At 73.4% G+C, this 57671-nt stretch carries 48 protein-coding genes (1 of these 48 running past the window's edge); 34 read left to right on the top strand and 14 right to left on the bottom strand.

Features of this window, described 5'->3' with window-relative positions; translation table 11 throughout:
• The 4 genes from IF651_RS02890 to IF651_RS02875 all read left to right on the top strand — a co-directional run.
• A protein-coding gene (locus IF651_RS02890; protein WP_194719841.1) for a CTP synthase crosses the window boundary here: on the top strand, positions 1-1628 show its 3' portion. It extends 46 nt beyond the left edge of the window; the window shows 1628 of its 1674 coding nt (coding positions 47-1674); its start codon lies beyond the left edge, outside the window; the stop codon is at positions 1626-1628.
• On the top strand, positions 1628-2278 hold the full coding sequence (locus IF651_RS02885; protein WP_191827527.1) for an NUDIX domain-containing protein: 651 nt from the start codon (positions 1628-1630) through the stop codon (positions 2276-2278). Before IF651_RS02890 ends, IF651_RS02885 begins: the two co-directional genes overlap by 1 nt.
• 115 nt (positions 2279-2393) lie before the next feature.
• Entirely contained in the window at positions 2394-2975 is a 582-nt protein-coding gene (locus IF651_RS02880; RefSeq protein WP_338403733.1) for a formylglycine-generating enzyme family protein, read from the top strand.
• Positions 2976-2986: 11 nt separating this feature from the next.
• Positions 2987-6385: a BTAD domain-containing putative transcriptional regulator gene (locus IF651_RS02875; protein ID WP_191827525.1), complete on the top strand. Its 3399-nt coding sequence runs from the start codon at positions 2987-2989 to the stop codon at positions 6383-6385.
• On the opposite strand, the gene IF651_RS02870 is transcribed toward IF651_RS02875, so the two are convergent.
• The 3 genes from IF651_RS02870 to IF651_RS02860 form a co-directional block, all read right to left on the bottom strand.
• Complete coding sequence (locus IF651_RS02870; RefSeq protein ID WP_191827524.1) at positions 6367-7209, bottom strand: ABC transporter permease; 843 nt, start codon at positions 7207-7209, stop codon at positions 6367-6369. The genes IF651_RS02875 and IF651_RS02870 overlap by 19 nt on opposite strands.
• Complete coding sequence (locus IF651_RS02865) at positions 7206-8198, bottom strand: ATP-binding cassette domain-containing protein (protein ID WP_191827523.1); 993 nt, start codon at positions 8196-8198, stop codon at positions 7206-7208. Before IF651_RS02865 ends, IF651_RS02870 begins: the two co-directional genes overlap by 4 nt.
• Before the next feature lie 111 nt (positions 8199-8309).
• Complete coding sequence (locus tag IF651_RS02860; RefSeq protein WP_191827522.1) at positions 8310-9272, bottom strand: COX15/CtaA family protein; 963 nt, start codon at positions 9270-9272, stop codon at positions 8310-8312.
• A gap of 125 nt (positions 9273-9397) precedes the next feature.
• Between IF651_RS02860 and IF651_RS02855 the strand changes: the two genes are divergently transcribed.
• Positions 9398-11260, top strand: a complete 1863-nt coding sequence (locus IF651_RS02855) for a BCCT family transporter (RefSeq protein WP_191827521.1) — start codon at positions 9398-9400, stop codon at positions 11258-11260.
• 11 nt (positions 11261-11271) lie between these two features.
• Here IF651_RS02855 and IF651_RS02850 read toward each other — a convergent pair whose 3' ends face one another.
• Positions 11272-12096 (bottom strand): ABC transporter permease, encoded by an 825-nt coding sequence (locus IF651_RS02850; RefSeq protein WP_191827520.1) that lies wholly within the window; start codon positions 12094-12096, stop codon positions 11272-11274.
• Positions 12093-13082 (bottom strand): ATP-binding cassette domain-containing protein, encoded by a 990-nt coding sequence (locus IF651_RS02845; protein WP_191827519.1) that lies wholly within the window; start codon positions 13080-13082, stop codon positions 12093-12095. Before IF651_RS02845 ends, IF651_RS02850 begins: the two co-directional genes overlap by 4 nt.
• A gap of 201 nt (positions 13083-13283) precedes the next feature.
• Between IF651_RS02845 and IF651_RS02840 the strand changes: the two genes are divergently transcribed.
• The 9 genes from IF651_RS02840 to IF651_RS18125 all read left to right on the top strand — a co-directional run bounded on the left by IF651_RS02840 (position 13284) and on the right by IF651_RS18125 (position 21711).
• Entirely contained in the window at positions 13284-13979 is a 696-nt protein-coding gene (locus tag IF651_RS02840; RefSeq protein WP_191827518.1) for a helix-turn-helix transcriptional regulator, read from the top strand.
• 100 nt (positions 13980-14079) lie between these two features.
• The gene (gene sufB, locus IF651_RS02835) at positions 14080-15540 is read left to right on the top strand and encodes a Fe-S cluster assembly protein SufB (protein WP_191827517.1); all 1461 of its coding nucleotides are present in this window, start codon (positions 14080-14082) and stop codon (positions 15538-15540) included.
• Between the two features lies 1 nt (position 15541).
• Positions 15542-16813: a Fe-S cluster assembly protein SufD gene (gene sufD, locus IF651_RS02830; RefSeq protein ID WP_191827516.1), complete on the top strand. Its 1272-nt coding sequence runs from the start codon at positions 15542-15544 to the stop codon at positions 16811-16813.
• A complete protein-coding gene (locus tag IF651_RS02825; protein WP_191827515.1) occupies positions 16810-17151 on the top strand; it encodes a Rieske 2Fe-2S domain-containing protein in 342 nt (113 codons plus the stop codon). The genes sufD and IF651_RS02825 overlap by 4 nt, the downstream gene beginning before the upstream one ends.
• 56 nt (positions 17152-17207) lie before the next feature.
• Positions 17208-17990, top strand: coding sequence for a Fe-S cluster assembly ATPase SufC (gene sufC / locus IF651_RS02820; protein ID WP_191827514.1), 783 nt, complete (start codon positions 17208-17210; stop codon positions 17988-17990).
• 13 nt (positions 17991-18003) lie between these two features.
• Positions 18004-19311: a cysteine desulfurase gene (locus IF651_RS02815; protein ID WP_191827513.1), complete on the top strand. Its 1308-nt coding sequence runs from the start codon at positions 18004-18006 to the stop codon at positions 19309-19311.
• 14 nt (positions 19312-19325) lie between these two features.
• On the top strand, positions 19326-19850 hold the full coding sequence (gene sufU, locus IF651_RS02810; RefSeq protein WP_191827512.1) for a Fe-S cluster assembly sulfur transfer protein SufU: 525 nt from the start codon (positions 19326-19328) through the stop codon (positions 19848-19850).
• Complete coding sequence (locus IF651_RS02805) at positions 19847-20197, top strand: metal-sulfur cluster assembly factor (protein ID WP_191827511.1); 351 nt, start codon at positions 19847-19849, stop codon at positions 20195-20197. Before sufU ends, IF651_RS02805 begins: the two co-directional genes overlap by 4 nt.
• A 164-nt stretch (positions 20198-20361) precedes the next feature.
• Positions 20362-21711 (top strand): helix-turn-helix domain-containing protein, encoded by a 1350-nt coding sequence (locus IF651_RS18125; RefSeq protein WP_191827510.1) that lies wholly within the window; start codon positions 20362-20364, stop codon positions 21709-21711.
• 83 nt (positions 21712-21794) lie between these two features.
• On the opposite strand, the gene IF651_RS02795 is transcribed toward IF651_RS18125, so the two are convergent.
• A complete protein-coding gene (locus tag IF651_RS02795; protein ID WP_191827509.1) occupies positions 21795-24248 on the bottom strand; it encodes a DNA gyrase/topoisomerase IV subunit A in 2454 nt (817 codons plus the stop codon).
• A 188-nt stretch (positions 24249-24436) separates the two neighbouring features.
• Here IF651_RS02795 and IF651_RS02790 point away from each other — a divergent pair, with 188 nt between their 5' ends.
• The 4 genes from IF651_RS02790 to IF651_RS02775 all read left to right on the top strand — a co-directional run bounded on the left by IF651_RS02790 (position 24437) and on the right by IF651_RS02775 (position 29738).
• A complete protein-coding gene (locus IF651_RS02790; protein WP_191827508.1) occupies positions 24437-27202 on the top strand; it encodes a GNAT family N-acetyltransferase in 2766 nt (921 codons plus the stop codon).
• 79 nt (positions 27203-27281) lie between these two features.
• Complete coding sequence (locus tag IF651_RS02785; protein WP_191827507.1) at positions 27282-27875, top strand: DUF5998 family protein; 594 nt, start codon at positions 27282-27284, stop codon at positions 27873-27875.
• A complete protein-coding gene (locus IF651_RS02780; protein ID WP_338403721.1) occupies positions 27872-29035 on the top strand; it encodes an alkaline phosphatase family protein in 1164 nt (387 codons plus the stop codon). Before IF651_RS02785 ends, IF651_RS02780 begins: the two co-directional genes overlap by 4 nt.
• Before the next feature lie 64 nt (positions 29036-29099).
• Positions 29100-29738, top strand: a complete 639-nt coding sequence (locus IF651_RS02775) for a thymidine kinase (protein WP_191827506.1) — start codon at positions 29100-29102, stop codon at positions 29736-29738.
• A 33-nt stretch (positions 29739-29771) separates the two neighbouring features.
• On the opposite strand, the gene sepH is transcribed toward IF651_RS02775, so the two are convergent.
• Positions 29772-30941 (bottom strand): septation protein SepH, encoded by a 1170-nt coding sequence (gene sepH, locus IF651_RS02770; protein ID WP_191827505.1) that lies wholly within the window; start codon positions 30939-30941, stop codon positions 29772-29774.
• A 132-nt stretch (positions 30942-31073) separates the two neighbouring features.
• Here sepH and IF651_RS02765 point away from each other — a divergent pair, with 132 nt between their 5' ends.
• The 3 genes from IF651_RS02765 to IF651_RS02755 all read left to right on the top strand — a co-directional run bounded on the left by IF651_RS02765 (position 31074) and on the right by IF651_RS02755 (position 33268).
• Complete coding sequence (locus IF651_RS02765) at positions 31074-31736, top strand: trimeric intracellular cation channel family protein (protein WP_191827504.1); 663 nt, start codon at positions 31074-31076, stop codon at positions 31734-31736.
• Between the two features lie 48 nt (positions 31737-31784).
• Positions 31785-32585, top strand: a complete 801-nt coding sequence (locus tag IF651_RS02760) for an inositol monophosphatase family protein (RefSeq protein WP_191827609.1) — start codon at positions 31785-31787, stop codon at positions 32583-32585.
• A gap of 383 nt (positions 32586-32968) precedes the next feature.
• Positions 32969-33268 carry a DUF4193 domain-containing protein gene (locus IF651_RS02755; protein WP_021483601.1) on the top strand — a complete coding sequence of 100 codons (300 nt, stop codon included), beginning with the start codon at positions 32969-32971 and terminating at the stop codon, positions 33266-33268.
• A gap of 92 nt (positions 33269-33360) precedes the next feature.
• Here IF651_RS02755 and IF651_RS02750 read toward each other — a convergent pair whose 3' ends face one another.
• Positions 33361-33888: a DUF3093 domain-containing protein gene (locus tag IF651_RS02750; protein WP_191827503.1), complete on the bottom strand. Its 528-nt coding sequence runs from the start codon at positions 33886-33888 to the stop codon at positions 33361-33363.
• A 78-nt stretch (positions 33889-33966) separates the two neighbouring features.
• Here IF651_RS02750 and dut point away from each other — a divergent pair, with 78 nt between their 5' ends.
• The 4 genes from dut to IF651_RS02730 all read left to right on the top strand — a co-directional run bounded on the left by dut (position 33967) and on the right by IF651_RS02730 (position 36689).
• Positions 33967-34446 (top strand): dUTP diphosphatase, encoded by a 480-nt coding sequence (gene dut / locus IF651_RS02745; RefSeq protein ID WP_191827502.1) that lies wholly within the window; start codon positions 33967-33969, stop codon positions 34444-34446.
• Positions 34447-34574: 128 nt separating this feature from the next.
• Positions 34575-35357, top strand: coding sequence for a DUF3710 domain-containing protein (locus IF651_RS02740; protein ID WP_191827501.1), 783 nt, complete (start codon positions 34575-34577; stop codon positions 35355-35357).
• Positions 35357-35731: an OB-fold nucleic acid binding domain-containing protein gene (locus tag IF651_RS02735; protein WP_191827500.1), complete on the top strand. Its 375-nt coding sequence runs from the start codon at positions 35357-35359 to the stop codon at positions 35729-35731. Before IF651_RS02740 ends, IF651_RS02735 begins: the two co-directional genes overlap by 1 nt.
• A gap of 55 nt (positions 35732-35786) precedes the next feature.
• Positions 35787-36689 (top strand): DUF3159 domain-containing protein, encoded by a 903-nt coding sequence (locus tag IF651_RS02730; RefSeq protein ID WP_191827499.1) that lies wholly within the window; start codon positions 35787-35789, stop codon positions 36687-36689.
• Here IF651_RS02730 and IF651_RS02725 read toward each other — a convergent pair.
• Positions 36686-37450: a potassium channel family protein gene (locus IF651_RS02725; RefSeq protein ID WP_191827498.1), complete on the bottom strand. Its 765-nt coding sequence runs from the start codon at positions 37448-37450 to the stop codon at positions 36686-36688. The two genes, IF651_RS02730 and IF651_RS02725, sit on opposite strands and share 4 nt — an antisense overlap.
• Positions 37450-38103, bottom strand: a complete 654-nt coding sequence (locus tag IF651_RS02720; RefSeq protein WP_191827608.1) for a potassium channel family protein — start codon at positions 38101-38103, stop codon at positions 37450-37452. Before IF651_RS02720 ends, IF651_RS02725 begins: the two co-directional genes overlap by 1 nt.
• A gap of 106 nt (positions 38104-38209) precedes the next feature.
• Between IF651_RS02720 and IF651_RS02715 the strand changes: the two genes are divergently transcribed.
• The 3 genes from IF651_RS02715 (at position 38210) to acnA (ending at position 44697) form a co-directional block, all read left to right on the top strand.
• The gene (locus tag IF651_RS02715; protein ID WP_191827497.1) at positions 38210-40213 is read left to right on the top strand and encodes an amino acid permease; all 2004 of its coding nucleotides are present in this window, start codon (positions 38210-38212) and stop codon (positions 40211-40213) included.
• Between the two features lie 263 nt (positions 40214-40476).
• Positions 40477-41691, top strand: coding sequence for a class I SAM-dependent RNA methyltransferase (locus IF651_RS02710; RefSeq protein ID WP_422110430.1), 1215 nt, complete (start codon positions 40477-40479; stop codon positions 41689-41691).
• A gap of 240 nt (positions 41692-41931) precedes the next feature.
• Entirely contained in the window at positions 41932-44697 is a 2766-nt protein-coding gene (gene acnA / locus IF651_RS02705) for an aconitate hydratase AcnA (protein ID WP_191827495.1), read from the top strand.
• An 89-nt stretch (positions 44698-44786) separates the two neighbouring features.
• Here acnA and IF651_RS02700 read toward each other — a convergent pair whose 3' ends face one another.
• Positions 44787-45242: a DoxX family protein gene (locus tag IF651_RS02700; RefSeq protein WP_191827494.1), complete on the bottom strand. Its 456-nt coding sequence runs from the start codon at positions 45240-45242 to the stop codon at positions 44787-44789.
• A gap of 87 nt (positions 45243-45329) precedes the next feature.
• Here IF651_RS02700 and IF651_RS02695 point away from each other — a divergent pair, with 87 nt between their 5' ends.
• Together IF651_RS02695 and IF651_RS02690 are read left to right on the top strand one after the other, a co-directional pair.
• The gene (locus IF651_RS02695) at positions 45330-45875 is read left to right on the top strand and encodes a TetR/AcrR family transcriptional regulator (RefSeq protein ID WP_191827493.1); all 546 of its coding nucleotides are present in this window, start codon (positions 45330-45332) and stop codon (positions 45873-45875) included.
• An 84-nt stretch (positions 45876-45959) separates the two neighbouring features.
• Positions 45960-46424, top strand: a complete 465-nt coding sequence (locus IF651_RS02690) for a DUF1801 domain-containing protein (RefSeq protein WP_191827492.1) — start codon at positions 45960-45962, stop codon at positions 46422-46424.
• 75 nt (positions 46425-46499) lie between these two features.
• Here IF651_RS02690 and IF651_RS02685 read toward each other — a convergent pair whose 3' ends face one another.
• Together IF651_RS02685 and guaB1 are read right to left on the bottom strand one after the other, a co-directional pair.
• Complete coding sequence (locus IF651_RS02685; protein ID WP_338403720.1) at positions 46500-47183, bottom strand: NUDIX hydrolase; 684 nt, start codon at positions 47181-47183, stop codon at positions 46500-46502.
• Between the two features lie 7 nt (positions 47184-47190).
• Positions 47191-48642, bottom strand: a complete 1452-nt coding sequence (gene guaB1, locus IF651_RS02680; protein ID WP_191827491.1) for a GMP reductase — start codon at positions 48640-48642, stop codon at positions 47191-47193.
• Between the two features lie 258 nt (positions 48643-48900).
• On the opposite strand from guaB1, the gene dxs reads away from it, so the two are divergent.
• Together dxs and IF651_RS02670 are read left to right on the top strand one after the other, a co-directional pair.
• Positions 48901-50826, top strand: a complete 1926-nt coding sequence (gene dxs, locus IF651_RS02675) for a 1-deoxy-D-xylulose-5-phosphate synthase (RefSeq protein ID WP_191827490.1) — start codon at positions 48901-48903, stop codon at positions 50824-50826.
• A 76-nt stretch (positions 50827-50902) separates the two neighbouring features.
• Positions 50903-51586, top strand: coding sequence for an HAD family hydrolase (locus IF651_RS02670; protein ID WP_191827489.1), 684 nt, complete (start codon positions 50903-50905; stop codon positions 51584-51586).
• On the opposite strand, the gene IF651_RS02665 is transcribed toward IF651_RS02670, so the two are convergent.
• The gene (locus IF651_RS02665; protein WP_338403719.1) at positions 51559-52653 is read right to left on the bottom strand and encodes a carboxylate-amine ligase; all 1095 of its coding nucleotides are present in this window, start codon (positions 52651-52653) and stop codon (positions 51559-51561) included. The genes IF651_RS02670 and IF651_RS02665 overlap by 28 nt on opposite strands.
• 190 nt (positions 52654-52843) lie before the next feature.
• Here IF651_RS02665 and IF651_RS02660 point away from each other — a divergent pair, with 190 nt between their 5' ends.
• Both IF651_RS02660 and IF651_RS02655 read left to right on the top strand, forming a co-directional pair.
• Positions 52844-53140 carry a hypothetical protein gene (locus IF651_RS02660; RefSeq protein ID WP_191827488.1) on the top strand — a complete coding sequence of 99 codons (297 nt, stop codon included), beginning with the start codon at positions 52844-52846 and terminating at the stop codon, positions 53138-53140.
• Positions 53141-53446: 306 nt separating this feature from the next.
• Positions 53447-57535, top strand: coding sequence for a GH92 family glycosyl hydrolase (locus IF651_RS02655; protein WP_191827487.1), 4089 nt, complete (start codon positions 53447-53449; stop codon positions 57533-57535).
• Positions 57536-57671 lie beyond the last annotated feature (136 nt).

The raw sequence follows: 57671 nt of genomic DNA, 5'->3' as shown, positions 1-57671 counted from the left end.
AGCACCGCACCGCGCACGTCTTCGTCACCGGCGGCGTCGCCTCCTCGCTCGGCAAGGGCCTGACCGCCTCGAGCCTCGGTCGTCTGCTCCGGTCCCGCGGCCTGCGTGTCACCATGCAGAAGCTCGACCCCTACCTCAACGTGGATCCCGGGACGATGAACCCGTTCCAGCACGGTGAGGTCTTCGTCACGGAGGACGGTGCCGAGACGGACCTCGACATCGGCCACTACGAGCGCTTCCTCGACGTGGCCCTCGAGTCGTCCGCGAACGTCACGACCGGCCAGGTCTACTCCCAGGTCATCGCGCGCGAGCGACGCGGCGAGTACCTCGGCGACACGGTCCAGGTCATCCCGCACATCACGGACGAGATCAAGTCCCGGATGCGCGCCCAGGCCGGCGAGGACGTCGACGTCATCATCACCGAGGTCGGCGGCACGGTCGGCGACATCGAGTCCCAGCCGTTCCTCGAGGCCGCGCGCCAGGTGCGCCACGAGCTCGGTCGCGACGACGTGTTCTTCCTCCACGTCTCGCTGGTGCCGTACATCGGCCCGTCGGGCGAGCTCAAGACCAAGCCGACGCAGCACTCCGTCGCGGCGCTGCGGTCGATCGGCATCCAGCCCGACGCGATCGTCCTGCGCGCGGACCGCGTGGTCCCCGACCCGGTGAAGCGCAAGATCGCGCTCATGTGCGACGTCGACAACGAGGCCGTCGTCAACGCGGTCGACGCGCCGAGCATCTACGACATCCCGCGCGTGCTGCACTCCGAGGGGCTGGACGCGTACGTCGTGCGGCGTCTCGGCCTGCCGTTCCACGACGTCGAGTGGGACGGCTGGAGCCAGCTCCTCGAGCGCGTCCACGAACCCGCCCACCGGGTCGAGATCGCGCTCGTCGGCAAGTACATCGACCTGCCCGACGCCTACCTCTCCGTCACCGAGGCGCTGCGCGCGGGCGGCTTCGCGAACGACGCGAAGGTCACGATCCGCTGGGTCGCGTCCGACGAGTGCCAGACGCGCGCCGGGGCGGACGACGCGCTGCACGGCGTCGACGGGGTGCTCGTGCCCGGCGGGTTCGGTGTGCGCGGCATCGAGGGCAAGCTCGGCGCGCTGCGGTGGGCGCGCGAGAACAAGGTCCCGACGCTCGGCATCTGCCTCGGTCTGCAGTCGATGGTCATCGAGTACGCGCGCAACGTGCTGGGGATCGAGGACGCGTCCTCGACGGAGTTCGACCCGGACACCGCGAACCCCGTGATCGCGACCATGGAGGAGCAGCTCGCGATCGTCGGCGGCGAGGGCGACCTCGGCGGGACGATGCGGCTCGGCTCCTACGAGGCGGCGCTCACGCCGGGCTCGGTCGTCGCGTCGACGTACGGCTCCGAGCGCGTGTCGGAGCGGCACCGGCACCGCTACGAGGTGAACAACTCGTTCCGCGAGCGGCTCGAGGAGGCGGGACTCGTGGTCTGCGGGACCTCCCCCGACTCGTCGCTCGTCGAGTTCGTCGAGCTGCCGGCCGACGTGCACCCCTACTACGTGAGCACGCAGGCGCACCCGGAGTTCAAGTCGCGTCCGACCCGTGCCCACCCGCTGTTCGCGGGGCTCGTCGCCGCGGCGCTCGCCGAGCAGAGCGACTGATGGGCAGCGCGGGGTCCCCGGAGCAGACGCCGCTCGTCGACGCGGCGGCGCCGCGTCCCGTCACGGCGACGGGAGTGGTGCACGCGGGTCGGATCTTCGACCTGCGGTCCGACGACGTCGACCTCGGCGCGGGCGGGCAGGTCACACGCGAGTACCTGGACCACCCGGGCGCGGTCGCGGTCGTCGTCCTGGACGAGGACGAGCGGGTCCTGCTGTTGCGGCAGTACCGTCACCCGGTGCGCCGCGAGCTGTGGGAGCCCCCCGCCGGTCTGCTCGACGTCGACGGCGAGGACGCCCGCACCGCTGCGGCGCGCGAGCTCGCCGAGGAGACGGACCTGCGCGCAGACCGGTGGGACGTCCTCGTCGACTACTACACGACGCCGGGCGGCTCGAACGAGGCCCTGCGGGTGTTCCTCGCGCGCGACCTGTCCCCCGTCCCCGAGGACGAGCGGCACGCACGTGAGGCCGAGGAGCTCGACATGGAGCTGCGGTGGGTCTCGCTCGAGGACGCGGTCGCCGCCGTGCTCGCGGGCGAGGTCCACAACCCGTCGGCCGTGGTCGGGCTCCTCGCCGCGGCGGCCTCGCGCGCGGGCGGGTGGGCGTCGTTGCGACCCGCCGACGCGCCGTGGCCCGAGCGCCGCGGCGGCTGACCCGGCGCAGAGCGTCGACGGGACGTCCGTCCGGGCGACGTGGGACTCGTCTCGGGTAGCGTCGTCTCGCGTGACCACGCTCGCGCCGGCCCTCGTCCGTGTCCCCGCCGGGGGGATCGAGCTCACCGACGCGCGGTCGGGTTCGTCCCGGGTCGTCCGGCTCGCCGGCCGAGAGGTCGGGTGGGACGTGAGCGCGGACGGCTTCCGGCTGCCGACCGAGGCGGAGTGGGAGCACGCGTGCCGGGCCGGGACGTCCCGGCCGGTCTACGGGCCGCTGGCCGAGGTCGCCTGGACGGAGGCCGACGACGTGCCCGGTCCGCAGCCCGTCGCCGGCAAGGCACCCAACGCGTACGGCGTGCACGACATGCTCGGCAACGTGTGGGAGTGGTGCTGGGACTTCGCGGACACGGCGCGGTACGGGGAGTACCGGAGCCTGCGGGGCGGGGGCTGGGCCGATCGCCCGTGGAGCGTACGAGCGTCGGTGCGCCGGGGCAGCGCGCCCGACGCGCGGATCGAGGACGTCGGTCTCCGGGTGGCGCGGGGAACCGTCGGGACGCGCGGCGTGCTCGGCGCCCAGGGCTGGTCGGACGCGGCCGACCGCGAGCGCGCCGACGTGCGTGGCCCGCTCCCGCTCGGGTGGACGCCGCTGCGGTTGCGGCCGGCGGCGCACCAGGACGACGTCGGAGCGAGGGACTAGTGTTCGAGGTCGTGCCCGACGTCGACCCTTCCGCGCCCGTGGACGCCCCCGCCGAGGCGTCCTGCCCGCCCACGGCGCCGCTCGTGCGTGTGCTGGGACCGGTGCGCGTCCCCGGGCCCGCGGGGGCGTCCGTCGCACCGCGGGGTCCGCGTGCCGCGGCGCTCGTCGTCGCCCTGGCGCTCGCGGGCGGGCGGGCCGTGAGCGCGGGTGCGCTCGTCGACGACCTCTGGGGCCTCGACGTGCCGCAGGACCCGCGCGCGGCCCTGCAGAGCCTGGTCTCCCGGCTGCGTCGCGACGCCGTGCCCGGGCTCGTGGTCTCCCAGTCCGGGGGGTACACGCTCGGCGTCCCGAGCGACCTCGACGTGGCGCGTCGCGCGCTGCTCACGGCCCGGGCCGCGACGACCGGAGGGACGGGGGCGGGGGACGGCCCGGGTGCTGACGTCACGGGGGCGCTGCGTGACGCGGTCGAGCTGTGGCCCGACGGCGACCCGGGGGCGGACGTGCCGGGCGCCGTCGGGCACGCGATACGCACGGAGGCGGCCCGGTTGCACGCAGAGCTCACGCTCGCCTGGCGGACCGCCGCCGTCCGGGCGGGCGACCACGCGACGGTCGCGAGGCTCGCGGGGGAGGCCGTGGCGCAGGACGAGACGGACGAGCCCGCGGCGCTGGACCTGATGGGCGCGCTCGACGGGCTGGGCCGGCGCCCGGACGCGTTGCGGACGTACACGCGGCTGCGGTCGGCCCTGGTGCGCGAGCTCGGCAGCGAGCCCGGTCCCGAGACCGTGGCGCTGCACGACCGCCTCGCGGCCGCCGGGCGCGAGGGCGGACGGTCGCGCACGGCCGGGGCCGGACCGACGGACGTGCCCGCGAGGAGGACGCCGCCACCACCCCGGCGCGGGCACGCACGCGGTGTGCGGAGCTACCCGACGACGTTGCTGGGCCGCGAGGACGACGTCGTCGCCGTGGCCGCAGCGCTGGAGACCTCGCGTCTCGTGACGGTGCTCGGACCCGGCGGGCTGGGCAAGACCCGGTTGGCGCAGGAGGTCGCGCGGCGCGCCGTAGGGCAGGACGACCTGGTCGTCGTGGTGGAGCTCGTGGGGGTGCGCACCGACGACGACGTTGTGCTCGCGCTCGCAGACGCCCTCGGCGTCGTGCCCGCCGGGGGTTCCGTCCGGCTCGGCGACCGGCTCCAGGCCGGAGACGTCGCGGACCAGGTCGCGGAACGGCTGCGGGACCAGCGAGCCCTCGTGGTCCTCGACAACTGCGAGCACGTCGTGGAGGGCGCGGCGCGGTGGACCGGTCGGCTCCTCGACGTGTCCGAGCACCTGCGGGTGCTCGCCACCAGCCGTACGCCCCTCCTGCTCGAGGCCGAGCGCACGTACGCCCCGGCGCCGCTCGGCTCGGGCGGTGGCGAGGGCGACGGGCCGGCAGTGCGCCTGTTCACGGAGCGTGCACGAGCCGTGCGTCCCGAGGCGGTCGTCGACCGGGCGGTCGTGGCTCGGCTCTGCGAGCGGCTCGACGGCCTGCCGCTGGCGATCGAGCTCGCGGCGGCTCGCGTGCGCACCCTCGGTGTGGCCGAGATCGAGGCACGGCTCGACGAACGTTTCGCCCTGCTCCGGGCGCGCGACCGGTCCGTGCCCGACCGGCACCGGACCCTCGAGGCCGTGCTCGAGTGGAGCTGGAACCTCCTGGAGACGCGCCAGCAGGTGCTGTGGCGGCGGGCAGCGCTGCTGCCCGACGGGTTCTCGCCGGACGCCGCACGAGCCCTGGTCGCGGGCACGCCCGGGTGGCAGGTGGACGACGACGTCGACGCGCTGGTCCTCCAGTCCCTCGTGCGGGTCGAGGAGACCGACGGCGCGACCCGTTACCGCATGGTCGAGACCGTGCGGGAGTTCGGGCTCCTGCGGCTCGGCACGGCGCGGGAGGAGACCGCGGTCGTGGGGGCGCTCCTCGACTGGTCGACGACCGTCGCGCGCCGGTGCGCGGCACGGCTGCTGGGGCCCGAGCAGAACGCCGCCATGGTCGAGCTCGCGCAGGAGCAGGAGAACCTGTTGTTCACGGTACGTCGGGCGGTGCAGCGGGGGCGCCCGGACGTCGTCGTGCACGGCTTCGTCGCGCTGCTCGGCAGCTGGGCGCTGCGCGGTGCCGAGGACCGCATCGGCTCGCTCGTGCCGGCGGTGCTCGACTCGCTCGTCGGCTGGGACGTGCCCGAGGACGACGCCGACGCGACGGCGATCGCCCTCGAGGTCATCGCCGCCACGTCGATCTTCGGGATGCACGGGGGTGCTGCCCGGCCGCTCGCCCGGTTGCGCCGGCTCCTGCGCTCGAGCCACGGTGTCGGGCGGCGCACCCGGGAGCTGGCCGAGCTCGTGCTCGCCGGCTCACCCGAGGAGGTGCTGTCCGTCCTCGCCCGGCTGCAGCGCTCCGACGACGGCTACCTCGCGCTGATCGGGTACATGTTCGAGGCCCAGCAGCGGGAGAACGACGGCCAGCTCGCCCGCGCCGTCGAGCTGGCGACGGCCTCGCACGCGGCGGCCCGGCGTGTCGGTGACGTGGCGGCGACCATGATGACCGCTGCCGTCGTGGCGTCCTTCGTCGCGGAGCAGGGCGACGCCCTCGCGGCGCGTCGCTGGATCGCCACGGCGAAGGCGGAGCCCGGTGTTCTCGGCGTGGCCGAGCTGCACCGCCAGGTCGACTGGATCGAGCTGTGCGCCGCCCTGAGCCTGGGAGACGTCGACGGCGCCGAGAGCGCCCTCGGCGAGATGGAGTCCGCGCTCGCTGGGAGGGACGACGCCGCTGCCGTCGAGGCGACGGCCGTCGTCGAGCTCGGCCGGGGCGAGATCGCGTGGCTGCGCGACGACCACCAGGGCGCCCTGCGCCACCTGACCCGCGCGATCGACGCGCTCGGACCCGGGACGCCCCGCGGTGACAACGCGCCGTGGTTCCTGCTGCTGTCGTCGTCGACCCTGGTCCGGCGGGTCCAGGCCGGCGTCCACGAGGGCGGGCTCGTGCGCCGCATCGTCGAGGTGGGCGGAGCGCTGCGGGGCACGGGCCGCGGGTTCGTGGACCGGCCCGTCCTCGCGACGTCGTGCGTGGGGGTTGCGGCATGGGCGTGCCTCGGCGGCGGCGCGGGCAGCGAGGTGCCGGGTCCGCCCGTCCCCGAGGCGGCGGAGCGTGTCCGTCTGGGCGTCGAGCTGCTCGTGCTCGCGGCACGGCTCGGCGCTCGCGAGGACCTGCCGGCGCTCCGGCACGACGCGCTGCGCGGGGCCGTCGCCCGCGCCGGGCACGCCGATCTCCTCGCAGAGGCGGACCGGACGGTCGTCGCGTTGACCGACGACACCCTCGTCGGTCGCGCGGACGACCTCCTGGCCCGCCTCGGCGAGGAGGCGGGTCAGGCCTTCTTCATGTAGCTGCGCACGGCGAGCGGGGCGAAGATCGCGACGACCGCGGCGCACAGGAGCAGGGCGAGACCGACCTGGCCGGTCACGCTGCCGGTGCTCGCCAGGTCGCGGACCGCGGTGACCAGGTGCGAGACGGGATTGACGTTCACGAACCCCTGCAGCCACGTGGGCATGGTGTCCACGGAGACGAACGCGTTGGACAGGAACGTCAGCGGGAACAGGATGAGGAACGACATCCCCTGCACCGACGACGCCGAGCGGGCGATGACGCCGAGGAACGCGAAGATCCAGCTCAGCGACCAGGCGCACACCACGACGAGCAGGCCGGCGAGCACCACGCCGCCCACGCCGCCGCCCGGGCGCCAGCCCATGATCAGGCCCATGACGATCGTCAGCGTCGTCGCGATGAGGTAGCGCACGGTGTCCGCGAGGAGCGCGCCGGCCAACGGGGCGATGCGCGCGATGGGCAGGGAGCGGAAGCGGTCGAACACGCCCTTGTCCATGTCCTCGCGGAGCTGGGTCCCGGTGACGGCGGACGTCGTGATGACCGTCTGCACGAGGATGCCCGGGATGATGATGGGCAGGTAGTCCGCCACGCTCCCGGCGATGGCGCCGCCGAAGATGTACGTGAACATGAGCGTGAAGATGATCGGTTGCAGCGTCACGTCGATGAGCTGTTCCGGCGTGCGGCGGATCTTGACGAGGCCCCGGCGGGCCATCGAGATCGAGTCGGCGGCGCCCTGGCGGAAGGAGACGCGGTTGCGCAGCGTCCGTTCGTGGACGGGGGTGATCGGGCTGGCCGGCGCGGGCGCCGGCGCGGTGAGGGTGGTCATGCGGAGACCTCCGCGAGCTCGGGGACGGGGGCCGCGTCGGGCGTGTCGTCGCCCGCTCCGTGGCCGGTGAGGGTGAGGAAGACCTCGTCGAGGGTCGGCTTGTCCATCGACAGCCCGTCGACGTCGACACCGGACTCGCGCAGCCGCACGAGCAGGTCGGTGACACGTGCCGGGTCGGCGACGGGCACGGTCAGGCGTCGGGCCTCGGGGGAGGGCGTCGCGGCGATGCCGAGCACGTCGAGCGCGGCGTCGAGCGCGCGCGGGATGTCGTCGGGGCGGACCAGCGTCAGCTGGAGGGACTGCTGCCCGACGGACGACTTGAGGTCGTCGGCGGTCCCCTCGGCGACGACACGGCCGTGGTCGATGACGGCGATCCGGTCGGCGAGCTGGTCCGCCTCGTCGAGGTACTGCGTGGTGAGCAGGACGGTCGACCCGGTCGCGACGAGGCGCCGGATCGTGTCCCACATCTGGGCGCGCGTGCGCGGGTCGAGACCCGTCGTCGGCTCGTCGAGGAACAGCAGCGGCGGCTGCGCGATGAGGCTCGCCGCGAGGTCGAGCCGGCGACGCATGCCGCCGGAGAACTTCTTGAGCGGCCGGGCCGCGGCGTCGGTGAGGCTGAACTCCTCGAGCAGGTCGTGGGTGCGTCGCGTGGCCGCGGCCCCGTGCAGACCGTTGAGGCGGCAGAAGAGCATGAGGTTCTCGGTCGCGCTGAGCGTCTCGTCCACGGACGCGTACTGCCCCGTGACGCCGATGAGCTGCCGGACCACGAACGGCTCACGGACCACGTCGTGGCCGAAGATCGCGGCGTCGCCGCCGTCGGGGCGCAGCAAGGTGGCGAGCATGCTGATCGTGGTGGTCTTCCCGGCACCGTTGGGGCCGAGCACGCCGTACACGGTGCCGGGCTCCACGGTGAGGTCCACGCCGTCGACGGCGCGGTTGCCGCCGAAGACCTTGACGAGGCCGTGGGCCTCGATGGCGGGGGTGGTCATGTGTCCTCCTGGTCGGTGGGTTACGACCAGGCTGGACCGCCGCGCTGTCAGCGCGCCGTCGGGACGCGGCCACGAGCCGCCGGACGCTGCTACCGCGCTGTCACGCCGCTGTCACGATCGCGTGCGGGTGGTGAGCACGACGCGCGTCGTGCCGGCCACGAGCAGCGCGGAGCCCAGCATGTGCAGCCCCACGAGCAGCGCGGGCAGCCCGGTGAAGTACTGCACGTACCCGATCACGCCCTGCGCGAGCGTGATCGCGAGCAGGAGCCAGGCCGCGCTGCGCACCCGCCGCGGGGCGCGCCGGACGCTCACGAGGTAGGCGGCCAGGACCGCGACGAAGACCCAGACCGCCGCGGCGTGGAGCCTGCTCATGAGCGCGGGATCGACCGCGAGGCGGTAGCCCACCTCGTCGTCGCCGCTGTGCGGGCCCGCGCCGGTGACGATCACGCCGAGGACCACGACGACCGCGGTCAGCGCGCCCAGGGCCCACGCGACCGCGCGCGTGCGCGGCGGGACCGTCGGCGCCGGGGGGCCGTCGCCCTCGCCCGAGCGGTGCAGCAGCAGCAACGACACGGACACCAGCGCGGCGGAGACGACGAAGTGCAGCGAGACCCAGCCCGGATGGAGGTGCAGGAGCACGATGACCCCGCCGACGACGGCCTGCGCGGCCACCCCGAGCAGGGGCACGGCGCCGAGCAGCCGGTAGGACAGCGCGCGCGTGCGGTCCGTCCACACGAGGACGAGGGTGGCGATCGCGATGACGGAGAGCACGCCGGTGAGCGTGCGGTTCCCGAACTCGACGAACTGGTGGTAGGTCGTCTCGGCGTGGAACTGTGCGGTGAACTGCCCCGGCTCGCACTGCGGCCAGGTGGAGCAGCCGAGACCGGAGCCCGTGAGGCGCACCGCCCCGCCGGTGACGATGATGCCGATCTGGGCGACCAGGTTGGCGACGAGCACCGGTCGTGTCCAGCGCCGCCAGCGCGCCGACGGGGCCGGCCGGACGGGGCCGGTCGGTGCTGCGGGTGTCGCGGGTCGCCCCGCACCTGCGGGCGGGACGGTAGAGCTCGAGGTCACCCGACTACGGTATCGGGCGCCTCGTCGCTCGGGGCGCCGTCCGGCGCCCTGCTCCTGAGACGTGTGCCACGGCGCCTGCCTGCTCGCCGCGCAGGTCGTCCCGATGCCGGATAGCGTCCAGGCCCATGGACGACGAGGGGACCGCACCCGACGGCGGGAGCTCGCGGACGGCCCGGCTCGTCCGGCGGGTCACCGAACCGCCACGCCGGGTCATGCGCGAGACGACGAAGCCGTCGTTGGCCCACCCCGCGCTGCTTCCCGGTATCGGGGTGGAGAGCACCGGGAAGGACTTCACCACGAACCGGGCCGTGTTCGTGGTCGCGGCGATCCTCACCGGTGCCTTCATCGTGTGGGGCATCGTCGGTACCGAGTCCCTGACCACCGCATCGGACGCGGCGCTCGGCTGGGTCTCGAGCTCCTTCGGCTGGATGTTCTCGCTCCTCACCGTCGTCGTGTTCCTCTTCATGCTGTGGGTGGGGTACGGACGGTACGGGTCGGTACGCCTCGGCCGGGACGACGAGCAGCCCGAGTTCTCGCGCATCTCGTGGATCGCGATGCTGTTCGCCGCCGGCATGGGCATCGGTCTGCTCTTCTTCGGCCCCTACGAGCCGCTGACCTACTTCCTGGACCTGCCGCCCGCGTTCGCCGACCTCGAACCCGGGTCGAACGCCGCCATGTTCGCGGCGACCGCGCAGACGATGTTCCACTGGGGGCCCATGGCGTGGTCGTACTACGCCCTCGTCGGCGGGGCCATCGCCTACGGCGCGTACCGCAAGGGGCGCAGCCCGCTCATGTCCTCGTTGCTCGAGCCCATCTTCGGCGCCCGCACCCACGGGTGGGCAGGCGCGGTGATCGACGTGGCCGCGATCATCGTCACGCTCTTCGGCACGGCCGTGTCGCTCGGCATCGGCGCGCTCCAGATCGGCCGCGGTCTCGAGCTCGTGACCGGCGTGGGTCCCCTCGGCAACGGTGCGATCGTCGCGATCATCACCGTGCTCTCGGTGGTGTTCATCATCTCGGCCGTCTCCGGGGTCAAGCGCGGCATCCGGGCGCTGTCCAACACGAACATGGTCATGACCGGCCTGCTCGGGATCTTCATCCTCGTCGTGGGCCCGACAGCGTTCCTGCTCGCCTTCGTCCCGAGCGCGCTCTCCACGTTCGTCGGGGACACGTTCGTGCTGCTCGCCCAGAGCTCCGCGACGAGCGAGGACGCGTACGTCTTCATGGACACCTGGACCACCTACTACTGGGCGTGGTGGGTCTCGTGGACGCCGTTCGTCGGGATCTTCGTCGCGAAGATCAGCCGTGGGCGCACGCTGCGCGAGTTCGTCACGACGGTGATCATCGCCCCCAGCCTGGTCACGCTCGTGTGGTTCGGGATCGTCGGGGGCACGACGATGCGGCTCGAGCAGGAGGGCGCGGGCATCAGCCGGGCCCAGTCGCCCCAGGACATGCTCTTCCGTCTCCTGGACCAGCTGCCGTTGAGCGGGTTGACCGCGGTCGTCGCGATGATCGCGATCGTCATCTTCTTCGTCACGAGCGCGGACAGCGCGTCGCTGGTCATGGGCAGCCTCAGCCAGCGTGGGCGCCCGGAGCCGTCGCGCTGGGTCACGATCACGTGGGGCGTCGCGCTCGCGGGGATCGCCGTCGTCATGCTCCTCGTGGGCGGCAGGCAGGCGCTCGACGGGCTGCAGGCGCTGGTCATCGTGACGGCCCTGCCGTTCGCGTTCGTGCTGATGCTCATCATGGTGGCGTGGGCGAAGGACCTCGCACGCGACCCGCTCGTGCTGCGTCGGCGCTACGCGCGTGAGGCGATCCGTCTCGGCGTCACGCAGGCGATCGAGGAGCACGGGGACGACTTCGTGTTCGCGGCGGGTGCCACCGCACCGGACCAGGAGTCGGCCGGGGACTGGCTCGACTCGCACGACCCGGCGCTCACCGAGTGGTACGAGCCGCACGAGGAGCCGGACGAGGAGCCGCGTCGTTAGGTGGCTCGGGGTCAGTGCCAGCGGAAGAGCTTGCCGGCCCCCCAGCCGAGCGCGGCGGTCCAGGCGAGCAGGACGACGACCGAGAACGCGGGTACGGACCCGTCGAGCAGGGCGCCCCGCATCGCCTCGCCGAGCGCACCGGACGGCAGCAGGACGGCCACGTGCTCGAGCGCCCCGGGCAGCTGCGCGGCGGGGACGAGCACGCCTCCGCCGACCGTGAGCAGGACGAGCACGAGGTTGGCGACCGCGAGCACGCCCTCGGCGCGCAAGGTCCCCGCGAGCAGCATCGCGAGCGACGTGAACGCGGCGGTGCCCAGCAGCATGGCGAGCAGTGCTCCGGGGAGCCCGGTGAGGTCGGGCGACCAGCCCAGGGCGAGCGCGACGAGCGTGATGACCACGACCTGGACCACCTCGACCGCGAGGACGCCGAGCACCTTCCCGGCGAGCAGGCCGCCACGCCCCAGGGGCGTCGTCGACATGAGGCGCAGGACGCCGTTGCGGCGGTCGAACGCGGTCGCGATCGCCTGGGACGTGAACGCCGTCGACATCACGGCCAGGGCGAGCACGCCCGGCGTGACGAAGTCGACCCGGCTCGCGCCGCCCGTGTCGAGGTCGACGAACGAGGTCAGGACGAGCCCGAGCAGGAGCATGACCGGGAGCACGATCGTGACGAGGAGCTGCTCGCCGTTGCGCAGGATCATGCGGGTCTCGAAACCCGTCTGCGCGACGACCCGCCGCCACGCGGGCGACGCTTCGCCGTGCGGGCCGTCCGCGCTGTTCTCGGTGTGGGCCTGGTACGCGGCGGCGACCGCCGCGTCGTCGGGGGTCGTGCTCATCGCAGGTGCCGTCCGGTGAGGTCGAGGAACACGTCCTCGAGGGTGCGGGTGCCGACCGTGACCCGCGACGCGAGCACGTCGCGGTCGGCGAGCCACGTCGTCAGGACGGCCAGCGCTCGTGGTGTGGCCGGGCCCACGAGGGCGTACGAGCCGGGCGTCGGCTCGCTCACGGACCACGCGGCGTCGGTCAGGGTGTCGGCCGGCCGGTTGGGCAGTGCGCCGGTCAGGTCGTCGAGCACGCGCCGCAGCGCGGCGAGATCGAGACCCGGTTCGGCCTCGACCCGCACCGTGCGTGCGGAGCCGCCGCTCTCGCGGCGGTCGTCCCCGGCGAGCAGCGCGCGCGTCGTCCCGGACGCGATGACCCGGCCGTGGTCGACGACGTACACGTGGTCGGCGAGGTCCTCCGCCTCGTCCATGAGGTGGGTCGTGAGCACGATCCCGACGCCGTTCGCGCGCAGCTCGCGCACGAGGTCCCACACGGCGTGGCGGCTCTGCGGGTCCATGCCCGCGCTCGGCTCGTCGAGGAACACGACGTCGGGGCGCCCGACGACCGCAGCGGCGAGCGCGAGCCGCTGTCGCTGCCCGCCGGACAGGCGCCGGACCGTCGTGCGCGCGAAGCTGCCCAGCCCGAGGCGTTCGGTGAGCTCACCCACGTCGCGCGGCGCGGCGTACATGGACGCGACGTGGCGCAGCATCTCGCCGGCACGCACGCCGGTCGGCAGCCCGCCGTCCTGCAGCATGACGCCCACGCGGGGTCGCAGGTCGCGCGCGTCGTCGACCGGGTCGAGCCCGAGGACACGGATCTCCCCGGCGTCGGGGGAGCGCAGCCCCTCGCAGCACTCGACCGTCGTGGTCTTGCCCGCCCCGTTGGGTCCGAGGACCGCGGTGACCGCGCCACGCTCGGCGACGAGGTCCACCCGGTCGACGACGGCGCGGCCGTCGTAGCGCTTGACGAGGTCGCGGACCAGCACGGCGGGGTCGGGCACCCGGCGATCGTATCCGTCGGGACCGGTGTCCACGTGCCTCCGAACGGGCCCCGTGACGCTGCCGGATGCTGTCTGGTTCGTCACAGCGGGTCCGGTCTGAGGTACGCCTTGCTTGCGCCAGGGCAATTAGGGAACAACCATGTTCTCTATATGGGTGCACTGTGCCGGTGGCCGGTGCCCGCGAACCGAGCGGAGGTGAGCATGTCCGAGGACGTCGATCGACGGACGCGCCAGCGCGTGCTCGAGCTCGTCGCGGGTGCGGGACCGGTCAGCGCCGCCGACCTCGCCGCCACGCTCGGCCTCACGCCGGCGGCGGTGCGCCGCCACCTCGCGTGCCTCGAGGGCGACGAGATGGTCGCGGTGCACGATGCCGGGCACACGACGGGCCTGCGCGGCCGCCCGGCCCGGCGGTACGTCGCGACGACGGCCGGTCAGGGCGAGCTCACCGGCACGTACGCCGACCTCGCCACGCAGGCTCTGCGGTACCTGCGAGACGTCGGCGGCGAGGCCGCCGTGGAGACGTTCGCGCGCGACCGTCTCGCCGACGTCGCGGACCGCTACGCGGCCCGCGTGGACGCCGCCGACGTCGAGGGCCGTGCCCGGCAGCTCGCGGCGGCGCTCGCCGACGACGGCTACGCCGCGAGCGTGCGCCCCGTCCTCGGTACGGCGACCGTGCAGCTGTGCCAGGGGCACTGCCCCGTCCAGCACGTCGCGGCCGAGTTCCCGCAGCTGTGCGAGGCCGAGGCCGAGGTCTTCTCGCGGCTGCTCGGCTCCCACGTGCAGCGGCTCTCGACGCTGGCCGGCGGTGCGCACGCGTGCACCACGAACGTGCCCGTCGCCATCGTCCCCGCGAGCGAGGCGCGCTCGCGGGGAGCACCGTCGGCGGGCGAGCCCTGACCGGCCGCCCATCCCGCGCCGGGGCCAGCCCCGCTCGCACCCAGACCCTGATCCGAACCCGACCGTCCCCCTCCGCCCCGCGGACAGTGGAAGGAATGACATGAGCGCTCCCACCCAGGACGCCGCCGGTGTGGCCCAGCCCGCCGACGACAAGCGCAGCGACGAGGAGATCATCGCCTCGATCGGTGCCTACGAGTACGGCTGGCACGACAAGGACGACGCCGGCGCGATCGCGCAGCGCGGCCTGAGCGAGGCCGTCGTGCGCAACATCTCGGACCTCAAGAACGAGCCCGAGTGGATGCGCAAGGCGCGCCTGAAGGCGCTGCGGCTCTTCGGCAAGAAGCCCATGCCCAACTGGGGCTCGGACCTCACGGGCATCCACTTCGACAACATCAAGTACTTCGTGCGGTCGACGGAGAAGCAGGCCACGAGCTGGGAGGACCTGCCCGAGGACATCCGCGCGACGTACGACCGGCTGGGCATCCCCGAGGCGGAGAAGCAGCGGCTCGTCGCCGGTGTCGCCGCGCAGTACGAGTCCGAGGTCGTCTACCACCAGATCCGCGAGGACCTGGAGGAGCAGGGCGTCATCTTCATGGACACCGACACGGCCCTGCGCGAGCACCCCGAGCTGTTCCAGGAGTACTTCGGCACCGTCATCCCGGCCGGCGACAACAAGTTCGCGGCGCTCAACTCGGCCGTGTGGTCGGGCGGGTCGTTCGTCTACGTGCCGCCGGGCGTGCACGTCGAGATCCCGCTGCAGGCCTACTTCCGCATCAACACGGAGAACATGGGTCAGTTCGAACGGACGCTGATCATCGCGGACGAGGGCTCCTACGTGCACTACGTCGAGGGCTGCACCGCCCCGATCTACTCGAGCGACTCGCTGCACTCGGCCGTCGTCGAGATCATCGTCAAGAAGAACGCGCGCGTGCGCTACACGACCATCCAGAACTGGTCGAACAACGTGTACAACCTCGTGACCAAGCGGGCGACCGCGGCCGAGGGCGCGACGATGGAGTGGGTCGACGGCAACATCGGCTCCAAGGTCACGATGAAGTACCCGGCGATCTACCTGCTCGGTGAGCACGCTCGCGGCGAGACGCTCTCGATCGCGTTCGCCGGCGAGGGCCAGCACCAGGACGCGGGCGCCAAGATGGTCCACGCCGCGCCGCACACGTCGTCGTCCATCGTGTCGAAGTCCGTGGCGCGAGCCGGTGGCCGCACGTCCTACCGCGGGCTGGTCCAGGTCCTCGAGGGCGCCGCGCACTCGGCGTCGACCGTGCTGTGCGACGCGCTGCTCGTCGACCAGATCTCCCGGTCCGACACCTACCCGTACGTCGACGTCCGCGAGGACGACGTGTCCATGGGTCACGAGGCGACGGTCTCGCGGGTGAGCGAGGACCAGCTGTTCTACCTCATGTCCCGAGGCATGGCCGAGACCGAGGCCATGGCGATGATCGTGCGCGGGTTCGTCGAGCCCATCGCGCGCGAGCTGCCCATGGAGTACGCGCTCGAGCTCAACCGCCTCATCGAGCTGCAGATGGAAGGGTCCGTCGGCTGATATGACCACGACAACCACACCCGAAGAGACCGGTGCACCGGCCGGTGGCCTGACCACCGACCACTCGCGGGCGCAGGCCGACGGCGCGCACTCCCACGGCGTCGTGCCCCAGGGCTCGCGCGCCGAGCGGCTCACCTCGTTCGACCTCGCCGACATCCCCGTGCCCACCGGGCGCGAGGAAGAGTGGCGGTTCTCGCCCGTGGCGCGCATCGCGCCGCTGTTCGAGGACAGGCTGGTCGGCCAGTCGGGCGGCGGCGACGTGCGCGTCACGGTCGTCGAGGCGCCGGAGGTCTCGGTCGAGATCGTCGGCCGCGACGACGAGCGCCTCGGCACCGCCGGCAAGCCCGGCGACCGCACCGCGGTCACCGCGTGGAACGGGTTCGAGCAGGCCACCGTCGTCACGGTGCCCCGGGAGGCCGTCGCGTCCGACGTCACGTCGGTCCGCGTCGAGGGCTCGGGCGACACGCCCACGGCGAGCCACGTCCTGGTACGGGCCGAGCGGCACTCCGAGGCCGTGGTCGTGCTGGACCACCTGGGCTCCGCGACGCTCACCGAGACCGTGGAGATCGTCGTCGAGGACGGCGCGCACCTGACCGTCGTGTCCGTGCAGGACTGGGCCGACGGCGCGGTGCACACGTCCTCGCACAGGGCCCGGATCGGCCGGGACGCGCGGCTCAAGCACGTCGTGGTGACGCTCGGCGGCGACGTCGTGCGCATCACCCCGGACGCGGAGTTCACCGCCGAGGGCGGCGAGGTCGAGATGGTCGGGCTGTACTTCGCCGACGCGAACCAGCACCAGGAGCACCGGCTGTTCGTCGACCACGCGGTCCCGCGCTGCAAGTCGCGCGTGACGTACAAGGGTGCGCTGCAGGGCGAGGGCGCGCACACGGTGTGGGTGGGCGACGTGCTCATCCAGGCCGAGGCCGAGGGCACGGACACGTACGAGCTCAACCGCAACCTGGTCCTGACCGACGGCGCGCGCGCGGACTCCGTGCCGAACCTCGAGATCGAGACCGGCGAGATCGAGGGCGCGGGGCACGCGTCCGCGACCGGCCGGTTCGACGACGAGCAGCTCTTCTACCTCCAGGCGCGTGGCATCCCCGAGATCGAGGCCCGCCGCCTCGTGGTGCGGGGATTCTTCGCGGAGCTCATCGCCGACATCGGCGTCGAGTCCGTGGAGGAGCGTCTGCTCGAGGCGATCGAGCGCGAGCTCAACAAGTCGATGTCCGCGATCGAGGGCGGCGGGGCGACGGACGCCGAGGGCGTCGCGTGAGCGCACAGCACGCCTGCTCCACCGCCGACCTCGCGCCGGAGGAGGCGCTGCGCGTCGACCTCTCCGCGGCGGACGGGGCGACCGTGGAGGTCGCCGTCGTGCGCGACGCAGACGGCCGGTGGCACGCCATCTCGGACGTCTGCTCGCACGGGGCCGTGTCCCTGTCCGACGGCGAGGTGGAGGGCTGCTACGTCGAGTGCTGGCTGCACGGGTCGCAGTTCGACCTGCGCACCGGCGAGCCGACCGCGCTGCCCGCGATCCGTCCCGTCCCCGTCTACCCGATCACGGTCGACGGCGAGCGCGTGCTCGTCGACGTCGACTCGCCGATCGGCTCCTGACCGGCGCGGGCCCGCGCCACTCCTCTGAACAGACCAGAAGACCTGGAGAACCACGAATGTCCACTCTCGAGATCCGCGACCTGCACGTCAGCGTCGAGACCAAGGAAGGGCCGAAGCCGATCCTGCGCGGCGTCGACCTGACGATCAACAGCGGCGAGGTCCACGCCATCATGGGCCCGAACGGCTCGGGCAAGTCCACGCTCGCCTATTCGATCGCCGGCCACCCGAAGTACCAGGTGACGGGCGGGAGCATCACGTTCGACGGCCAGGACGTCCTCGCGATGACCGTCGACGAGCGCGCCCGTGCCGGCGTGTTCCTCGCGATGCAGTACCCGGTCGAGGTCCCCGGCGTGAGCGTGTCGAACTTCCTGCGCACCGCCAAGACCGCGATCGACGGCGAGGCACCCCCGCTGCGCCACTGGGTCAAGGACGTCAAGTCCGCGATGCAGGGCCTGCGCATGGACGACTCGTTCGCGGCGCGCTCGGTGAACGAGGGCTTCTCCGGCGGCGAGAAGAAGCGTCACGAGATCCTGCAGATGGAGCTCCTGCGGCCGAAGTTCGCCGTGCTCGACGAGACCGACTCCGGCCTCGACGTCGACGCGCTGCGCATCGTGTCCGAGGGCGTCAACCGCGTCCACGAGAGCACCGACGCGGGGATCCTGCTCATCACGCACTACACGCGCATCCTGCGGTACATCACGCCGGACTTCGTCCACGTGTTCGTCGACGGCAAGGTCGCCGAGGAGGGTGGGCCCGAGCTGGCCGACCGCCTCGAGAGCGAGGGCTACGACCGCTTCCTGCCCGGCGCGGTCGAGTCCGCCAGCGCGGCGTCGGCCTGATCCGGTCCCGACGATGACGACCGTCGCGCGCACCGGCGCACAGCCGGACCGCCTGAGCGCAGGGGAGCTCGCTGCGGTGCGAGCCGACTTCCCGCTGCTCGGGCGCACCGTGCGCGGCGGCCGTCCGCTCGTCTACCTCGACTCCGCGGCGACCTCGCAGAAGCCGCAGGTCGTCCTGGACACCGAGGTCGACTTCTACGAGGAGCGGAACGCGGCGGTCCACCGCGGCGCGCACCAGCTCGCGGAGGAGGCGACCGAGGCGTTCGAGGACGCTCGCGGCGACGTCGCGGCCTTCGTCGCCGCACGGCCCGGTGAGATCGTCTGGACGTCCGGCGCGACGGCCGCGATCAACCTGGTGACGTACGCGATCTCGAACGCGACGCTCGGCCGCGGGGGAGAGGCGGCACGCCGCTTCGCGCTCGCGCCGGGCGACGAGATCGTCGTCACCGAGGCCGAGCACCACGCGAACATCGTGCCGTGGCAGGAGCTCGCGGCCCGCACGGGGGCCGTCCTGCGCTGGTTCGGGGTGGACGACGACGGCCGGATCCGTGTCGAGGACGCGGCGTCGGTCATCACCGAGCGGACCCGGGTCGTCGCGTTCACGCACGTGTCGAACGTGACGGGCGCGGTGACCCCCGTCGAGCCGATCGTGTCCCGGGCGCGCGAGGTCGGGGCGCTCACGGTGCTCGACGCGTGCCAGTCCGTCCCGCACCTGCCGGTCGACCTGCACGAGCTCGGCGTGGACTTCGCGGCGTTCTCGGCGCACAAGATGCTCGGCCCGACCGGTGTCGGCGCGCTCTACGGGCGGCGCGAGCTGCTCGAGGCGCTGCCACCCGTGACGACGGGTGGGTCGATGATCGAGGTCGTCACGATGGCCGAGTCGACCTACATGGCGCCCCCGCAGCGCTTCGAGGCGGGCACGCAGGCCGTCGCGCAGGTGGTCGGGTTCGGCGCAGCCGCGAGGTACCTGCACGAGCTCGGCATGGCGGGCGTCGCGGCGCACGAGCACGAGCTCGCGGCCGAGCTGCTGCGCATCGGCGAGATCCCGGGGGTGCGGATCATCGGGCCGGCTGAGCCCGTCGATCGGCTCGCGGTCGTGTCGTTCGTGGTGGACGGCGTGCACGCGCACGACGTGGGGCAGGTGCTCGACGACGCCGGGATCGCCGTGCGCGTGGGGCACCACTGCGCGCAGCCGCTGCACCGGCGCTTCGGGATCGCGGCCACGGCGCGCGCGTCCGCCTCGGTCTACACCACGCGCGAGGACGTCGAGACGTTCCGGGAAGCCCTGGCGGGGGTCCGGGCGTTCTTCTCGGTGGACTGAGAGGAAGTGACCGGATGAGCTCGATCGAGCAGATGTACCAGCAGGTCATCCTCGACCATGCGAAGACCCCGCACGGTCGCGGGCTGGTCGACGTGCCCGACGGCGCGTCGTCCGGCCAGTCGCACCAGGTGAACCCGACGTGCGGGGACGAGGTGACGCTGCGCGTCGAGCTCGAGCGCGCCGGCGAGGACGGCGCACCCGTGATCGGGCGCGTCAGCTGGGACGGGCAGGGCTGCAGCATCTCGCAGGCCTCGCTGTCCGTCCTGACCGACCTCGTCACCGGGCGCCCGGTGCCCGAGGCCGAGCACCTCGGCGAGGTGTTCCGCGACCTCATGGGCTCGCGCGGGTCCGGCCTGGACGAGACCGCCGAGGACGAGCTCGGGGACGCCACGGCGTTCACGGGGGTCTCCCGTTACCCTGCCCGCATCAAGTGCGCCCTGCTCGGCTGGGCGGCGCTGCGGGACTCGCTCGTGACCTCGGGCGCACTGGACCACACGACCGCGGCACGAGCCGCGACCACGACGGAGGAGAACCGATGAGCACCGAGACCGGCGCGCCCGAGGGCGTCGCCCCCAGCCCGCCCACCGTCGCCGACGTCGAGGAGGCCCTGCGCGACGTCATCGACCCCGAGCTCGGCATCAACGTCGTCGACCTCGGCCTGATCTACGGCGTGCAGATCGACCAGAACAACCACGCGATCATCGACATGACGCTCACGTCCGCGGCCTGCCCGCTGACCGACGTCATCGAGGACCAGTCCGCGCAGGCGCTCGACGGCCTCGTCGACGGGTTCCGCGTCAACTGGGTCTGGATGCCGCCGTGGGGCCCGGAGAAGATCACCGACGACGGCCGCGAGCAGCTGCGGACGCTCGGCTTCAACGTCTGACGGTCACCACCGCCCGTCGACCGACGCCGCACTCCCACCGGGGGGGTGCGGCGTCGTGCTGTCCGTCGCTGGTCACGATCGGCTTGCAGATCCTTCCGGTGCATTGACGCGAACTGTCCTGAGTGTTGGGATATGTGCGCCCACACCACTTTTCGGAGGATGACGTGACACAGCAGGACCAGACCGGCTCGGGCGGATCTCCGCGGCAGGTGCGCTACCGCGGCCGGCACCTCCCGATGGTCGCGGTGGTCGTCGCGGCGACGATCGCGACCGCCCTGGCGTACAGCGGCATGGTCCTGTTCGGTCTCGAGGTCGCGCACATGTCGCCGCTCGAGGCGTACGGCCTGGCCGGCTTCCTCGAGGTCAGCCTCGTCGCGGTGGCGCTCATGGCGCGCAACGCCGCGCTCGAGGGCCGCCCGTACGGCATCCTCCTCACGCTCACCTGGGTGCTCTCGGGCACGTCGGGCGTGTTCGCGGCGCTCCACGAGATCGCCGTCCCGACCGACAGCACCCCCTACATGGTGGTGTTCCGGTTCGTGCCGCCGCTGGTCGCCGCGCTCATGTGGCACCTCGCACTCGTGGGGGAGCGGCACATGGTCACGGGCCACACGCTCGACGAGCGTCGCCGCGAGACGCGGGTCCACGGATACGTCACCGCCATGGAGCAGTGGCGCGACGCACGCGTCGACAGCTCGGGCTCGTCGGCGGACCTGCGCAAGGTCCGGGCCGCCCACCAGCGTCAGCGCGCCGCCCGCGACGCTGCCCTCAAGCTGCTGACGGTCGAGGACTTCGAGCGCCGCATGCAGATCTGGGTCGACCGCCTGGAGGCCGCAGAACGCCACGGCAACCGGCTCGACCTCATCGGGGCGAGCTCCGTCAAGCGTGGCACCGCCCGCGGTCCGGCCGAGGAGCCTACGGTCCTCGCCGCCCGGACCGCCGCGCCCGCCGAGGCACGCGGCCTGGAGGCGCTCGCGCAGGAGCTGGCGCGTGACGCCGAGGTCCGCACGGTCGAGAGCTCGCGATCCGGTGCGCCGTTGCCGGAACGCCCGGCCGCCAAGGCCCGTGCCGGGGCCCCCGCCGTCGACGACGAGCAGCCCTACGCGCCCGAGACCGCCTTCGAGGCGCTTCCCGAGCTCGAGGCGCGCGTGAAGGACGTGTTCGGACGCACCGGGCCACTCCCCTGGGAGCAGCCCGCCCCGGACGCCACCGGCGCGTCGCAGGTCGTGGAGCCGCCGGCCGTGACAGGTCACACCCGGCGCGTCGAGGTCTTCGACCTCGTCCCTCCCCGGAGCGGCGCGCAGGCCGCGGCGACCGACGTCGACCCGGCCCCACCCGGCGACGACCCGACCGTCGAACGCGACCGTCGCATCGTCGAGCTCGCCCGCCAGGGCCTGAACCAGCGTGAGATCGCACAGCGGGTCTCGGCGTCACGGTCGACCGTCAGCCGCGTCGTGCGCCGCTACGAGGACCAGAAGCCCGTGCCGGACGACGACCGCGAGCTCGCGAACGCCTGACGAGGCGTCATCGTCCGGGTCGACGACCTGGAGCGCTGCGCGGCACGGCATGAACCGTTCGGAGCTTCTTCCGACGCGCCGGCTCAGCCGACCGCTGCGACCGGGGAGGGGAGCGGGACGCCTGAGCCGTCGCGGCGCTGGTCGACCTCGGGCAGGTCGACGGGCTGGCCGCCCGAACCGGTGGCGTGCGGTGGGCCCTGCCCGACCCACGCGAGGATCAGCGTGTCCGCGCCCTTGAGGAACCGGTGCGCACGGACCCCGCCGGTCCCGCGCCCCTTGCCCGGGTAGAGCTCGTACGGCGTCACCTTGGCGGCGCCGGTCTGGGTCCCGGCGAGGGCGCCGGACGAGCCCGCGAGGGTCACGACGGCGGCGAGGTCGCGCACGTCGGCGCGCACGACGCCGAAGAACGCGACGCGCTGCCCGTCCGCGAGGCGGATGCCTGCCATGCCGCCGGCAGAGCGGCCCTGCGGGCGCACCGCGCTCGCGTCGAAGTGCAGGAGCGACGCGTCGGTGCTGACGAACACGACCTCGTCCTCGTCCGTCGCCGGTGCCGCGCCGACGACGACGTCGCCGTCCTTGAGGCCGACGATCTCCCACGCGTCGCGATTGCTCGGCACGTCGCCGGGGGCCACGCGCTTGACGACGCCCTGCGCCGTCCCCAGCGCCAGCGGAGGCCCGTCGGCACCGAGCGACGCGATCGTCACCGCGTGCTCTCCCGGGTCGAGCACGACCACCTCGGCCAGCGGCACGCCGCCCGACAGGCTCGGCGCACCGTCGGTGAGCGGCAGCGCGGGCAGGTCGAGCACCGAGATCCGGACCATGCGTCCCCGGTCCGTGACGAGGCCGACGTCGCCGCGTGCCGTGGTGCGCACGCGGGCGCGGACGACGTCGTGCGCGGCGCGCGACGAGCCGGACCGTGACGGCTTGGTGTCGTCGCTCGTGCGGGCCAGGAGCCCCGTCGCCGAGAACAGCACCCAGCACGGGGTGTCCGCCACCTCGAGCGGGACGACCGCCGCACTCGTCGCGGTCTGGCCGGCCGACTCCAGGAGCACCGTGCGGCGCGGCGTGCCGTACGTCGTCGCGACGTCGGCCATCTCGCCCGAGACCACGGCCCGCAACCGCGCGTCGTCGCCCAGGATCTCCTGCAGCTCCTCGATCTCCCGGCGCAGCTGCTCCTGCTCCTTCTCGAGCTCGATGCGTGAGAACTTCGTCAGGCGCCGCAGCTGCAGCTCGAGGATGTAGTCGGCCTGCGGCTGGGACAGGTCGAACACGTCCTGCAGGCGCGTGCGCGCCGTGCCCGCGTCGTCGGACGAGCGGATGACCTGGATGACCTCGTCGATGTCGACGATCGCGACCAGCAGCCCGTCGACGAGGTGCAGGCGTTCGGTCCGCTTGCGCAACCGGTGCTCGGACCGGCGGCGCACGACGTCGATGCGGTGGTCGACCCATACCCGCAGCAGGTCCAGCAGACCGAGCGTGCGGGGCTGACCGTCCACCAGCGCGACGTTGTTCATGCCGAACGAGTCCTCGAGCGGCGTGTGCTTGTAGAGCTGCTGGAGCACGGCCTCGGGGTTGAACCCGGTCTTGACCTCGATCACGATCCGCAGGCCGTGCGCGCGGTCCGTGAGGTCGGTCGCGGCGGAGACGCCCTGGATCTTCTTCGCCTTGACGCCCTCCGCGATCTTCTCGATCACCTTCTCCGGGCCCACGAGGTACGGCAGCTCGGTGACGACGATCCCCTTGCGCCGCGGGGTCACGTCCTCGACGCGCGTCGTGGCGCGGATCCGGAACGAGCCGCGGCCCGTGCGGTAGGCGTCGCGCACGCCGTCGAGGCCGACGATCTTGCCCCCCGTCGGGAGGTCGGGGCCGGGGACGAACCGCTGGATGGCCTCGAGGTCGGCGTCCGGGTGCGCCACGAGGTGGCGGGCGGCGGAGACGACCTCGACGAGGTTGTGCGGCGCCATGTTCGTCGCCATGCCGACGGCGATGCCCGAGGCTCCGTTGACCAGCAGGTTCGGGATGGCCGCGGGCAGCACGTCGGGCTGGCGCAGCTTGTTGTCGTAGTTCGGCACGAAGTCGACGACGTCCTCGTCGAGGTTCGCCGTCATGGCGAGCGCGGGCGGGGCGAGCCGCGCCTCCGTGTACCGCGAGGCGGCGGGCCCGTCGTCGAGGGTCCCGAAGTTCCCGTGCCCGTCGACCATCGGCAGGCGCAGCGAGAAGTCCTGCGAGAGACGCACGAGCGCGTCGTAGATCGCGCCGTCACCGTGCGGGTGCAGCTTGCCCATGACCTCGCCGACGACCCGCGCGGACTTCACGTGCGCGCGGTCGGGGCGCAGGCCCATGTCCGCCATCATGTACAGGATCCGGCGCTGGACGGGCTTGAGCCCGTCACGGGCGTCCGGCAGGGCGCGCGAGTAGATGACCGAGTACGCGTACTCGAGGAACGACGTCTCCATCTCCGACGTGACGTCGACGTCGACGATGGTCTCGTTCACCTCGCTCGGGTCCAGCGAGGGGGTGGAGGGCTTGCGCGCCATGGTCGTGCGGGCTCCTGCCGGTCGTGGGTGCGGTCGGGTGCTCGTGCAGCGGGGCCCGAGACGACGGTGCGGCGCGGGGACGCCACCGCACGTGAGGGTAGCCGACGCGTGCGACGCTCCCATTCTCCGACCCAGCGGGTGCGTGACGGCGCAGGCGCACCGTGGGCGGCACCGCCTAGCCTGGGACCGTGAGCGACGACGTCCGTGCCCCGGCCCCGGGGGAGTACCCCGTCGAGTGGGAGGCGGACGTCGTCCTGCGCGACGGCAGCACGACCCACCTGCGCCCGATCCGCCCGACGGACGCCGAGGCGCTGCAGCGCTTCCACGTCGCGCAGTCCGAGCGCTCGACGTACCTGCGCTTCTTCGCCCCGATGGAGCGCCTCTCGGACCGCGACCTCGACCGGTTCACGCGCGTCGACCACCACGACCGGGTCGCGCTCGTCGCGGTGGCGGCGCGTCCCGGCGCCGGCGACGCCGGCACGGACGACCAGGACATCATCGGGGTGGCCCGGTTCGACCGGACGTCCGAGCACGAGGCGGAGGTCGCCTTCAACATCGCCGACGCGGCCCAGGGGCGCGGCCTGGGCTCGGTGCTCCTCGAGCACGTCGCCGCCGCCGCCCGCGAGCGGGGGGTGCGCCGGTTCACGGCCGAGGTGCTGCCGCAGAACGGCAAGATGCTCGGTGTCTTCCGCGAGGCCGGGTATCACGTCCACCAGCAGATGGACGACGGGTTCGTCCTCGTCGGCGTCGACCTCGACCCGACCGAGCAGTCGCGCGCCGTCATGGCCGACCGCGAGCACCGTGCGGAGGCCCGCAGCATGCGGGGCCTGCTCGGCGCGACGAGCGTCGTCCTCGTCGGCCCCGGGAACGCGGGCACCGTCGCGACGGACCCGGGGATCGACGACGTCCTCGCCGAGCGCGCGCTCCGTGCGCTCGTGCGCTCCGCGACGTCGGTCCACGTGACGGGCGTCGCCGCGGCCGCGTCCGTGCCCGACGACGGCGCGGACCTCCACGTCCACGCGTCCCTCGCGGACGTGCCGGGACCCGTCGACCTCGCCGTCGTGGCCCTCGCGCCGCGCGCGGCGATCGCCGCCGTCCGCGACCTCGCCCGCCTCGGCGTCCGGGGCGTCGTCGTCCTGTCGGCCGGCTATGCCGAGACCGGCCCCGAGGGCCTCGCGCTGCGCCGCGAGCTCCTGCGCGTCGCGCACACGTCGGGGCTGCGCGTCGTCGGGCCCGCGAGCTACGGCCTCGTCGCACGAGGGACCGACCCCGAGCGCCCCGTCCTGGCTGCGACGCTCGCCGACGAGCTGCCGCGGCCCGGCGTCGTCGGCCTGTTCAGCCAGTCGGCGCCGATGGCGGTCACGCTGCTCGCGACGACCGTGCGTCGCGGGCTGGGCGTGTCGTCGTTCCTGTCGGCTGGCCACCGCGCGGACGTGTCCGGCAACGACCTGATGCAGTACTGGCAGGACGACGCCTCCACCCAGGTGGTGTGCCTGTACCTCGAGTCGATCGGCAACCCGCGCAAGTTCTCGCGGATCGCGCGGCGGCTCGCCTCGGTCAAGCCCGTGGTGGTCGTCACCGCCGGACGCAGCGGGCACGTGGTCCCGCCCGGCCACGCCGTGCGGTCCACGACCGCCCCGCGGCGCACGCTCGAGGAGATGCTGCGCCAGTCGGGCGTGATCCGCGCCGAGAACACCCACCACCTGGTCGACATCGCGCAGCTCCTCGCGCACCAGCCCCTGCCCGCCGGGCGACGCGTGGGGATCCTCGCGAGCTCGGCCGCCCTGGCCGCCCTGGTCGCGGAGGCTGCTGCGTCCGCCGGGCTCGTGGTCGCGCGGACGGACTTCGTGCCCGAGGACGCCGACGACGCGCGTGTCGCCGAGGCCGTGGACGCGATGTACGCGCCCGGCGCGTGCGACGCCGTCGTGGCCGTCCAGGTGCCGGTCGCCCGCCCGCGCCGGCCGCAGGTGTCGGCGGCGCTGGCCGCGGCGTCCGCACGCAGCGGGCGCACGACGGTCGCGAGCATGCTCGGGCTGCACGGTCTGACGGCCGAGCTCGCGGCCCCCGACCCGCACGACGAGGACGCGCCGGCACGCTGCGTGCCGGCCTGCTCGACGCCGGAGGACGCCGTGGCTGCCCTCGGCGCCGTCGTCCAGTACGCCCGCTGGCGCGGCGCCGACCACGGGGAGACGGTCGCCCCGACCGGCACCGACCCCCGCGCGGCGCGCGCCGTCGTCGAGCGCGAGCTGGGTGGTGCGGTCGAGGTCGAGCTCGGCCCGGAGGCGACCGCCGAGCTCCTCGCGTGCTACGGGGTGCACGTCGCCCCTGCACGTCGCGTGCGGACGGCCGACGAGGCAGTCGCAGCCGCCCACGACGTCGGGTGGCCGGTGGCGCTCAAGTGCACCGCTCCCGCGCTCCGGCACCGTGCTGACCTGGGCGGGGTGCGGCTCGACGTCACGGACGAGGACGAGCTGCGCGCCGGCGTCGCGCAGCTGCGGACCACGCTCGCCGCGGTCCTGCCGGGCTCGGCCGACGAGCCGCTCGAGGTCCAGGCCATGGTCGACGCGGGGGTCGCGTGCGTGATCCGCTCCACGGAGGACGAGCTCTTCGGCCCGGTCGTCTCGTTCGGGCTGGCGGGAGACGCGGTCGACCTGCTCGGGGACGTCGCCTACGGGGTGCCGCCGCTCACCGACGTCGACGTCGGCGCGATGGTCCGCTCCGTGCGCGCGGCGCCCCGGCTGTTCGGGTACATGGGGACGCCGGTCGTGGCCACGGCCGCACTCGAGGACGTGCTCGCGCGGGTCTCGGTGCTCGCCGACGACCTGCCCGAGGTCCGCAGCCTCGAGCTGTACCCGGTCGTCGTGTCCGAGCACGGGGCCGCGGTGCTGAGCGCCCGCGTGCGCCTCGCGGACGCCCAGCGGGCCGACACCCTGCGGCGGGCGCTGCCGGGCTGACGGGACGCCGGCCGGCGGGCCGGCGGTGTCGGTCGCTGCGCGTTGGCCCGCCCGTCCGGCGGGGTGGGAGACTGTACGGGTGCGCTCGACAACCCCCGATGCCTGGACCGACCTGACCGCCCAGCTCCACCGTGCGGGGTACTACCCCGAGCTCGTCGCGGACGTGCTCGCCGTCGCCGTCGCCGGCGAGGAGATCGAGGCGCACCTCGTGCTCCCCGAGACGACGTTCGACGCGTCCGAGGTCCGCCGTCACCTGACGGTCCTCGCGCTGACGCCCACCCGGTTGGTCACGTCGCACGTGGACGACCACCCGGCGGACAGCGAGAACCCGTCGGCGGCCGCCGCGGCCACCACCGAGTCCGTCCCGCTGTCCGAGGTGCGGTCCGTCTCGCTCACCCACGTCGTCGCCGAGCCGCAGTCGTACTCCGCGGGCACACCTCCGGTCGAGGTGACGCTCGCCCTCGGGTGGGGCGCCGTCACGCGGGTGGACCTCGAGCCGGCACAGTGCCCCGACCCGGCGTGCGAGGCCGACCACGGCATGACCGGGCAGATGACGCCCGACGACCTCGTCCTGCGGGTCAGCGCCGAGGCCGAGGGCGCGGACGCCGTGCGCGCCGCCGTGGCGTTCGCGACAGCACTCTCCCGGGCGACCGCACGTCCCGCCGGCCGGTGAGCGCGCTCCCCGACGGGATGCTCGCCCCCGACCACGGTGCGGGTGGTCTCGCCGCCGTGCTGCCCGGGGCGCTGGGCGCGCTCGGCCTCGTCACGACGACGGCGACGGGACTGAGCAGCACGACGACGCGCGCCGCGCTCGGCCTGCCGCACGCCGAGCGTGTGTGCGTCGTCCTGGCCGACGGGCTCGGGCACGTGAACCTCGCCGAGCGCGCCGGGCACGCGCCGTTCCTGCGCTCGCTGCTCCCCGAGGCACGGTCGCTCACCTCGACGTTCCCGAGCACCACCGCGGCCGCGATCGGCTCGTTCGGCACGGGGACCGCCCCGGGACGCACCGGCATGCTCGGGTACACGCAGCGCAACCCGGTCACGGGCGCCCTGGCGAACATGGTCTCGTGGGAGGGTGCGGTCGCGCCGGACGAGCTGCAGCGCGAGCCGACGCTCCTGTCGGTCGCCGCGGAGGCGGGCGTCCGAGTCACGTCGACCGGGCCCGCGCGGTTCGCGCGCTCGGGCATGACGCTCGCCGCCCTGCGTGGCGGGACGTTCGTCGCCGCGGAGCCGCTCGCGGACCGGGTCGACACCGCGGTCCGGACGCTGCGGCGTCCGGGCCTCGTCTACCTGTACTGGCGCGACGTCGACCGCGTGGGCCACCACCACGGGTGCGGTTCGTGGCAGTGGGGCGACGAGCTCGAGGCGCTCGACCGCGAGCTCGCCCGCCTGGCGCGCTCGCTGCCCGCGGGCACGCTGCTGCTCGTCACAGCCGACCACGGGATGGTGGACGTGGACACCGCACTGCGCTGGGACGTCGCGGGTCACCCCGCGCTCGATCGCGAGGTCCTGCTCGTCGGTGGTGAACCGCGCGCCGTCCACGTCTACGCCGAGCCGGGGGCCGCGACGGACGTCGCCGACCGCTGGCGCGACGTCCTCGGCGAGCACGCGCTCGTGCTCGAGCGCGCCGACGTGGTCGCCCGCGGACTGCTGGGTCCCGACCCGCGGCCCGACGCCGTCGCGTCCGCCGGCGACGTGGTCGTCGCGATGCGGGGGCGTGCCACCGTCGTGGACTCCCGTACCCAGACGCCCGCGTCGCTCGACCTGGTGGGCGTGCACGGTTCGCTCACCACGACCGAGATGGGCGTGCCGTTGCTGGTGCACACGGCCTGAGCCCCGCGCCGCGCCGACGTGTCCGAGGTCGGTCGGGCACCCGAACCAACCGAACGGAGGAACCGTGGCAGAGCTCGTCTTCTTCTCCGGCACGATGGACTGCGGCAAGTCCACCCTCGCGCTCCAGCTCGACCACAACCATGCCGCGCGCGGTCGGCGCGGCCTGATCTTCTCGCGCGACGACCGCGCCGGGACGGACCGGTTGTCCTCGCGGCTCGGCCTCGAGGTCCTCGCGCGCGAGGTCACCGACGCCACCGACTTCTGGGTCGACGTCACCGGAGACGACGCACCCGTCGACTATCTCGTGTGCGACGAGGCCCAGTTCTACTCGGCGGGCCAGGTCGAGCAGCTCGCGCGGCTCGTCGACGAGGCCGAGATCGACGTGTTCGCGTTCGGGATCACCGCCGACTTCCGCACGCGGCTGTTCCCCGGGTCGGCGCGACTGATCGAGCTGGCGGACCGGGTCGAGGTCCTCCAGGTGCAGTCGCTGTGCTGGTGCGGGGCGCGTGCGACCCACAACGCACGGACGCTCGACGGGAGGATGGTCGTCGAGGGCGAGCAGGTCGTGGTCGGGGACGTCGGCAGCGGCGCCCAGGTCGCGTACGAGGTGCTGTGCCGCCGTCACCACATGCGACGCATGACCACGGCCGTCGCGCGCGCCCTGGCGCCGGCAGACCGGCTGTCCTTCGACCTGCCGGGCTGACCCGTCGGGCCGACCTGCCGCAGACGGGGAGGGTCAGCCTTCCGGCCGCGCCCCGAACACGATCTCGTCCCAGCTCGGCACCTTCGCACGCGAGCGGTTCTTGCCCTTGCGCCGGTCGCGCGGGCCTGGCCCCGGGACGGGCCGGTCGTCCGCGTCGCCACCCGCCGAGGTCGGTGCCAGGCTCGGGTCGTCGTGCGGCGGCTCGGCGGTTCGGTGCGTCGAGCGCGCGGGAGAGGCCGGGGCGTCGACGTGATCGGGGCCGTCGTCCGCGCCGTCGTCGTCCGCACCGTCGGTGCCCTCGTCCTGGCCGGAGCTGCCGGCCCGCACCAGGGCCATGCGGGGCAGGTGGACCACCGTGCCGCCCTCGACGGTCCCGGACCCGTCCGGCGTCGCGGCGTCGGAGCGACCCGAGCGGTCGTCGTCGTGCACGTCGCGGCCGGTCGACGGACCGAGACCCTCGAACGGCTCCTGCCCCGCGGGCGGCGCGGGGGGCGTGCGCGGTCGCAGTCCGCGGCGCTGGCTGAGGTCGTCGAGCAGCTCGTGCGTCCCGTCGTCCTGGGACGGCTGCGGGGGTCGCGACGCGCGGGGGCCGGCGTCGACGTCGAAGACCGCGGCCGCGCCCGGGACGCGGTCCGGTTCCGACTCGGGCTGCGACAACCAGCGCGCCTCGTCGTCCAGCGCGTGCGGGGTACGCGTCGACGGGTCGTAGGACCATCGCGCGGAGCGTGTGCTCGAACCGGCCTCGAAGCTGACCGTCACGGTCCACGGGGCACCGGGAGCCCGGGTGGCGGACCAGGTCACGCCGTCGACGTCCACGTCCCGTGCCTCGAGCCTGCGCGTCACGACGTCACCGAGCCGCGTCTCGGAGTCCTCGTAGCCCTCGGCGGACGCCTGCACCCGGTCGATCACGTACCCCTGCTCCGCGACGACGGGCCCGGCGAACCGGCGCACGTTCTCGGGCGACAGCCCGGCCGCCTCCGCGACCTCCTCGACGCTGGCACCGGTGCGCAGCCGCGCCTGGATCTCGCGGGGGACGAGACGGCTCTCGCCCTCTGCGCGCAGGTGCTCCAGGTGCGGACGGTCGCGACGGACCGCAGCACGCAGGGCCTCGGTGATCGTCACCGTGTACTGGGTGCCACCCGGTCCGCCGAGGACGAGACGTTCCCCGTCCTCGTGCAGTCTCACCAGCTCCAGCTCGTCCATGGGTCCTCCCGAGTCGATGCGCCCGACGACGGCGCTCGTCGCTGTCTCGAGGGTGCCACCATCGCACGCGCTCGTGGTGCACCACGCCCGGTGTGCCGCCGAACGGCGCGAAGGTGGGTCGACCCTGGGATGATGCGGGGTGTGATCCTCGACCTCGTCCCGGGTGGGGCGCTCGAGCTCGGTGGCGTGTTCTGCGCTGCGCTGTCCGGCGGGCTGGCCGCGGTGCGTCGACGGTTCGACCTGGTCGGGGTCCTCGTGCTCGCCTGGGTGGCCGGGTTGGGCGGTGGGATGGCGCGCGACGTCCTCATCGGCGCCATCCCGCCCGTGGGCATCTCCGACTGGCGTCTCGTGGCGGTGGCCGGCGCCGCCGGCCTGGTCACCTTCTTCTGGCACCCGCGGCTCGAGCGGCTGCGACGTTCGATCATCGTGCTCGACGCGGGCGCCCTCGCGCTGTTCGTCCTCTCCGGCACGATGAAGGGCCTCGAGTACGAGGTCGGGAGCCTGGCAGCCGTGTTCGTCGGCGTCCTGACGGGTGTGGGAGGCGGCATCCTGCGGGACGTGCTGACGAACGAGGCGCCCTTGATCTTCCAGGACAAGCAGCTCTACGCCGTCCCGGCGCTCCTGGGCGCGTCGGCGACCGCCGTGCTGTGGTCGCTCGGCTGGCTCGGTCCTGCCTCCCAGGCCGGGGTGCTCGTGCTCGTCCTCGGGTTCCGGCTCGTGTCGCTGCGCCTCGGGTGGTCCGCGCCCGGTCCGTGGCAGGGTCGCCGGGGCGGGCGCGGTTCCGGCAGGATATGAGGCGTGCACTTCATCGACGACCCCCGACTGCCCGACGACGTCACCGTCATGGACCTGCGCGTCCTCGCCGACCACCTCGCGCGAACGGCCGGAGAGCTGATCCGGTCAGGTCGACCGGAGCGCGTGGAGGTGGCGGCGACGAAGTCCAGCGCCGTCGACGTCGTCACCCGCATGGACCGCGAGAGCGAGGCGTTCCTGCGGCGGGAGCTCGCGGCGGAGCGGCCCGACGACGCGATCCTCGGCGAGGAGGAGGGCGCCAGCGACGGCACGTCCGGCATCACCTGGGTCCTCGACCCGATCGACGGGACCGTGAACTACCTCTACGGTGTCGCGTCGTACGCGGTCTCGGTGGCCGCGGTGCTCGGCCCCGTGGACCCGGCGCGGTGGACCGTCGTGGCCGGCGCGGTGCACTCCGTCGTGGACGACCGGACCTGGACGGCCGGTCTCGGGGCGGGGTCGACGGTGGACGGCGTGCCGGTGCGGGTCGAGCAGGCCCCGCGGCTCGACGAGTGCCTCGTCGGTACGGGCTTCGGCTACGACGCGCAGCGCCGTCGCACGCAGGCCCAGGTGCTCGTCGAGGTGCTCCCGCGCGTACGCGACATCCGCCGGCTCGGGTCGGCCGCGATCGACCTGTGCCTCGTCGCGAGCGGGGAGATCGACCTGTACTACGAACGCGGTCTGAACCCGTGGGACCTGGCGGCCGGTGCGCTGGTCGCCCAGGAGGCCGGAGCCACGGTGACGGGACTGCGTGGGCGTCCGGCCGGCCAGGCGATGACCGTCGCAGGGCCGCGGGGCGTGACCGGGGAGCTCGTCGCGCTCCTCGAGGAGCTGGACGCCGACCAGGGGTGAGCGTGCCCCCGACGGGGGTCCGCGCGAGCACGGACGGCACCGTGCCCTTCTCGGGCTGTCGACCTGGGCAACGGACGCCGGGCGGCGGCGTTCGACCAGGTCAGAGGCCGTGGAGCCCGGCGTGACCCAGGACACGCCCGTGGGTTCGGGTCACGGCGTGCACGGACGGGCGAAATGATGCACAATCCGTTGGCCCACCGGGAACAAAACCGGTGCGCCGCGCATTGATCTGCGTGCACGTGCGACGACGACCTCGGAGCACGGCACGTGACGTCACGGGACCCTGCGTCCTCATCGTGCACGCCTGCTCCACCGGCCGTGGGCCGATGGCCGACGGAGTGCATCAGTCGCGACCGACGAACTTCCGGAGAGTGACCCCACAGATGGCAACAGACTACGACGCCCCCCGTAAGAGCGAAGAGGAGCTGAGCGAGGACTCGCTCCAGGAGCTCCAGGCTCGTCGTTCGGACAAGAGCTCGGGCGTTGTGGACGAGGACGAGACCGAGGCAGCGGAAGGATTCGAGCTGCCGGGTGCCGACCTGTCCGGCGAAGAGCTCTCCGTCCGGGTGCTGCCGCGCCAGGCTGACGAGTTCACGTGCGCCAGCTGCTTCCTCGTGCACCACCGCAGCCAGCTCGCGTACGAGAAGAACGGGCAGCAGATCTGCTCGGAGTGCGCCGCCTGATCCGAGGCTCGCACCGGCACCCTCGCGTGCTCGTACCTGCACGACCACGACGGCGGCCGCCACCCCACGAGGGAGGCGGTCGCCGTCGTGCGTCAGGAATCGGTCCCCACGAGTCCAGCGCGGCTCGCGGCCTCGCCCAGGGCGCGTGCCAAGGACTCCGGCCGCCGGGTCGAGACGAGCCAGTACGGCGTGGGGTCCTTCTCGTCCTCGATCACGACGTGGACGCCCGTGCGCGCCCACGCGCGCAGGCACACGAACGCGCGCGCGTCCAGGCTCGGCCCCAGCTGCCGGCGCATGGCCTCGGGGTCGAGCATCGTGACCGTGCCCAGGAGCGCGACCGGGATGTGGGCGCGTCCCGCCCGGAACGTCCCGTCCTCGACGGACACCACCGGGGAGGTCGCGACCAGCGCGGCGCCGCCCCCGGCCAGGGCGAGGACGCCTGCGGCGACCGCGACCGCGGCGTCGACGGGCCACAGCGCGATCGCGAGGATCACCGCGAAGCCTGCGGCGGCCGCCCACAGTCCGGGTCCCGGGTGCACGCGTTCGCGGAAGCCGGAGGTCGAGGCACCCGTGGGGCGTCCGGTCGGGGGTGCGCTGCCGTCGGCCGAGGCGTCGTCCATGTCCTCATCATCGCAGGCCCGCGGTGCGCCTCCCGGAGGAGGTCGCCGGCCGGTCCCGCGCCCAACTAGGCTCGCCGGGTGCCGACAGACGACAAGCAACCAGAACACGCCGACGTCGACGTCCTGATCACCCTGCTCGACGACGTCCCCGTCCCCGCGTACTCGCACCCCGGGGACGCGGGTGCCGACCTGGTGACGACGGTGGACGTGCGCCTCGCACCGGGCGAACGGGCACTCGTCCCGACGGGCGTGTCGATCGCGCTCCCGGACGGGTACGCCGCGTTCGTCCATCCACGTTCGGGGCTCGCGACGCGGCACGGGCTGACCGTCGTGAACGCTCCCGGGACGGTCGACGCGGGGTACCGCGGCGAGATCAAGGTGACGCTGCTGAACACCGACGCGCACGAGGCGGTCGAGCTGCACCGCGGCGACCGGATCGCGCAGCTCGTCGTGCAGAAGGTCGAGCGCGCCCGCTTCCTCGTGGCCGAGCGGCTGCCGGGCTCGCACCGTGGGTCCGGGGGGTTCGGCTCGAGCGGCGGGTGGTCCGCGACGACCTGAACCGTTCGCGCACGGCCGAAGCGCCGCGTGGACCGAAGGCCGGTCCATGCGGGCTAGTGTTGAACCAGGGGAGTTCCGCCCCGACGAAAGTCCCGGTGTCCGACCGGGCAGTGGTGAGGAGTACGTCCGTGGGTCTGTTCCGCCGTACGAGGTCGACGTCGCAGTCGACCGAGCCCCAGGTCGGTGGGTCCGCCGACCAGGCCGACGACGCCACGGACCCGGGCACCGGCGCTGCTCCGGACGTGGGGGGCACCGAGACGTCCGACGCGACGACGGACGGCGACCGCGCGTCGGCCCGCGGGCCCTTCGACTCCACGCAGGTGGGAGAGCGCGGCCCCCGCGTCGACCTGGGAGCCGTCTGGCTCCCGGGCGTGCCCGGCATGGAGCTGCGCATGGAGGTCGACAAGAAGACCCAGCGCATCACCGGCGTGGCTGCGGCGGTCGGCGGTTCCGGGCTGCAGATCCAGGCGTTCGCGGCGCCGCGGACCGAGGGCATCTGGGACGAGATCCGCTCGGAGATCGCGGCATCGGTGACGAAGCAGGGCGGGACCGTGGACGACGTCCCGGGTCCCTTCGGCCGCGAGCTCATCGCCAAGATCCCCGCGACCACTCCCGACGGGCGCCAGGGCGTGCGTCCGGCTCGCTTCGTCGGGGTCGACGGCCCCCGCTGGTTCCTGCGCGGCGTGCTCACGGGCAAGGCCGCCGTGGACCAGCAGGAGGCGCGGCTGCTCGAGTCGGTGTTCGCCAACATCGTCGTGGTGCGGGACCAGAGCCCGCGCCCGCCGCGCGACCTGCTGACGCTGCACCTGCCCGGCAAGGCGCCCACGGCGCCGGAGTCGCCGGTCGGCGCGCCGCAGGCACCCACGTTCGACCCGACGCGGCGTGGTCCCGAGATCACGGAGATCCACTGATGCCCTCGACCATTCGTCAGGTGCTCCACGCGGCCCTCGCCTCCCAGGATGAGGTCGCCGCGGACGAGGAGCGGACCGAGGCGTCACGCCAGCACGGGTGTCGTGCGGTCGCCGACCTCCCCAACCGGCGCCGCGTCCAGGTCTCGGGCGTGCTGCGCTCGGTCGTGCTGCGTCCCCGGGAGGGTGTGCCCACCGTCGAGGTCGAGCTCTACGACGGCTCCGGTGCGCTCGACCTCGTCTGGCTCGGCCGCCGGCGCATCGCCGGGGTCGAGCCCGGGCGCCGCGCGCGGGTCGAGGGATTCGTGTGCGACGTCGACGGGCGGCGGACGATGTTCAACCCGCGCTACGAGCTGCTGCCGCGCCCCGGTGAGTGACTGCGCCCGGCCGTCCCTGCCCAGCGCGCACCCGTGAGCTACGAGGAACCCGACGATGACGACATCCACACCGCCCGAGCCCGAGCACGCCGCCGCCCCCGACCGGTCCGTGGTGCCGCTCGCCCCGGGCGACGCGGCCGAGCGGACCGTCGACTCCGTCGCTGCTCCCGAGGACGGACGTGCCCAGGGCGTGCGAGCGCTCCTCGGTGACGAGTTCTCGGTGGCCGACGCCGTCGGCGGCGTCCGGGGCATGCTCGAGTCCGTCGCGCCGGGCCTCGTCTTCGTCGTCGTCTTCGTCCTGACGCGTGAGCTGACGCCGTCGTTGGTGTCGTCCGTGGCCGTGACCCTGGTCGCCGTCGTCGTGCGCCTCCTCCAGCGCACGCCTGTCACCCAGGCCGTCGCCGGGCTGCTGGGCGTGGCCATCGGCGTGGTGTGGGCCTGGCGTTCGGGCAACGCCGCAGACTTCTTCGTGTGGGGGCTGTGGACCAACGCCGCGTACCTCGCGGTCCTGCTCGTGTCGTTGCTCGTGCGATGGCCGCTCGTCGGCCTGGTCGTCGAGGGGTTCCGCAGCGGGTTCGGCACGGGGGAGGAGCGGTCGCGCACGGACGCGGGCGTCGAGACGGCCGTGGACGGAGTGAGCGTCGAGGGCGCGCGCACTGCCGCGGCGGAGGAAGCCCCGTTGTCGGTCCGCGAGGCGTTCGCCGGGTGGTCGCGGCGGTGGCGCTCGGACCGTGCCCTCATGCGGCGGTACGCCCTGGCGACGTGGCTGTGGGTCGGGCTCTTCGCCGTGCGCCTCGCCGTGCAGGTGCCCCTGTACCTCCAGGGGTCCGTGGGCTGGCTCGGCACGGCTCGGCTGGTGATGGGCCTGCCCCTGTGGGCGCTGGTGCTGTGGCTCACGTGGGCCCTCGTCCGTCGGACGGGGCGGCGGCCCGCCGCGGGACCCGGAGCGGCAGGCTAGGCGCTGGGCTCCTCCTGCGGCGCCGGGTCGACGACCTCGCCCGCAGGTCTGTCCACCGACTCACCGCCGGTCCCGCCGCTCGTCGTGACCGGCGTCGCGCCCGCGGCGACGAGGAGCCGGGCCAGCGCGTTCTCGTCCGCCTGGTTCCCGGCCACGAGCAGCAGCTCGTCGCCGGCCTCGAGCGTGTCGTCGCTGCTCGGCGCGATCGGCAGCACGCCGCGCACGATCGCGGCGAGGACCGTGTCCTCCGGCCAGGAGACGTCGCCCACGCGACGACCCACGAGCGGCGACGTCCTGGGCAGGGTGACCTCGAGGATGCCCGCTCCGGACTGGTGGAACGTGAAGATCCGCACGAGGTCGCCCACGGCGACGGCCTCCTCGACCATGGCCGTCATGATGCGCGGGGTCGACACGGCGACGTCGACGCCCCAGGACTCGTCGAACATCCACTCGTTCTTCGGGTTGTTCACGCGCGCGACGGTGCGCGGGACGCCGAACTCCGTCTTGGCGAGCAGCGAGACGACGAGGTTGACCTTGTCGTCGCCGGTGGCGGCGACGATGACGTCGCACTCGTCGACCCGGGCCTCACCGAGGGACGACAGCTCGCACGCGTCCGCGAGCAACCAGTCGGCCTCCGCGACCTGGGCGACCCGCATCGCGCCCGGTTGCTTGTCGACGAGCAGGACCTCGTGGTCGTGGCTGAGGAGCTCGCGAGCGATGGACCTGCCGACGGACCCTGCCCCGGCGATGACGACGCGCATCAGTCGGCCTCCACCTTCGCTGCGTGCGTGAGGACGCGCTCGACGGTCGGCGCCTCGGAATCGGTCATCAGGACGTGGAGCACGTCGTTCTCCTGCAGGACGGTGCGGTCCGTGACGAGGGTCCCGTCGCCGAACCGTCCGAGGAACGCCACGCGCGCTCCCGTGGCCTCCTCGATGGCGCGCACGGTGCGTCCCACCCACGTCGGGTGGTAGTCGAGCTGCGCGAGCCGTACCTGACCCGAGGGGTCGCGGTACTCGTCGGTGGCTCCCAGGGGGAGCATGCGGCGCAGCACCTGGTCCGCCGTCCAGCGGACCGTCGCGACGGTCGGGATGCCGAGCCGCTGGTAGATCTCCGCGCGCTGGGGATCGTAGATCCGGGCGACGACCTGGTCGATCCCGAAGGTCTCGCGCACGACGCGCGCGGCGAGGATGTTGGAGTTGTCCCCGTCGGACACGGCCGCGAACGCGTACGCGTCCTCGATGCCGGCCTGGACCAGGGTGTCCCGGTCGAACCCCACACCGGTGACCTTCTGGCCGGTGAAGTCCGCTGGCAGGCGTCGGAAGGCGTCGGGGTTCTGATCGACGACGGCGACCGAGTGGCCGCTCGACTCGAGCGACTGGGCGAGGGTCGCACCGACGCGGCCGCAGCCCATGATCACGAAGTGCACGTGACGAACGCTACCGCCTCGCGGCTCGCTGGCGCCGTGTCGCCGGTCAGCGAAGGCGGGCGGGTACCTCTCGGGCATAGCATGTGGCCTCGTGTCGGAGATCGCGGACGCCGCCAAACGGCTCTTGCTCGGTCGGCCCGTGCGCAGCGAGCGCCTGGGCCACACGTTGCTGCCCAAGCGGATCGCCCTGCCCGTGTTCGCCTCCGACGCGCTCTCGTCGGTCGCCTACGCGCCGGACGAGATCCTCCTGACCCTGGCGATCGCCGGACTGACGGCGACGACCGTCTCGCCCTGGGTGGGTCTGGCCGTCGTGGCGGTGCTGCTCACTGTCGTGGCCTCCTACCGCCAGAACGTGCGGGCCTACCCCTCGGGGGGCGGCGACTACGAGGTGGCGACGGTCAACCTGGGACCGACGGCGGGAGTGGGGGTCGCGTCCGCGCTGCTCGTCGACTACGTCCTGACCGTCGCCGTGTCCATCTCGTCCGGCGCGCAGTACGCGGCGAGCGCGATCCCCGCCCTGCGCGACCACGAGTCGGCGTTCGCGATCGGTCTGGTCGTGCTGCTGACCGTGATGAACCTGCGCGGCGTGAAGGAGTCGGGGACGCTCTTCGCGGTCCCCGTCTACCTGTTCATGCTCGCGATCGGCGCGACGGCGCTCGTCGGGTTCTTCCGCTACGTGACCGGCACGCTGGGGCAGGCGGAGAGCGCCGAGTTCGACCTCGTGGCCGAGAGCGGTTTCGACCAGGGACTGATGGGCCTCGCGGGAGCCTTCCTCATCGCGCGCGCGTTCGCGTCCGGGTGCGCGGCCCTGACCGGGGTCGAGGCCATCAGCAACGGTGTGCCGGCGTTCCGCAAGCCACGGTCGCGCAACGCCGCGACGACCCTCGCCCTCCTCGGCGGGATCTCCGCGGTGATGATGATCTCGATCCTGCTGCTCGCACGTGCCACGGGCGTGCGCTACGCCGAGGACCCGCACGCGCAGCTCTCCGTGGACGGCCAGCCGCTCCCGGTCGACTACGTGCAGCACCCGGTGCTCGGCCAGCTCGCGGAGACGATCTTCGCGGGTTTCCCCCCGGCGTTCATCCTCGTCTCGGTCGTCACCGGCGTCATCCTCGTGCTCGCGGCGAACACGGCGTTCAACGGCTTCCCGGTGCTCGGCTCGATCCTCGCCAAGGACGGCTACCTGCCGCGCCAGCTGCACACGCGCGGGGACAGGCTGGCCTTCTCGAACGGGATCATCACCCTCGCCGTCGCGGCGATCGTGCTGATCTGGGCGTTCGACGCCGAGGTCACCCGTCTGATCCAGCTCTACATCGTCGGCGTGTTCGTCTCCTTCACGCTCTCCCAGCTCGGCATGGTGCGGCACTGGACGCGCGAGCTGCGTACCGAGCACCAGCCGCGCGAGCGCACGCGCATGCGCCGCTCCCGCGTGGTGAACGCCCTCGGGCTCGTGATGACCGGAACCGTCCTCGTCATCGTCCTGGTCACGAAGTTCACGCACGGTGCGTGGATCGCGATCCTCGCGATGGGGGTGGTGTTCGTCCTCATGCGGGCGATCCGCACGCACTACGACACCGTCCGCGAGGAGCTCGCCCTCGGGGACGAGCCGTCCGCGGCCCGTGCGCTGCCGAGCCGGGTGCACGCGATCGTCCTGGTGTCCAAGGTGCACAGGCCCACGATGCGCGCTCTCGCCTACGCACGGGCCTCGCGTCCCTCGATGCTCGAGGCCGTGACCGTCGGCGTGGACGCCGAGGACATCGAGACGATCACGCGCGACTGGGAGGCGCTCGACCTGCCGGTGCCGCTGCGCGTGCTCGACTCGCCCTTCCGTGAGATCACCCGGCCGATCCTGTCCTACGTCCGCTCGATCCGCCGGGAGTCGCCGCGCGACCTGATCGTGGTCTACATCCCGGAGTACGTGGTGGGGCACTGGTGGGAGCAGCTCCTGCACAACCAGAGCGCGCTGCGGCTGAAGGGTCGTCTGCTGTTCACGCCCGGTGTGGTCGTCGCGTCCGTGCCGTGGCAGCTCTCGTCGACCGAGGGGCAGACGGGCTTCGAGGGCGAGGGTTTCCGCGACCGATTCAGCCGGTACTGATCCAGCCGGTACTGACGCAGCCGGTCCTGGTTCGGCCGGTCCTGGTTCGCCCGGCACAGACGCGTCCCGCGCCGTCCTCGCTCGGCCTCGCGTCGTCGGCGGGCGATACTGGGACCATGCCCTCCTCTCCCAGCGGCCCCGTCGTGCCTCCCGACCCGTCTCCCGACACCACGCCCGGCACGCTCCCCGTCTCCGAGCCCGATCCGACGTCTAACCCTCAGGTTGAGGTTGAGGTAGGCGCCGTCGCGCACGGTGGTCACTGCGTGGCACGGTCGGACGGTCGCGTGGTCTTCGTCCGGCACGCGCTCCCTGGGGAGCGCGTGGTCGCGCGCGTGACCGACGGCGGCGAGGGCGCCAAGTTCTGGCGCGCGGACGCCGTGGAGATCCTGGACGCGTCCGCGGACCGTGTGCCGTCGGCGTGGCCCGCGGCCGGCCCGGGCGGCGTCGGCGGTGGCGAGCTGGCGCACGTCGCGCTGGCGGCCCAGCGGCGCTGGAAGCGCGACGTCCTGGTCGAGCAGCTCCGGCGTCTCGCGCACCTGGACGTCGGGCCCGAGGGTCAGGTTCAGGGAGACGTCGAGGCTCTCCCTGGGGACGACGACCGCGGCGGCCTCGCCTACCGCACGCGGATCGACCTCGTGGCCGACGACGCGGGCCGGGCGGGCATGTACCGCTACCGCACGCACGACGTCGTCCCGCTCGACGCCATGCCCCTCGCGACCGCGGAGGTCGCGGAGCTCGCCGACCGGGAGAAGGTGTGGACGCGCCGCTGGCGACCCGGGACGCGGCTCGAGCTCGTCGCGCCGTCGGGCTCGGCGCCGCTGCTGCTGGTCGACGGCGAGCCGTGGCGGGGCGGATCGGTGGACAGGCGGTCGAACGCGCGCCGGAGCGTCGTCGAGCTCGTCGCGGTCGACGGCTTCGAGCACTCGTTCCGCGTCTCGGCCGACGGGTTCTGGCAGGTGCACAGAGCCGCTCCGGCGACGCTCGTGCGCGCCGTCCTCGCCGGCGCCGGTGCGCTGGACGGCGCGCGGGTGCTGGACCTCTACTCGGGAGCCGGACTGTTCACGGTCCCGCTCGCGCACGCGGTCGGCACGTCGGGCTCGGTCGTCGCGGTCGAGGGGGACGCACGAGCCGTGAAGGACGCCCGGCGCAACGTCCACGGTCTGGAGCAGGTCGTGCTCCGTCACGGCCCGGTGGACCGTGTCCTGTCCGCAGGGCGTGAGGAGTCGCTCACCGCGGCAGAGCGCGGCGTGGACGTCGTCGTGCTCGACCCTCCGCGCACGGGCGCCGGGCGCGCCGTCGTCGACGGGATCGCGGCCCTCGCGCCGCAGCGAGTGGTGTACGTGGCGTGCGACCCCGCCGCGCTCGCGCGCGACGTCGCCTACCTCGCCGGTCACGGGTACGGGCTGCGGGGCGTCCGGGGGCTCGATCTGTTCCCGCACACGCACCACGTCGAGGCCGTCGCCGTGCTGGAGCGTTGAGCGGCGCCGTGGCCGGTCTCCCGGTCGGGCGCCGTCGCGGCGCGTGACGGCGCGGGCGCATATATCTTGACGTCAAGATAAGTGCGCTATGCTGGGCGACGGCGGTCTCGGTGCCGGTCCCGCGGGCGACGAGCGCCCGTGACGACCTCGTCCGGACCGCCGCGGCCCCCCGGCGTAGGCTGGGTGGAGCCCCCGGAACCATGGCATCCGTGCCACCGCCACGCCACGAAGGAGCCACGAGTGAGCAGCGTCGACACGTTCGGGTCGAAGGGAACGCTGGAGGTCGGAGGGAAGTCCTACGAGATCTTCCGTCTGGCCGCCGTCGAGGGTGTCGAGCGGCTCCCGTACAGCCTGAAGATCCTCGCCGAGAACCTCCTGCGCACGGAGGACGGCGCCAACATCACCGCCGACCACGTCCGCGCGCTCGCGTCCTGGGACCCGGACGCGCAGCCGAGCACCGAGATCCAGTTCACGCCGGCGCGCGTGATCATGCAGGACTTCACCGGCGTCCCCTGCGTCGTCGACCTCGCGACGATGCGCGAGGCGGTCGCCGACCTCGGCGGCGACCCGTCCCGCATCAACCCGCTCGCGCCGGCCGAGATGGTCATCGACCACTCCGTGCAGATCGACGTGGCGGGCCGCCCGGACGCGTTCGAGCGCAACGTCGAGATCGAGTACGAGCGCAACCACGAGCGCTACCAGTTCCTGCGCTGGGGCCAGACGGCGTTCGACGACTTCAAGGTCGTCCCGCCGGGCACCGGGATCGTGCACCAGGTCAACATCGAGTACCTCGCCCGGACCGTCATGACGCGCGAGGTCGGCACCGCGGAGGGGGACGTCCTGCGCGCGTACCCCGACACGTGCGTCGGCACCGACTCGCACACGACGATGGTCAACGGCCTCGGTGTGCTCGGGTGGGGCGTCGGTGGCATCGAGGCCGAGGCCGCGATGCTCGGCCAGCCCGTCTCGATGCTCATCCCGCGCGTCGTCGGCTTCAAGCTCGCCGGCTCCATCCCGGCCGGCGTGACGGCGACCGACGTCGTCCTCACGATCACCCAGATGCTGCGCCAGCACGGCGTCGTCGGGAAGTTCGTCGAGTTCTACGGCGAGGGCGTCGCCCAGGTGCCGCTCGCGAACCGCGCGACCATCGGCAACATGAGCCCCGAGTTCGGGTCGACCGCCGCGATCTTCCCGATCGACGGCGTGACGATGGACTACCTGCGCCTGACGGGCCGCAGCGACGAGCAGCTCGCGCTCGTGGAGGCGTACGCCAAGGAGCAGGGCCTGTGGCTCGACCCGGCGTCCGACACCTACACCGAGCCGGTGTTCTCGGAGTACCTCGAGCTCGACCTGTCGACGGTCGTGCCGTCCATCGCCGGGCCGAAGCGACCGCAGGACCGGATCGAGCTCTCGCACGCCAAGTCCGCGTTCGCCCGCGACCTGCCGACGTACGCGCCCGAGGTCATCGACTCGGTCGACGAGGCCGAGAAGGAGTCCTTCCCGGCCTCCGATGCACCGGCCACGCACGCTCAGGTGCGTCGCACGGTCCCGGTGACCGACAGCGAGGGCAACAGCTTCGAGCTGTTCCACGGCGCGGTCGCGATCGCGTCGATCACGAGCTGCACCAACACCTCGAACCCGTCGGTCATGCTCGCCGCCGCCCTGCTCGCGAAGAACGCGGTCGACCGTGGCCTGGCGTCCAAGCCGTGGGTGAAGACGTCGATGGCTCCCGGCTCGCAGGTCGTGACGAACTACTACGAGAAGTCCGGCCTGTGGCCGTACCTGGAGAAGCTCGGCTTCCACCTCGTCGGCTACGGCTGCGCGACGTGCATCGGCAACTCCGGCCCGCTCGACGAGAAGATCTCCGAGGCCGTCAACGAGCACGATCTCGCGGTCGTCTCGGTGCTCTCGGGGAACCGCAACTTCGAGGGTCGGATCAACCCCGACGTGAAGATGAACTACCTCGCGTCGCCGCCGCTCGTCATCGCGTACGCGCTCGCGGGCACCATGGAGTTCGACTTCGAGCACGACCCGCTCGGCCGTGACGCCGACGGTCACCCGATCTTCCTGCGCGACATCTGGCCCACGCCGGAGGAGGTCCAGGCGACGATCGACTCGTCGATCGACCGCGACATGTTCACCAAGGACTACGCGGACGTCTTCACGGGCGACGACCGGTGGCGCTCGCTCGACACGCCCGAGGGTGACACGTTCGCCTGGGACACCGAGTCGACCTACGTGCGCAAGCCTCCGTACTTCGAGGGCATGGGTGCGACGCCGGACGCGGTCGCCGACATCGCGGGCGCACGCGTCCTGGCCAGGCTCGGTGACTCGGTCACGACCGACCACATCAGCCCCGCGGGTGCCATCAAGGCGGACTCGCCGGCAGGCAAGTACCTCGCGGAGAACGGCGTCGGCCGGCGCGACTTCAACTCCTACGGCTCGCGCCGCGGGAACCACGAGGTCATGATCCGCGGTACGTTCGCGAACATCCGGCTGCGCAACCAGCTCCTCGACGGCGTCGAGGGCGGCTACACGTACAACTTCGTGAAGGACGCCCAGGACACCATCTACGACGCTGCGCAGGACTACGCCGCGCAGGGCACGCCGCTCGTCATCCTCGGTGGCAAGGAGTACGGCTCCGGCTCGTCGCGGGACTGGGCGGCCAAGGGCACCGCGCTCCTGGGCGTCCGCGCCGTCATCACCGAGAGCTTCGAGCGCATCCACCGCTCCAACCTCATCGGCATGGGCGTCCTGCCGCTGCAGTTCCCCGACGGCGAGAGCGCGGGATCGCTGGGCCTGGACGGCACGGAGACGTTCGACGTCACCGGCGTCACGGCGCTCAACGAGGGCACCACGCCCTCGACGGTGAAGGTCACCGCGACGAAGTCCGACGGGACGCGCGTCGAGTTCGACGCGGTCGTGCGTATCGACACACCGGGCGAGGCGGACTACTACCGCAACGGCGGCATCCTGCAGTACGTGCTCCGGTCGCTCGTCGCGTGAGCCGCCGGTAGGGCGTCGGGTGCTGCCCGACGCCGCACGGGCACCCGGCGGGGCGCCCACCTCGAGAGGTGGGCGCCCCGCCGTCGTGCTCAGGCGGGAAGCCCTGCCGCCGCGGCGCACGCGACGAGGTAGAGCGCCTGCTCGGTGAGGCGGCGGCCCAGCGGCGTGATGGGTCGCCCGCCGAGACGTCCCCCGTGGCGCGCGGCCCAGACGTTCGCGGGGGTCATGACGACGAGGAGCAGGGCCAGGCAGACGGCGGCGACCTGCGACGTGGCCGGGACCAGGAGCCCGACGGCTCCGAGCGCCTCGAGCGCACCGGTGAGCGCGACGAGGAGGCCCGGCGCGGGCAGCCGGGGCGGGACCATCGCCACGAGGTCGGCGCGTACGCGGGGAACGAGCCGTCCCGACGCGGTGACGAGGAACAGCGCTGCGAGACCGCAGCACAGCGCTGTGCGCCAGTCGTCGAGGGGCGCGACGCCCAGGGCGCCGAGCGCTCGGGTCGTGCCGGTGACCAGGACGAGGAACAGGGGGAGCGGGATCGGCATGGACGTCCAATCTTGACGCTGACAAGTTTTTGACATGGCCACCTCACCACCGTTCCGGTATCTTGTCAACGACAAGATAGGAGCGAGATGGCATACCACCACGGAGACCTTCGCCGCGTCCTCCTCGACGAGGCGGCCGACGTCGTCGCCGAGCACGGTCCGTCGGCCCTCAGCCTGCGGGACCTCGCCCGACGTGCCGGCGTCTCGCACGCGGCACCGGCGCACCACTTCGGCGACAAGGCCGGAGTCCTCACCGCGCTCGCGGCAGAGGGGCACCGTCTCCTCGCTCGCGCCCTCGAGCCGGCCGAGCAGGGACTGCTGGACGCCGGGCTCGCCTACGTCGACTTCGCCGTGACGCACCCCGGGCACTTTGCCGTGATGTTCGGTCGCGGCCTCGTCCACGACGTCGACGCGGAGCTCGTCGCCGCGCAGGACCGTAGCGGTGCCGCGCTCCGGCGTGCGGCACCCGAGCCGGTCGTCGCCCGTGCGGCGTGGTCGGTCGTGCACGGGTTCGCCGCACTCTGGCTCGCCGGGGCGATCACGGGCGAGGACGCTACGACGGTCGCGCGGCCCGTGCTCGCCCGCGCGCTCGGCGGGCTGGACCCGGGCGGGCCGTCGCCCGGGCACGGCTGATCTCGCGCCGTCGGGCCGGGCCGAGGCGTGGCGTGACCGAGCCCGCTCGAGTACAGGGACGGGCGTGCGGTGCACACTGGTTCCATGGCGACGGACGAGAACAGGACCCGGCCGACGGACGCTGACGTCGAGGCGTTCCTCGCCTCGGTGGAGGACCCGGTCAGACGACGCGACGCGCAGCGGCTCGTCGCGCTGATGACGCGGGTCACGGGCGAGGAGCCCCGGATGTGGGGCCCGTCGATCGTGGGGTTCGGGACATACCACTACCGCTACGCGAGCGGTCGCGAGGGGGACATCGCTGCCGCCGGGTTCTCGCCCCGCAAGGCGGCGTCGACCGTCTACCTCGCGCACGGCGTCGACGAGCACGCCGAGCTGCTGTCCCGCCTCGGGCCGCACACGCTCGGCAAGGCCTGCCTCTACGTCAAGGACCTCGACGACGTCGACCTGGACGTGCTCGAGGAGACGGTGCGCCGCTCGTACGCGACCCTCACGGGTACGCCCGCGTTCGGGAAGCGTCGCTCCGGGCCCTCGGCCGGGCGGACGGACTGAGCGACCCGACCACGTCGGCGAGCCGATCGGCCGGCCCGCCGCGGCGGACACGGGTCCGGAGCGGCGCCGGTCCGCTCAGAGGGGCGCGTCGAGCGTCCTGGACCGGTCCCAGGGCTCGGTCCAGCCGAGCCGGTCGAACAGCGCGTCGAGGATCCCTCCGGTGAAGCCCCACACCAGGTGCTCACGGCCGTCCGCCTCCGCCAGGAAGCCGGGGCTCTTGTGCACGCGCCCGCGGTGCCGCACGGTCACCGTGCGGCGTCGGTCGGGGTCGAGGAGGTCCGCGACCGGGACCCGGAACACGTGGGCCGACTCCGCGTCGTCGACCACGCCCACCGGCGTCGGGCGCGACCACCAGCCGAGGACGGGCGTGACGAGGTGGTTGCTCACCGGGACGGGGAGCTCCCCGAGCGTCCCGAGCACGTCGACGCCGCTCCGGTCGAGGCCCGTCTCCTCGACGGCCTCGCGCAGCGCCGCGTCCACGGGCCCGTCGTCCCCCGGGTCGAGTCGGCCGCCGGGGAACGCCACCTGGCCCGGGTGGTGGCCGAGCGTCGTGGCGCGGGCGAGGAGGAGGACGTCCAGGTCCCGGGCCACGGCCCGCGAGGCGTGGTCCGACGGCACGCCGTCGAGCACGCCGAAGAGCATGAGGACCGCGGCGGGGCGCGCGCCCGGGTCGGGCGCGCCGACGGCCACGCGCCACGGCGACGGCCAGTCGCCGCCGTCGTGGGGGAGTGCGGCGAGCTGGTCGCGCGCCGTGGTCACGAGCGGGTCACCAGCTCACCGGGAGCGGGCGACCCTCCTCGTACCCGGCCGCGGACTGGATCCCGACGACGGCCCGCTCCGCGAACTGCCCGAGGTCCGTCGCGCCCGCGTACGTGCACGACGACCGCAGCCCGGACGTGATCTCGTCGAGCAGGTCCTCGACGCCGGGACGCTGCAGGTCCAGGAACATCCGGCCGGAGCTGATGCCCTCCTCGTACAGGCCCTTGCGCGCGCGGTCGAACGGCGACCCGCCGACGGTGCGCGCGGCGACGGCACGGGCCGACGCCATGCCGAAGCTCTCCTTGTACAGGCGGCCGGTGCCGTCGTCGTGCAGGTCGCCGGGGGACTCGTAGGTCCCGGCGAACCACGAGCCGATCATCACCTGGGACGCGCCGGCGGCGAGGGCGAGGGCGACGTCGCGCGGGTGGCGGACACCGCCGTCGGCCCACACGTGCTTGCCGAGCTCGCGCGCCGCCGCGGCGCACTCGAGCACGGCGGAGAACTGGGGACGCCCGACGGCGGTCATCATGCGCGTCGTGCACATCGCGCCCGGGCCGACGCCGACCTTGACGATGTCGGCGCCCGCCGCGACGAGGTCGCGCACGCCGTCGGCCGTGACGACGTTGCCCGCGACGACGGGCACGTCCGGCGCGACGGACCGCACGGCGTCGAGCGCCTGGAGCATCTTCACCTGGTGGCCGTGCGCGGTGTCGACGACGAGCACGTCGACGCCCGCGGCGAGCAGCTCCTTGGTCTTGGCCGCGACGTCGCCGTTGATGCCGACGGCCGCGCCGACGCGCAGGCGGCCCGAGGCGTCGAGCGCCGGCGTGTAGACGGACGAGCGCAGCGCACCCTTGCGGGTCAGGACGCCGACGAGCTCGCCGTCGCGCGTGACGGGAGCGACCTTGAGCCGGGCCGAGAAGAGCTGGTCGAACGCGGCCTCGAGGCCCGCGCGCGCGCCGTCGAGGAGCGTCGCGTCGAGCGCGAGCGGGTGCGCGGTCATCACCTGGTGGACCTGGGTGAACCGGTCGACGTCGGTGCAGTCGGCCTCGGTGACGACACCGAGCGGCTTCCCGCCGTCGACGACGACCGCCGCGCCGTGCGCGCGCTTGCCGATGAGGGTCAGGGCCGTGTGGACCGTGTCGTGCGGACCGACGACCACGGGCGTCTCGATGACGGGGTCCTTGGACTTCACGTCGGCCACGACGTCCGCCACGACGTCGGTGGGCACGTCCTGCGGGATGATCGCGATCCCGCCGCGCCGCGCGACGGTCTCTGCCATGCGGCGCCCGGCGACCGCCGTCATGTTCGCGACGACGAGGGGGACGGTCGTGCCCGTGCCGTCGGCGGAGGACAGGTCGACGTCGAAGCGCGACGTGACCTCGGAGCGCGACGGGACGAGGAAGACGTCGCCGTACGTGAGGTCGGTCGCGGGGGCCTGGCCGGTCAGGAAGCGCATGTCTCCATCGTACGGTGAGCGGCCGGTGTGTCCGGACTGCGGAAGAAGACTTCCACGTTCGGCCGACGGCGCATGGTCGGAGGGCCGCCCGCTGCGCCGTGGTCGGGCGTCGGCACGTGCACGACCTCCGCGGGTGTGCGTGAATGGCGTGAAGGTCCGCCGTCGAACCGTCCGCTTCGCGGTGCCGGTGCGCACGGGGCCCCGGCACAGCGCCTAGAGTTGTCGGGCCGCACGGACGGGAACGGAACGGAGCACTGGATGAGCCTGCTGAGCACGATCACCTCGCCGAAGGACGTGCAACGGCTGACCCCGGCGCAGGCCGTCGCCCTCGCAGCCGAGATCCGCACGTTCCTCGTCGAGTCGGTCTCGCGCACCGGCGGGCACCTCGGGCCCAACCTCGGCGTGGTCGAGCTCACCCTCGCGATGCACCGCGTCTTCTCGTCCCCGCAGGACACGTTCGTCTTCGACACGGGGCACCAGTCCTACGTCCACAAGCTGCTCACCGGCCGTCAGGACTTCTCCGCGCTGCGCAAGAAGGGCGGCCTCTCGGGCTATCCCTCGCGCGCCGAGTCCGAGCACGACGTGGTGGAGAACTCCCACGCCTCGACCGCGCTGTCCTGGGGCGACGGCATCGCGAAGGCGAACGTCGTGCGCGGCCTCACGGACCGGCACGTCGTGGCCGTCATCGGCGACGGGGCGCTCACGGGCGGCATGGCCTGGGAGGCGCTCAACAACATCGCCGAGTCCCAGGACCGGCGCCTGATCGTCGTCGTCAACGACAACGGGCGGTCCTACTCGCCCACGATCGGCGGCATGGCCCACCACCTCTCCACGCTGCGCACCACACGCGGCTACGAGAGCTTCCTGCAGTGGGGCAAGCGCACGCTCCACCGCACCGGGCCACCCGGTCGGTTCGCCTACGAGTGGCTCCACGGGCTCAAGAAGGGCCTCAAGGACGTCGTCGCCCCGCAGGGGATGTTCGAGGACCTCGGCATCAAGTACGTCGGTCCCGTCGACGGTCACGACATCGAGGCGATGGAGCACGCGCTGCGTCGCGCGCGCTCGTACGGGGCGCCGGTGATCGTGCACGCCCTGACCGAGAAGGGGCGGGGATACGTGCCCGCCGAGCAGGACGTCGCCGACCGCTTCCACGCCGTGGGCAAGATCCACCCCGAGACCGGCCTGCCCGTCGCGCCGTCGCGGTTCGGGTGGACCAAGGTGTTCGCCGACGAGATCGTCCAGATCGGCACGCGCCGGCCCGACGTCGTGGCGATCACCGCGGCGATGCTCGAGCCCGTCGGCCTCAAGCCGTTCGCCCAGGCGTTCCCGGAGCGCACGTTCGACGTCGGGATCGCCGAGCAGCACGCCGCGACGTCGGCCGCGGGCATGGCGTTCGCCGGCCTGCACCCCGTCGTCGCCGTCTACGCGACGTTCCTCAACCGCGCGTTCGACCAGGTCCTCATGGATGTCGCGCTGCACCGGGCCGGCGTGACGTTCGTGCTCGACCGGGCCGGGATCACCGGTGACGACGGTGCGAGCCACAACGGCATGTGGGACATGGCGATGCTGCGCATCGTCCCGCGGCTGCGTCTCGCGGCGCCGCGCGACGAGGCGACCTTGCGCGCGGCTCTGCGCGAGGCCGTGGACGTCGACGACGCCCCGACCGTCGTGCGCTACCCCAAGGGGGCGCTCGGCGAGCCGATGCCCGCCGTGGACAGCGTGGACGGGGTGGACGTCCTTGCCGTGCCGCAGCCCGAGCCTCGGTCCGAGCCTGACGGCGCGGCCTCCTCGGCCGTGCCGCGTCGCCGGGTCCTGCTGGTCGGGATCGGATCGATGGCACCGGTGGCGCTCGAGGCCGCCGGTACTCTCACCGCGCACGGGCTCGACGTCACGGTCGCGTCGCCCACCTGGGTGCTGCCCGTGCCGGACGCGCTGGTGAAGATCGCCGGTGTGCACGACCTGGTCGTCAGCGTCGAGGACGGCGTGGCCGACGGCGGCATCGGGTCGATGCTCGCGCAGGCGGCGCTCGCCGCCGGCACGGGCGTCCCGGTGCACGCGCTCGGTCTGCCCACGGTCTTCCTCGACCACGCGAGCCGCGACCAGGTCGCGACCGAGCGTCGGCTCACCGCTCCCGACGTAGCGCGCGACGTGCTCGAGGCGTTCGCCGGTCTCGCACGCGACTGAGCACGCGACCGAACCCGGAGCCCCGTCGGCGAGACGGTCGGTCGGCCGGTGCGCGTCCGGCGGTAGCGTCGCACCCATGATCTGGCTGTTCGACCTCGACAACACGCTCGTGGACCGCGACGAGGCGTTCGCCGCCTGGGCGCGCTCGGCCGTCGCGCAGGCCGGTGGGGACGCCGCGGACGTCGCGGCCGTCGTCGCCGCCGACGGTGGTGGCCACGCCCCCAAGTCGGACGTCGCCCGGGTGATCGTCGAGCGCCTCGGCTGGGAGCTCGACCTGCCCGCCGTCGTCGAGCGCTTCCGGGCGGGCATCGTCGCGAACGTGCGTGCCTATCCGGGAGTCCTGGACCTGCTCGACTCGCTGCGCGACGCCGGTGACCGCGTGGTCGTGATCACCAACGGGATCTCGGGGCAGCAGCGCGGCAAGATCGCCCGCTGCGCGATCGAGCCGCACGTCGACGCGATCGTCGTCTCGGGGGAGGAGGGCATCGACAAACCGGACCCGCGCCTCGTCGACGTGGCGCTCGAGCGGGTCGGTGCGTCGGACGCCGACCGGGCCGGTGCCTGGATGCTCGGTGACGCCGCCCACCTGGACGTCGCGGTCGGACTGGCTGCCGGTACCCGCACCGGGTGGGTCTCGCACGGGCGAACCTGGCACGGCGTTCCCGGCGACGCCGACGCCCGACCGGACGCGGTCGCGCCGACCACGTGCGAGCTGGTCGCGCTCGTGCGGGCTCAGGAGTGCGTGACCTCGACGGCGTGACGCACGACGGCGGACAGGTCCCCGCCCGTCTCGGCGTACCACTCGCGCTGCCGTGCGGCGCCGTTGCCACGGGACCACAGGCGACCCAGGAGCTCGGTCACCGCGTCGAGGTCGCCGGAGTCGACGAGCGCCTCGCGCACGTGCGTCACCAGCTGACCGACGACGTCGTGCGCAGGGGCGGGACGCCACGTCGTCGGTGAGACGAGGTCGCCCGCGAGGCCCGACCTGCCCGCGCGCCACGACGCGGTGCGCAGGAGCTCGGTGCGCAGCTCGGGCGCGGGCAGCCCGACGGCGGCCTCGCGCGCGGCCGTCTCGACGAGCCCGCGTGCGAGCGCAGCGACGAGGGTGGCGGTGTCCGGGTGGAGGCACACGTCGGCGATGCGGATCTCGACCGTGGGGTAGCGGGCCGACAACCGCGCGTCGAAGTAGACCATGTTCTGGTCGAGGATCGTCCCGGTGGCGACGAGCGCGTCGACGGCGTCGTGGTAGGCCTCGGGCGATCCGAACGCGCGTGCTGGTCCCGACGTGGGCCAGCGCGACCAGACCTGGGACCTGAAGCTCGCGTAGCTGCTGTCGATGCCCTGCCAGTACGGCGAGTTGGTGGTCAGGGCGAGCAGCGTGGCGAGCCACGGTCCGATGCGGTCGAGGACGGCGACGCCCTCGGTGTCGTCCGCCACGGCGACGTGGACGTGGCAGCCGCAGGTGAGCTGCTCGCGGGCCGTGAGCCCGAACGCCGTGCGTGCCTCGAGGTACCGCAGGCTCGAGACGGTCGTGCCCTCGAACGGCAGCGGTGACGTGGAGAGGGCGGCGACGTGCGCGCCGACGCGGTCCGCCGCCTGCTGCGCGCGTCCGCGGCCCGTCCGGATCTCCTTCGCGAGGGCCTCGAGCTCGGACTGCGGGTGGGTCGCGGTCTCGATCTGCTCCTCCATGAACTCGGACTCGAGGGAGCCGGTCCCGCCCTCGTCGCTGCTGCCCGACGCGGCGAGCGCCTCCGCCGCCTTGGCGACAGGACGGCCGTCCTCGCCGACGAGCAGGAACTCTTCCTCGACACCCAAGGTTCGCTTCACCCGGGAAGTGTCACATGGCGCGTGGGTCCACGGGTTACCGGGAGGTCACAGCTCGTGCGCCGGACCGCTCATCGGGTCCGTGCTCGTGCCCGTGAGCGAGGCGCGGGCGGTCTCCCGTGCCCACCGCATGGGGGTGGTGACGGGCCTGACCGGCGTGACGAGCACGCGGCCGGTCGGCGAGGATGGGCAGATGCCCGACACCGCACCCGACGTCCAGGTGGGCGCCCTCGCGATCAACGTCGTCGTCCCCGACGACCTGCGCTGGACCGACGAGCGTCGGGACCAGGTCTTCGAGCTCCAGACGATCACCGTCCGGCTGCTGCCGGACGGGCACCTCGCCGCCAAGGCGTACGGCCGGCCCGTCGGGGGCGGCCGCGGCGGCTACGTCTCGTTCCGCGTCCCGGACCGCCCCGAGCTCGCCGCCCTGATCGAGGCGGGGGCCGCGGCCGCCGGCAGGCTCTGGTCCGCGCACCTCGGACTCGAGTGACGCTGCACCGTGGGTGGCCGGGCCGCCGGTCGCCGCCCACGCGGTCGACGTGACCGCGACGCTCGACGCAGGCGTCGCGTCGGTGGCCGCGCACGCCGCCTACCTCGACGGGCTCGGGTGGGAAGACCTCGACCCGGCCGAGTTGCTCGCCGCAATCGATTGACAGCGGTGTCGCCGTGCGGTCTGATGGGACCGGTCGCACCGCGTCGGAGCGGGTGACCTGCCCGGACAGCGCCCCGCGATCGAGGGCGTCCCGTCCTGGCAATCTCCGCACGGAGCCGTGCGGGAGACGTCGAAGGGATGCCCATGCGCGACCTGACAGCAGTACCGGACCTGCCCCGACGAGGCAGCCCGCCGCCACGCCGCACCGCCCGTCGCGCCCGGTCCCGGACCGTGGGCGCGTCGATCACGGCGCTGGCGATCGCCGCGACGTCGCTCGTCCCGCTCGCGACGACGGCGACAGCCGCCGAGCCGGGATGGGTCGAGAGCCCGTCGCAGTACGTCGACCCGTTCGTCGGCACGACCAATGCCGGGAACACCCACCCGGGCGCTGTCGCGCCGTTCGGCATGCTCGCCTGGGGGCCGGACCAGAGCTTCTACAACGGCCCGACGTCCGGGGCGGACGCGGGGAAGGGCACGCTCCGCACCGCGTCGCCGAGCGGCTACGAGTACGGTCGCGACACGATCCGTGGGTTCGGCCTCACCCACGTCTCGGGCGCCGGCTGCACCGGTCTGTCGGGAGACGTCCCGTTCTTCCCGGTCGCCGACGAGCTCGACGTGTCGCCGACCGCGGCGGACGCGGCGAGGCGCCCCTACGAGAGCGGGTTCTCCCACGACGACGAGTCGGCCGCACCGGGCCGCTACGACGTCGCGCTCGACAGCGGGGTCGACGTGTCGCTCGCCGCGACCACGCGCGCGGGCTCCGGCGAGTTCACCTACCCCGCCGGCGCCCCGGCGACGATGCTCGTGCGGACGTCGGACTCGCTCGTCGGGTCGAGCGACGCGGACGTGACCATCGACCCCGAGACGCGCACCATCACGGGCTCGGTGACGAGCGGCAACTTCTGCGGCCCGTTCACGGGCGACCAGATCCTCCAGCACAGCTACTACACGGTCCACTTCGTCGCGCAGTTCGACAGCGACTTCGCGGCGTGGGGCACGTGGGAGGACGACGCCCTGGAGCCGGGCGCCACGGACGCCCAGGGCGGCACGGGCTACACCGGGGGCCTCGACGCGAACGGCAACGCCGCGAACGGCTACCCGCCGGCGGGGAAGGGGTCGGGAGCGTACGTCACGTTCGCCGACGGAGCCGGCGCCGGCACGCAGGTCGGCGTCCGCGTGGGCATCTCCTACGTGAGCGCCGAGAACGCGGCGCAGAACCTCGCGACGGAGATCCCTGACGGCACGACGCACGACGAGGTCGCGCTGGGGACGAGCGACGCGTGGGACGCCGAGCTGTCCCGGGCGAGCGTCGCCGGCGGCACCGACGACGAGCGCACCACGTTCTACAGCGCGCTGTACCACGCGCTCCTGCACCCCAACGTGACGAGCGACGTCAAGGGCGAGTACACGGGCTTCGACCTCGCGACGCACGAGGTGCCGGACGGTCAGGACGCGCAGTACGCGACGTTCTCCGGGTGGGACGTCTACCGGTCCCAGATCCAGCTGCTCACGCTCCTGGACCCCGACCGGGGCAGCGACGTCGCGGCCTCCCTGCTCGCCCAGGCGAACCAGAACGACGGCGTCTGGGACCGCTGGACGCACAACTCCGGCGCGGTGCACGTCATGGCGGGCGACCCGTCCGCGATCGCGGTCGCCGCGATCCGGGCCTTCGGGGGGACGGACTTCCCGGTGGAGGAGGCGTACGACTCGCTCGCGCAGGCCGCGCGCGTGCCGACCGACCTCGACCTGTCCCGGCGCGGCTGGAACGTCGCGGTCGAGGGCCAGCGCCCGTCGCTCGACCAGTTCCTCGAGCACGGGTACTACCCCGAGGGCTGCAACGCGTGGGGCTGCGCGAACGAGACGCTCGAGATGGCCGCCGCGGACCACGCGCTCGCGACCCTCGCGAGCGCGCTCGGCAAGGACGACGACGCCGCGGAGTTCTCGGCGAGGTCGCAGTCGTGGCAGAACCAGTTCAACCCGGACGCGACCGCCGACGGCGGGTACTTCCAGGGCCGTGCGGCCGACGGGACCTGGACGGGTGGCTTCGACCCGGCGTCCTCGAACGGGTTCGTCGAGGGCACCGCGGCGCAGTACGTGTGGATGGTCCAGCACAACCCCGCGGGGCTCTTCGACGCGATGGGCGGCCGCGACGCCGCGGTCGCTCGCCTCGACGGGTTCTTCCGCGACTCCTCGGGCGCATGGCGCCTCACCGGGTCGTGGGACGACAACGTCCACGCCAACATGGACAACGAGCCGTCCATCGCCACCCCGTGGCTGTACAACTACGCGGGCGTGCCCTCGAAGACGCAGGAGACCGTGCGCCGGACCATCGAGCAGCTGTGGCTGTCCAGCCCCGACGGCGTCCCCAACGGCCCGGACGGCATCCCCGGCAACGACGACCTCGGCGAGATGTCGTCGTGGCTGGTCTTCGCCGCCATGGGCCTGTACCCGCAGGACCCGTCGCAGGCGGACCTCACGGTCGCGGCGCCGCTGTTCCCGAAGGTCGAGGTGCGTCGGGCCGACGGCGTGACGCTCTCGATCGACGCGCCCGACGCCGCGCTCGGCACCCCGTACATCACGGGCATGCGGGTCGACGGCGAGGCGACGTCGCGCACCTTCCTGCCCGCCGACGCGATCACGCACGACACGCACGTCGAGTACGACCTGTCCGCGACCCCCGACCTCACGTGGGGCACCGGGGCCGACGACGCACCCCCGTCGTCCCGGGACGGCGAGCAGCCCTACCTGGCGTCGCTGTCGACGGCGCGCACCCAGGCGACCCCGGGGGGCCCGACCCAGGCGGTCACGCTCACGGTGCACCGCTTCGCGTCGAGCGCGACGGAGCCCGTCCGGTACACCGTGGAGGCGCCCGACGGGCTCGAGCCGGTGACGGCGTCGGGCACGGTCCCGGTCGACGAGGACGGCACCGGGCAGGTCGAGATCACGCTGCGTGCCGACCGCTCGCTCGCGCTCGGTTCCTACCCCGTGACGGTCCACCTCACGAGCGGTGACGACGTCCTCGCGGACCAGTCGCTCCAGGTCGACGTCGTGGAGCAGGTGAGCACCCTGGTGTCCACCGGGTTCGAGCCCGGGCAGCCCCAGGCGCCGGCCAACGAACGGCTGGAGAACACCGGGTTCGGGGACTACTGCTGCAGCATCGGCGGGGTCGAGACCAAGGTCCAGGGCGGCGACGCGCGCACGGGCGGGCAGGCCGTCATCTACTCCGCGCGTGCGACGCAGGCCGACGCGCACGCGTCCGACGTCCTGCTCGACGTCGACACGCCGGTTTCCGGTGGCGAGACGCTGCGCTACTGGCTGCGTCCGCAGGAGGACGGCGGACCGTTCGGGGACTACGTGCAGGACGCGAGCCGGTTCGCCGCGGTGGACCTGCTCTTCACCGACGGCACGCGCCTGAGCGACACGGGCGTGCAGGCCTCGAACGGGGCGCCGCTCGACGCACTCGCGCAGGGTGGCGTGCTGGAGACCGACACGTGGAACGAGGTCGCGGTCGTCCTGCCCGACGAGGTGGGCGGCCGCACCGTGGACAAGGTGCTGCTGACGCTCTCGACCGGCGACGTGTTCGCGACGCCGGGTCAGCAGGACGGCTACCTGCGCGGCTGGGTCGACGACCTGTCGCTCACGGCGCCGGTGCCTGCGCTGGAGGTCACGCCCGCGACCGGCGTGAGCGTCGTCCCGGGCGACGACGGCCCCGTCACGCTCGCGCACGTCACCGGCGGGGCCGGAGACTCGGCGGACGACTACACGGCGACCATGGAGTGGGGTGACGGGTCCGCACCGGAGACCGTCGCCCTCGCACCGGGCGAGGACGGGTACGACGTCGTCACCGGGCACGCGTACGACGCCTCGGGCTCGTACGCGGCGACGGTCACCGTGGCCGACGCGGACGACGTGCGCGTCTCGTCGGTGGTCGTGGTGGAGGTCGGAGAGTCCGGCGTCGCGGTGGACGTCACGGCGAGCGCGCGCTGCCTCGCCGGGACGGCGTTCGTCGCGGTCCGGGCGACCAACCACGACGGCGACCTCGTCGACGTGACGCTCGGGACGCCGTACGGCAGTCGCGTCGTCTCCGACGTGGCCGACGGCAAGAACGCCTACCAGTCGTTCTCGAGCCGCTCGACCGAGATCCCTGCGGGCACGGCGTCCGTGACGGTGACCGCGTCCGACGGCCGGCAGGAGGTGCTCACCGTCGCGTACGACGCCCTGAGCTGCGGCTGACGCACCGTCGTCCGAGCAGCCGCTCGACCATGCGGTTGCCGCCGGGTCACCATGCGGTCGTGGGGGGGGGGGGGGGGGCCCCCCCCCCCGGCCCCCCCGCCCCGGGGGGGGGGGGGGCGGGGCGCGGGGGGGGGGG

The organism is Cellulosimicrobium arenosum, assembly GCF_014837295.1.
Lineage (GTDB): Bacteria > Actinomycetota > Actinomycetes > Actinomycetales > Cellulomonadaceae > Cellulosimicrobium > Cellulosimicrobium arenosum.
Note: the sequence above shows the minus strand (reverse complement) of the source record. Positions and strands in the feature narration are given on the sequence as shown.

Bases quoted from the DNA above. Each gene is read 5' to 3' on its own strand.
- IF651_RS02885 (WP_191827527.1), top strand. From the start codon at position 1,628: ATGGGCAGCGCGGGGTCCCCGGAGCAGACGCCGCTCGTCGACGCGGCG.
- IF651_RS02870 (WP_191827524.1), bottom strand. From the start codon at position 7,209: ATGACCACCCTCACCGCGCCGGCGCCCGCGCCGGCCAGCCCGATCACC.
- IF651_RS02865 (WP_191827523.1), bottom strand. From the start codon at position 8,198: ATGACCACCCCCGCCATCGAGGCCCACGGCCTCGTCAAGGTCTTCGGC.
- IF651_RS02855 (WP_191827521.1), top strand. From the start codon at position 9,398: ATGGACGACGAGGGGACCGCACCCGACGGCGGGAGCTCGCGGACGGCC.
- IF651_RS02850 (WP_191827520.1), bottom strand. From the start codon at position 12,096: ATGAGCACGACCCCCGACGACGCGGCGGTCGCCGCCGCGTACCAGGCC.
- IF651_RS02840 (WP_191827518.1), top strand. From the start codon at position 13,284: ATGTCCGAGGACGTCGATCGACGGACGCGCCAGCGCGTGCTCGAGCTC.
- sufB (WP_191827517.1), top strand. From the start codon at position 14,080: ATGAGCGCTCCCACCCAGGACGCCGCCGGTGTGGCCCAGCCCGCCGAC.
- sufD (WP_191827516.1), top strand. From the start codon at position 15,542: ATGACCACGACAACCACACCCGAAGAGACCGGTGCACCGGCCGGTGGC.
- sufC (WP_191827514.1), top strand. From the start codon at position 17,208: ATGTCCACTCTCGAGATCCGCGACCTGCACGTCAGCGTCGAGACCAAG.
- IF651_RS02815 (WP_191827513.1), top strand. From the start codon at position 18,004: ATGACGACCGTCGCGCGCACCGGCGCACAGCCGGACCGCCTGAGCGCA.
- sufU (WP_191827512.1), top strand. From the start codon at position 19,326: ATGAGCTCGATCGAGCAGATGTACCAGCAGGTCATCCTCGACCATGCG.
- IF651_RS02805 (WP_191827511.1), top strand. From the start codon at position 19,847: ATGAGCACCGAGACCGGCGCGCCCGAGGGCGTCGCCCCCAGCCCGCCC.
- IF651_RS02795 (WP_191827509.1), bottom strand. From the start codon at position 24,248: ATGGCGCGCAAGCCCTCCACCCCCTCGCTGGACCCGAGCGAGGTGAAC.
- sepH (WP_191827505.1), bottom strand. From the start codon at position 30,941: ATGGACGAGCTGGAGCTGGTGAGACTGCACGAGGACGGGGAACGTCTC.
- IF651_RS02765 (WP_191827504.1), top strand. From the start codon at position 31,074: ATGCGGGGTGTGATCCTCGACCTCGTCCCGGGTGGGGCGCTCGAGCTC.
- IF651_RS02760 (WP_191827609.1), top strand. From the start codon at position 31,785: ATGGACCTGCGCGTCCTCGCCGACCACCTCGCGCGAACGGCCGGAGAG.
- IF651_RS02755 (WP_021483601.1), top strand. From the start codon at position 32,969: ATGGCAACAGACTACGACGCCCCCCGTAAGAGCGAAGAGGAGCTGAGC.
- IF651_RS02750 (WP_191827503.1), bottom strand. From the start codon at position 33,888: ATGGACGACGCCTCGGCCGACGGCAGCGCACCCCCGACCGGACGCCCC.
- IF651_RS02735 (WP_191827500.1), top strand. From the start codon at position 35,357: ATGCCCTCGACCATTCGTCAGGTGCTCCACGCGGCCCTCGCCTCCCAG.
- IF651_RS02730 (WP_191827499.1), top strand. From the start codon at position 35,787: ATGACGACATCCACACCGCCCGAGCCCGAGCACGCCGCCGCCCCCGAC.
- IF651_RS02725 (WP_191827498.1), bottom strand. From the start codon at position 37,450: ATGCGCGTCGTCATCGCCGGGGCAGGGTCCGTCGGCAGGTCCATCGCT.
- IF651_RS02720 (WP_191827608.1), bottom strand. From the start codon at position 38,103: ATGGGCTGCGGCCGCGTCGGTGCGACCCTCGCCCAGTCGCTCGAGTCG.
- IF651_RS02700 (WP_191827494.1), bottom strand. From the start codon at position 45,242: ATGCCGATCCCGCTCCCCCTGTTCCTCGTCCTGGTCACCGGCACGACC.
- IF651_RS02695 (WP_191827493.1), top strand. From the start codon at position 45,330: ATGGCATACCACCACGGAGACCTTCGCCGCGTCCTCCTCGACGAGGCG.
- IF651_RS02690 (WP_191827492.1), top strand. From the start codon at position 45,960: ATGGCGACGGACGAGAACAGGACCCGGCCGACGGACGCTGACGTCGAG.
- guaB1 (WP_191827491.1), bottom strand. From the start codon at position 48,642: ATGCGCTTCCTGACCGGCCAGGCCCCCGCGACCGACCTCACGTACGGC.
- dxs (WP_191827490.1), top strand. From the start codon at position 48,901: ATGAGCCTGCTGAGCACGATCACCTCGCCGAAGGACGTGCAACGGCTG.
- IF651_RS02670 (WP_191827489.1), top strand. From the start codon at position 50,903: ATGATCTGGCTGTTCGACCTCGACAACACGCTCGTGGACCGCGACGAG.
- IF651_RS02660 (WP_191827488.1), top strand. From the start codon at position 52,844: ATGCCCGACACCGCACCCGACGTCCAGGTGGGCGCCCTCGCGATCAAC.
- IF651_RS02655 (WP_191827487.1), top strand. From the start codon at position 53,447: ATGCGCGACCTGACAGCAGTACCGGACCTGCCCCGACGAGGCAGCCCG.